This window comes from Micromonospora sp. BRA006-A, from assembly GCF_033433935.1.
Classification (GTDB): Bacteria; Actinomycetota; Actinomycetes; order Mycobacteriales; family Micromonosporaceae; genus Micromonospora; species Micromonospora aurantiaca.
In genome coordinates, this window is the sequence record NZ_JANCLW010000001.1 from 1 (window position 1) to 56,661 (window position 56,661).

Here is a 56,661-nt window from a genome sequence, read left to right on the forward strand (position 1 = left end):
GCGTTCCACGCCGATCCCGGCCGCGCGGCGCAGCGGCGAGGACATCCCGTCGGCCAGCACCCGCTCCCACCGGCCAACCGCTACGCTATGGCACGCGGCCACCGCCAGATCTGAAGTTATGTCCACAACGTACAGACGATCACGCGGTGGCCGCCTCGCGTCCACCCCGGTTCACCAGCAAGATCTCAAACGGCGGCTGCCGTACTAGCCCGTTTTCCCGGGGACGTGGTGGTCCGCATCTGGTCCGCAAGAGGCCGGGGGCAGCGGGGGAGTGGTGAGAGGTGCCGGACGGACGACCTGTAGATCGAGCCCGCACTCGGGCCCTAGAAAAGTTGCCATGAATGTCGTCGAAAATTCCGCTATGGCCGCTTCCAAAGCAATCGTCTCCGTGCCGGCGAGATACACCTCAACCGGCGCGCTTCTCTGCCAGTCCAGGTGAGCCCGTACCATGTGCCGGCCTGGCGCTACGTCGACGCTCTGGACGGCTCCACGCTTGAGACGTGTCACGATCCGCCCGTCAATCTCGATCTTGACGCGGCGCAGAAGGCCACCAGCATCCAAGGCACGACGAACGGTGATCGTCGGCATGGGGGTTCCACCCCTTCCCTGCGGCGCGGTGATACACCGAAGTACCTCAACGCCGTGAACGCAAAACCGAAGGGAGGTACAGCCATTACCAGCGGCTGTTTCGACTGCCGCCTGGGCGGTCGGCTTCCATCGATCGGCGAAAGCCTCGGCGAACCGTTCATGATCTGATCGGCGTTGCACCCGGCCGACCTTCCGGCTGCGGTGTTGGAGCACGTGGTGCCCGAGCTCATGGAGCAGTACGTCGAACCGCATGAAGTCCCGCATCGACGCGGCCTCCGGTAGCGGTTGCTCGTAGAGGACGATCTCGCCCGGCACTCGGGTCCTGTCGTAGACGACGAATCCGGGCCGGAAATCCTCCGTCTGCCGCAGCTCGATGCCGCGTAACCCGTACCACGCCCAGGACCCGAGGGCCTCCAGTACGTCGCGAACGTCTTGTCCGCTCGCCGGGTGCGCGAACCCGGGCCGTGGTGCGTGAACGTGGATCCGCACCTGGTCGAGCCGGGGCGCCCGCCGGAGTGCCTGGCGGGAGCGGGGATCTGTTCGGAGGCTTCGGCTCACAGCGGCCATGCTCGGCGGGCGGCACTACCTACGACAACGGGCTTCTCCGTGCAGCAGCGCGATGATGCCGGCGGGGTAGAGCGGACTCCGGGCGTCGAAGCTGTCCAGCGGTCGCCACATCACCTTGGTGCCCGCATCGTCGCGTATCTCGCCGACGGCGTTCCGCTCGTATAGGGACTGGCCGGCAGTCGAAGACGAAGACGATCTCGTGCCCGTCGCGGCCGAACGCGTGGAACAGGTTTTCCAGAACACCCAGGAGGCGTACGTCGAGAAGGTCGACGTCGAGTTCCTCGCGCAGTTCGCGCCGTACGGCTGCCTCGGCAGTCTCGCCGAAGTCGATGCCCCCACCCAAGGGGTCTTTCGCGTCAGGGCGTCACGTGCTGCCGGCGGGGGAACAGGCGCGCGAGGCGCGGCAGGCGTTGTGCGATCTCGGTGAGGCTGTCGCTGTTCCACGGCTGATCGTTCGGTTCCGGGTCGGCGTACACGCGGTGACCTCGGGCCTTCAGTGCTTCGTGGAGCCCGTCGCGCCGGCCGGTGACACGTTCGTACGCGTCGGCTGCCACGTAGTCGAGTGCCTCCCACTGCGGCCATTCCGCGTCTGACCAATTCTCGTGACCGCGGCCGGCGAGCACCCGAACGGCGGGCAGGTCGGCGAGGTTGTCCGGGTTCCGGGCGAAGCGCTGCCCCTGGCCGATCAGCCACGGTTGGAAGTACCAGAACGTGTCGCTGCTGCAGAGGCCGTCCAGGATCTGGTTCGCCGCACCCCACATGGCGTACGTGTCGATCGGGCGACGGGCGGCCTCCAGACCGAGTTGGAAGTCCGCGATGTGTTCGGGGGAGAGCCGGCTTAGGTGGTGGGTCAGCCAGGTCAGCCTGTGGTCCGGGTCAGTCGTCTCCTCGGCTGACCGCTCCAGGAGCGTCCAGAACTCCGCCTTGTCCACGGCGAGGACGGTAACGGAAGCGGTGCCCTACCGCTCGGTACAGAACGTGAGCCCGGTCAAGGAGTGGAACGGCCTGACCCCCACCGGCAAGTCGGTGGCGTTCACGGAGATCGCCTTCTACCGGGTTCAGGACGGCAAGTTCAAGTTCATGTCGTACCTGATGGACGCCGACTCGGTGCGGCGCCAGCTCGCCGGCTGACCCGTCATCCCGGACGCCGCGTCGCCACGCCGCCGCCGACCCTCGCTCGTCGTGGCCGGCGGCGGTTCCGCATGTCGGCGTCCCGGTCCCTGAGCACCGCAGCCGCAGCCGCAGCCGCAGCCGACGACGGCGCCGGCCCGGGCTCACCGAGCACCAGCGTGACCACCGCGGCGAGCAGCACGACCGACCCGAGAACGGCGGTCACGGTGAGCCGTTCGTCCAGCACGAGCACCGCGATGAGCGCCGCCGTCACCGGCTCGACGAGCGCGATGATCGATGCGGTGGTCGCCCGGACCGCGGCCAGACCGGCGAAGAACAGGGTGTACGCCACGGCGGTGGGCGCCACGGCGAGGAAGGCGAGCAGACCCACCGTCCAGCGGATGTCACCGGCCGTGGGCAGGATCCCATCGAGCAGGGCCAGTGGGGTCAGGCAGATCATTCCTACGGCGAATCCACCCAGGAGCGATGTCTGCCCGCTGCCGTCCCGGCCGAGCTTCCGGTTGAGCAGGGTGACTGCTGCGTATCCGCCGGCGGACAGCAGCGCGCAGGCCAGCCCCAACGCCGGTGCCGGTGCGCTGCCGGCGCTACCACCGCCCAGTAGCAGGACCAGGCCGGCGAGTGCTGTCACGACGGTGATTCCGCCGGTCCGGCCGAGTCGCTCGCCGAGGGTCAGGCGGGAACCGAGGGCGATGAGGACCGGCCCGGCGCCCAGGGTGACCATGGTGGCGACGGCCAGGCCGGCGTACCCCACTGCGGCGAAGTACGCCGTCTGGTAGACGGCCAGCCCCACGCCTGTCGTCACGACCTGCCGCCACTGGTGGCGCGGCCGGGTGCTGGCGACCCGGGGATGCGCGGACGGTCGCCGACGTGTCAGGTGTCCGGCGGCGAGCAGCAGGACACCGCCCGCGAACCGCCAGAACGAGACGGCCACCGGGCCCAACCCGCTGGTGTCGTAGAGGACGGCCGCCGCGGCGCCGCCGGTGCCCCAGGCGATCGCCGCCAGGAGGATGTAGAGGGTTCCTCGCCCCACGGTCGGGGGCAGATCTGTGTGCACGGGATTCTCCGTTGTCGTCGCCGCCCGGGCACCGCGAACGCACCCGGGCTCTGGATCGGGAGCCGGGTTCGGTGAACGGCGTCGTTACCGGGTGACCGGTGGCGGCGAGACAACGCGGAACGTCATGTCCGCACCCTAGCGGTCCGCAGCCGATCGACCGCCTGCTTTATCGCCGTCACCCGGGTCGCCAGTGGGCCCGCCGGCACGTCGACGACGTCGAATCCCGCCTCCCGGTACGTCAGTTCGTGGACCCGCTCGAAGACGAGCGACTCCTCGAAGGTGATGCGACGCGCGGCTGTCGCCTCGACGAAACCCTGATTCCGTACGAAGAAGACGGTCCGCTCCGCCGTCATGCCCTCGATCTCGTCGAGCAGGGCGGGTGGCGGCGTCAACCCCAGGTGGCGGCACAACGCGAGCGTGCAGACGGGCGAGCGGTCGTGGAACACCACGTCGCCGCCGAACATCTCGGCTCGGCGCCGACGCCTCTGCTGGAGATCCAGCACCCACTCGGCGAAGTCCGGCTCACGCCACGGCTCGGGCCGGCCGAGCGCCTGGTGCAGCGCGATCACGTCGGTCGCCGCCTCCTCCACGACGGGGTGGCCGTCGATCTCCAGGTGGCGCAGGATCGCGGTCTTACCGGAGCCGGGAGCGCCGGTGAGGATGTATCCGGGCATGGCGTCCTCCGATTGCGGGCAGCCTCTTGATAGGCAAGCCGTCACTTGCATATGGTGGGTGACGTGGGCGACCTGTACCAGGCGCTGGCTGATCCCACCCGCCGCCTGATCCTCGACGAGCTGACCGAGCGCGACGGTCAGACCCTGTTCGAGATCTGTGGCCGGCTGGCCACGAAGCACCAGGTCGGTTCGTCCCGGCAGGCGATCTCCCAGCACCTCGACGTCCTGGAGGCCGCCGGCCTGATCGTCACGCGGCGGCAGGGCCGCTACAAGTTCCACCACCTCGACACCCGGCCGCTGCGGTCCATCACCGAGCGATGGCTCAGGTCCGACGCACCCACCCAGGAGAACCCATGAGAATCAACCTCACCAGCGTGTACGTCGACGACCAGGACAAGGCCCTGCGCTTCTACACCGAGGTGCTGGGCTTCGTGAAGAAGACGGACGTGCCGACCGGCGAGTACCGCTGGCTGACCGTGGTGTCACCGGACGCCCCGGACGGCGTGGAGCTGCTGCTGGAACCCGACGCGCACCCGGCCGCCAAGGCGTTCAAGGAGGCGCTCGCGGCCGACGGGATCCCGCTGACGCAGTTCGCGGTGAACGACGTGGCCGCCGAGCACGACCGGCTGCGGGGCCTCGGCGTGCTGTTCACTCAGGAACCGGTCGACATGGGCCCGGTGACCACAGCGGTGTTCGATGACACCTGCGGCAACCTGATCCAGATCGCACAGTACCGGTAGCGGGCCGACAGTGGCCGGACCGTGGCGTAGCCCGGCGCTGGCCGCCGCGGTGGCGCGCCTGGAGGACGAGATCCGGGACGCCTGGGCGCGGCTGCGCGGTGAGCTGGACGTGGCGCCGGGCTCACCCGAGGAGATCGAGCTGGCGTGGCTCGTCGTCGACGACCCCGGGGCGTACGACTGGCGGACCGTGGACGGCGCGGTGGACCGGCTGACCTGTCCCGACTGCGGGGCAGGGCTCACCGCCGGACCGGCGACGTGCGAGACGTGCGAGTTCCGCCACCGGATGCGGTTCGGCGCCCGGGAGTGCGACCGACCGCACGTGCCGCCCGGCAACGAGCACGCGCTGCGCGTCGCCACGGCCGTGACCCGCAGCCGCCACCGCTACTCACCCCGGGCGCGGGTCGGCTACGAGCTGGTCCTGCCGGACCTGCTGGCCGGTGCCCTGCCCACGACTCCCCAGGCCCAGGCCGCCAAGGCACTCATCAACACGTTGACCGACGACGAGTGCGACCGGGTCGCGAGCCTCGCCGAGGTCGCGGAGCTGGCGAGAGGGCGTTGACTCCGCGCGGAACCGCTGGACACGATCGGTCACCCTGGCGGCATGACGGTGTGGCGGCGCCCGTACTCGCTGGACCTGACCACCGCCGGCTCCATGGTCGTGGCGGGGCTGGCGGTCTGCTTCTTCGTGCTCATCGTGTTCGGGGTCCGCAGCGGCAGTTTCCTGAAACGGGAGGCGGTGGTCCTCGGAGTATGGAACGCCGGCGTCCTCGCCGTCGCGGTCCGCCGCGCGATGCTCGGCGTCTGGGTGAGCCCAGTCGGCGTCCGCTCGCGCTCGCTGCTCCGTACGACCACAGTGCCGTGGGCGTCGGTCGTGGAGATCCGCAGCGGTACGAGTTCGATAGCGGGCCTGGACATGGGACGCGACGCGATCGTCATCGAGCGGACCGACGGCGAGACGGTGCAGACGCCGATCCAGTCCGGCGCCATCGTCCGGCCGTTCCGCCTGGAGCTGACCCGGCTGGTCACCTGGCCGGAGCACTACGACGAGATCCTCGCGACCCTGCGCGAGTGCCACCGGAACGCCCGGCCCTCGGAGCAGCACGCGTCGGCGAGCCCGGCGCCGGATCCGGTCCGCGCCGGCCGTCCGGACCCGCCGGAGCAGATCCGGCGGCCCGCTCCGAGCGCCGCGCAGCGGCGTGACATCCACGCGTTGACCAGGCAGTACGAGCGTGGAGTGCTGACCGACGCCGAGTACGCGGCCGCGTTGGCGCGGCTACGCGGGGACGAGTAGGCGTCAGCCGAGCCGGTCGAGCAGCTCGCGGCTGCGGCTCACCACCAGCGCGGTGGCCTCGGCGTCGTACGAGGGCAGCGAACTGTCGGTGAACAGGTGCCGGTCGCCGGGGTAGACGTACAGCTCGCCGCGTTCGGGACCGACGATCGAAACCAGCTCGCGGGCGGCGTCCACGTCGCCTTCGAGCCCGAAGAACGGGTCCTGCTCCATGCCGTGCACCTGCACCGCCACCCCGTCGGGCCAGGGGCCGATCGCCCACTCGCCGGTCACCGGCAGGCAGGCCTCGTAGAGCAGGGCGGCCCGGGCGCCGGCCCGGGTCTGGGCGAGCCGCTGGGCGATGGCGGCACCCCAGGAGACGCCCGCGTAGACGAGGCCGGCGGGCAGGCCGGCGACGTACGCGTCGGCGCGCTGGTCGAGGACGTCGCCGCCGATCCGCTTGATCAGCGCGGCGCCGTCGGAGATGGTGGCCGGCCGTTCGCCGTCGAAGAAGTCGGGGGCGTGGACGGTGTGCCCGCCGGACCGGAGCGAGTCGGCGAGTGCGCGCACGCCGTCGGTGAGCCCTTGAATGTGGTGGAAGAGCACGATCTCGGCCATCACTACACTCCTGAGTTGTCAGACCGGAGTTATCGAACGAACCAGAATCTTAGAACGGTCGAGAAATGTCGGTCAATGAGCGAATCCCGGACTACGACCTCGACGACCTGCTCGTGGTCACCGCTCCGGAACAGTTGCGCGCGCTCGCCGACCCGCTGCGGAGCACGCTGCTCGAACTGCTCCTGGAGCGCGCCGCCACGGTGAACGAGATGGCCCGCGCCGTCGACCGGCCGAAGAGCAGCGTGGCGTACCACGTGAACCAACTGGTGGACGCCGGTCTGCTGCGCGTGGTGCGGACCCGCCGCGTACGGGCCATCGAGGAGCGGTTCTACGGGCGGGTGGCCCGCACCTACTACGTCGGCGCGCTCAGCCGGGCCGAGGACAAGCAGGTGGTGTCCCGGATCAACGGGCTCGCCGAGGCGGCAGCCGAAGCGGCGGCCGCGCACGCCGCCGACGAACTGCGGTGCACGCTCGTGCACGCGCGCATCCCGATCGAGGACGTACGCGAGTTCTGGGCGGAGGTGCAGGCGCTGGCCCGGCGGTTCGCGCAGATCCCCCGCGCCGGCGACCAGGTGTACGGCTTCGCCGCCGGCCTCTACCCCACCGACGCGCCCACGCTCCCCGACACGGAACCCGCCACCGACAGGCGCGACTGACGGCCCCACCACGCGATGGCAGGGTCTTGCCGGGGCGACCGACCGGGCAGGCTAGCGTCGGAAGCGTGAGCACCGGATCCCCGCGCGTCCTGCCGGCCGAGCGCGGCATCGACGAGGCAGCCGCCGTCCTGCGCGCCGGCGGGCTGGTCGCCTTCCCCACTGAGACGGTCTACGGGCTCGGCGCCAACGCGCTCGACGCCCGGGCCGCCGCGCGGATCTTCGAGGCGAAGGCCCGGCCCAGCTTCGACCCGCTGATCAGCCACCTGGCCGACGCCGCCGACCTGGCCGCGCTGGTGGGCGAGGTGCCCGCGGCGGTGGCCGAGCTGGCGAAGCGCTTCTGGCCGGGCCCGCTCACCCTGATCGTGGACCGCCCGGAGATCATCCCGCCGATCGTCACCTCCGGCCTGGACACCATGGCGGTACGCGTACCGGACGAACCGTCGGCGCGGGCGCTGATCGCGGCGGCTGGCGTACCTGTCGCGGCGCCGAGCGCGAACCGGTTCGGCCAGCTCAGCCCCACTCGGGCCGAGCACGTGGTGGCCGGGCTGGGTGGCGCCGTGGACGTGGTGCTCGACGGCGGGCCCACCCGGTGCGGCATCGAGTCGACGATCGTGGACGCGCGCGGCGACCGGCCGGTGGTGCTGCGGCTGGGCGCGCTGCCGGTCGAGGCGATCGTCGAAGCGGTCGGCCCGGTCGAGGTGCGCCAGGGCAGCTCCGGTCAGCCGGTCGCGCCCGGGACGCTCGCCGCGCACTACGCCCCGCGTACCCCCTTGCGGTTGGGCACGGCGGCCGAGCCCGGCGGCGGCCGGCGGGGATTCCTGGCCTTCCGGGAGCCACCGGCGGACGGCGACTGGGCCGCGGTGGAGGTGCTGTCGCCGGACGGCGACGTGACGGCGGCGGCGGCGCGCCTGTTCGACGCGCTGCACCGGCTCGACGCAGCAGGGGTGACCGGGATCGTCGCCGAGCCGGTGCCGGAGACCGGCGTGGGCCGCGCGATAAACGACAGGCTGCGCCGGGCCGCCGCCACCTGGCGCTAGGACTGGTCGGCGTCCGGTCGCCGATGCGAGCCGGGCTGCGGCAGGCGGTCGACCAGCTTGGTCAGCGCACCGTTGGCGAACGTCGCGCCGAGCGCCGAGCCGGTGGCGATGGTCCAGCCCACCGGGCCGAGCGGGGTGCAGCCGAAGAAGTGGCTGACACCAGGCGTCTGCACCACCGCCACGAGCACGCCCACCGACGCGGCGGTGGCGGCGAGCACGCTGGGGCTGGTGCCACCCGCCAGCACGGTCTGGCCGAGCTGGGTGCCGATCAGCGAGGCGAGCGCGACGGTGCTGGCACGCCGCTGGGTGCCGGTCCACCTGGCGATCGTCCAGCCGGCGGTCGCGCCCAGCGTGGTCGCCGCCGCGCGGAGCCCGATCTCCCGGGTCATGGTGACGCCGAGCGAGGAGTCCGGCCCTTCCCGCAGCAGGTGGTCGGCGCTGTCGTCGGCAGGCGGGCGGACCGCGATGGCGAGCGCCGGTGCCAGGTCGGTGAGCAGGTTGACCAGCAGGAGTTGCCGGCCGCCCAGGGCGGACCGGCCGGTCGCGGCGGCGCTGAGCACGCTGAAGGCGATCTCGCCGAGGTTGCCGCCGACCAGGATGCTCAGCGCGTGCCGGACGGACGACCACATGGCGCGTCCCTCGACCAGCGTGGCGATGATCGTCTCCAGCCGGTCGTCGGTGACCACCAGGTCGGCGGCGGCGCGGGCGGCGGGAGTGCCCCGCTGACCGAGCGCGATGCCGACGTCTGCCAGCCGGATCGCCGGCGCGTCGTTCGCGCCGTCACCGGTCATCGCGACGGTGCGGTCCTGGCGCTGCAACGCCTGGATGATCCGTACCTTGTGCGCGGGCGTGCACCGCGCCACCACGTCGGTGGCCATCAGGCGCTCGGCGAGCGCGGCGTCGTCCAGCCGGTCCAGGTCGGTGGCGGTGACCACGCGCTGCCCGCCGTCGTCCGGGCTGATCGTGGCGGCGATCGCCTCGGCCGTGGCTGGGTGGTCGCCGGTGATCATGACGGTGTGCACGCCCGCCGCCCGGATCCGGGCCACCGCCGGCCGGGCGCTGTCCCGCACCCCGTCGGCGAGCGTCAGGAAACCCACGAAGACCAGCCCGTCCACCTGCTCGTCGCTGACCTGCTCGGTGGAGACCCGGCACTCGGCCACGGCGAGGATGCGGTGCCCGGCACCGGCCCGACCGGCCAGCATGGCCTGCACCTCCTCGCGTCCGGCCGCGTCCAACGGACGGTCACCCTCGGCGGTGCGCCGGGACGCGCAGCGCGGGAGCACCGACTCGGGGGCGCCCTTCACGCTCAGCAGCAGCCCGCCGGTGCCACGGCCGACGGTGGCGCTGTAGCCCCGGGACGGCTCGAACGGCAGCCCGGCCGTGGCGGTCCACTCCGCCGCGCCGGTCCGCTCGGTCACCCCGGCGGCGTCCGCGCCGTGGCGTACCGCCCGGTCGGTCTGCTGCGGCAACTCGTCCGGGTCGTCCGCGGCCGGGGTGGCCCGCACGGCGGCGGCCAGCGTCGACCGGAGCGGCTCGTCCAGTTCGTCAAGCACGGCGTACCGGCCGTCACCGGTACCCACCCCGGCCAGCAGCAACTTCCCCTCGGTGAGCGTGCCGGTCTTGTCGAAGCAGAGCACGTCGACCCGGCCCAGCGCCTCGATGGTCCGGGGGTTGCGGACCAGGGCGCCGTGCTCGGCCAGCCGCCGGGCCGCCGCCAGCTGCGCGGCGCTGACCAGGAACGGCAACCCCTCCGGCACCGACGCCACGGCCAGGTTCGCGGCGGTCGCCGCCGTCTCGGCAAGGGGTACGCCCCGAAGTAGCCCCGCCCCGGCGACAGCGATCGCCGAGGCGGCCGCCAGGGGTACGGCGCTGCTGGTCAGCTTGCCGAGCCGCGCCTCCACGCCACTGGCCGGCGGGGCCTGCCGGGCCATCGCGAGACTCCGTCCGGCCTCGGTCTCCGCGCCGGTCGCCACCACCACCGCGGTGCCGTGCCCGGCGGCGACTGTGGTGCCCTCGAACAGCATCGAGTGCCGTTCGGCGACGGCCGCCGCGACCACCGGTTCCGGACTCTTCGCCACCGGCAGCGACTCGCCGGTCAACGACGACTCGTCCGCCTCCAGCCCGTCGCTCGTCAGCACCCGGCAGTCGGCCGGTACGGCGTCGCCGGAGCTGACCGTGATCACGTCGCCGCGTACCAGATCCTCGGCGGGCACCACCCGCTCGGCGCCGTCGCGCAGCACCCGGGCGGTGACCGCCGAGCGGGACAGCAGCTCGGCCAGGGAGCGTTCGGTGTTGCGCTGGTGCACGGCGCCGACCAGCGCGGACCCGCCCACCACACCGCCGACCAGTGCCGCGTCGACGAGCGAGCCGAACGCGGCGGAGAGCACCGCACCGGCGGCCAGCACCGGGGTGAGCGGGTTGGACAGCTCCTCCACGAACGCGCGGAGCAGCCCGGCCGGGCCGTGCTCGTCGCCGACCTCGACGCGCCGGCGGCGGGCCGCCTCCTCCTCGGCCAGCCCGGACGGGCCGGTGGCGAGCTGGTCCAGGACGGTCTGCGCCGGCATCAGGTGCCAGGCGGTGAGCGCGGGCATCGGTGCGCCGGTCCGGTCCGGCAGCCGGTGCGCCCGGAACACGCCGTGCGCGAACGCGAGCGCCGCCGCGCCGTTCACCGCCGCCAGGGTCGGGCGGGGCAGCCGCCGGCGGTCGGCGGTGAACGCGGCGAGCGCGCCGAGCCCGCTGCCGGCCATCGAGATCCGGACGTTCTGCTCGGTCATCCGGCGGGCCACCCCGGCGGCGTCGACGAGCAGGGCCGGTACCCGCAGGTCGTCACCGACCAGCAGGTGCGCGCCCCACGGCGGCAGGTCGTCCGGGCCGTACACGCCGAGGCCGCAGTCCGAGGCGGCCAGTGCCGACCGGTCACCGGAGACCACCATCACCACCGCGCCCTCGCGTTGCAGGTCGTGCACCGCGTCGGCGAGCCGGGCACCACCGGGTACGAGCAGGTCGGCGAAGTCGTACCGGCCGTCGTCCGCGCCGCCGACCACGAGCCGCAGGCCCGCCTGCCGGGCGGCCGACGCCAGCGCGTCCACGCCCGGCGCGGGCTCCGGCTCGACCCGCAGGACGGCGGCGAGCCGGCCGTTCTCGGCGAGCCCGAGCAGCCGTCCACCGTCGGCGCGCAGCCGGGCACTGTCCGGGGTGTCACCGGGATCATCGGCGCCGAGGCGGTCCAGCGGGCCGATCCGCCAGCCCTCGGCGGCGTGTACCGCATCCGGCTCGGCCGGGTCGAACAACGCGAACGCCCGGGCGGCGACCTGCCCGGTGTCGGCGTCGGCCAGCGGCGCGAGGTCGGCCAGGACGCCCCGGTCCGAGCCGAGCACCGCCGCGTCGAGCACCACCGTGTCGATCCGGTCCAGCTCCCGCAGCACACTGCGGTCCATCGCGATCACGCCGCGCCGGGCGAGCATCCGGCCGAGTTGGGCGCCGTACCCCTCACGGCCGGAGCCGGGTGCCTTCGGCAGCGAGGACAGCGCCAGCGCGGCGGCGCGCTTCGGCCCCAGCACGGGCAGCGCCGCCGCCCCGGCGACCGCGCCGGCCGGGAGCGCCCGCTTGGCGTACCGCTCGGGCTGGCCGTCGGGCACCGGGCAGGGCCGCTCGCCGTCGGGCACCCGGGCCACAGCCCGCTCCGGGTCACCGGTCAGGTGCGGTTCGGCCCGCCGCCACGCGGCCAGTTGCGCGGCGCCCTCGCCCCACTGCACCACGCGCTGCGCGCCGTCGAGCACGATGCCGGCCCAGCCGCCGGTGAGACCCTGTACCACGGCCTCGGCCAGCGGGAACAGCAGTTCCGCGCGCGGGTCGGCGCGGATGCCCAGGCCGGCCAGCGCGTGCAGCTTCGGGTGCAGGTCGACGGCGCCGAGCAGCCCGGCCACCTCGGCGGGGATGGGGGTGAGCGGCAGGATCCGGGTAGCAGCCGAGATGCTCAACCCGAGCACGTCGGACAGCAGCGCGCCGAACGTCCGCGCCGTACGCGGTCCGTCCTCGGGCGGCTGCGGCGGCTCGATCTCCGGGTCCGGCTCGTACGGGCAGGTCTGCTCCACGCGCGCCACCGTGGCGATCAGGTCGCGCAGCTTCGGCGCCGGATCCCCGGTCGCCACCACCACCCGGCCCGACGGCGCGTTCACCCGCGCCCAGGTCACGCCCGGCATCGACTCCAGCGCCGCCTCGACCTGGCGGGCCAGCCGGTCGCCGCCGTCCTGGCAGACGCCGTGCACCTCGATGTGGTGGCGGCCGTCCTGCGACCACACGCGGCGGCTGGTCAGCCCGGTGAGGCGGGCCAGCCGGGCCGCCGCCGTACCGACGCTACCCGCCACCTCGCTGACCCGGGCCGGCACGGCGTCCGTGGGCAGGGCCGAACCGACGGTACGCGCGACACGCGCGGCGGCCTCCGGTACGACAGTCGGAGACAGCAGGAGGCCGGCGAACCGTCCCAGCGCCATCTCGCCTCCCGGTCTCGTCCCGGCGGCCCGACTTCCCGGCGCGGAGTCCGTTATGCCACCCCGACGGCAGAAGTTTCCGGGCGTCACCCCGCTGTTCCCGGCCGACGAGACGCGCGCCACAGTTGACCTCAACCGGGGGTGAGGTCCGAGGCTGAACGCCATGACCAGCACCACCGCCGTACCGGCTGACCCACCCGTCGACCTCTGGTCTCCGCGCCTGCGGGCGATGACGGTGGGCAGTGTCGCCCTGGTGTCCCTGCTCGCGTTCGAGGCGCTGGCGGTGGGCACCGCCATGCCGACCGTGGCGCGCAGCCTGGACGGGCTCGGCCTGTACGCGCTGGCGTTCGGCGGCTCGTTCGCCTCCGGCGTGGTGGCGATGGTCGCCTCCGGCATCTGGTGCGACGCGCGCGGGCCGCGCCCGGCCCTGTGGCACGGTGTCGTCTGGTTCGTCGCCGGGCTGGTGGTGGCCGGCGCCGCCACGACGATGGAGGTGCTGGTCGTCGGGCGGGCGGTGCAGGGCTTCGGCTCCGGACTGGTCTCGGTGGCGCTCTACGTGGTCGTCGGTCAGGCGTACCCGGAGCAGTTGCGGCGCCGGATCTTCGCCGCGTTCGCCGCGGCCTGGGTGGTGCCGTCGCTGGTCGGCCCGGCGCTGGCCGGACTGATCGTGGAACATCTGGGCTGGCGGTGGGTGTTCCTCGCGGTGCCGGCGGTGGCGATCCCGGCGGCGCTGCTGGTCCAGCCGGGGCTACGGGCGCTGACCGCCACCGTGGCGACCCGCCCGCCGGCGGGTGCCCTGGCCCGGATCGGCTGGGCCTGCGGGGCGGGGGCGAGCGCCGCACTGCTGCACTACGGGGGGCAGCAGCGCGGCGTGCTCGCCGCCGCCCTGATCGCCGGGGCGCTGGCCGGGCTGTTCGTCTGCGTGCCGCACCTGCTGCCGGCCGGGTTCCTGCGCGCGGCGCGGGGACTGCCGACGGTGGTCGGCCTGCGCGCGCTGGCGTCGGCGGCGTTCGTGGCCGCCGAGGTGGTGATCCCGCTGATGCTGTCCCGGGAGCGCGGCTTCTCTCCCACCGGCGCGGGCCTGGTGCTGACCGTGGGGGCGCTGTCCTGGTCGGTGGGCTCGTGGATTCAAGGGCGGATCGGCTCACCCCGTTCGGCGGCGACGCTGCCCCGGGCCGGGCTGGCCTGCATCACGATCGGTACGGCGGGCGTGGCGTCGGCGCTGGTGCCCGGACTGCCGGTGCTGCCGGCCGTGCTGAGCTGGTCGGTGGCCGGGCTGGGCATGGGCCTGCTCTATCCGTCGCTGTCGGTGCTCACCCTGGAGCAGTCCGCCCCGGCCGAGCAGGGCCGCAACAGCTCCGCGCTGCAGCTGGGCGACTCGCTCGCCGCCGCCACCGTGCTGGCGCTCACCGGCGCGGTCCTGGCCGCCGGCGCGTCCCCCGGCCCGGCCGGCTTCGCGACCACGCTGGCCGTGGCGGCCGCCTGCGGCCTGCTCGGCCTGCTGCTGGCCGGCCGAGTGGTGCCGCGCCCTGTCGGCTGAGCGGCATCGGCTCTGCCGTCCGTCACGTTCGGTGACGCCGCCGATCGAAGGCATCACCGGAGAGCGGTATGACTCCTGGTCATACTTATGACTCAGAGGTATGTCGATCGAGGGTGGATGTTGTTCGCGTGGACCTCACGCACCGTCACGGGCGAGCCGAATCCGCCTCCGCCGTCCTCCTCGTGCCGCAGGATCGGTGTGATCACGGCAACCCGCCGCGCGGTCACGATCCGCGCCCGGCCCCCGTCCTTGGGAATGCAGCCGGGCGAATCGGCTACGGCGCGAACCCACTGCGGCATCGGTGGAGTCGGCGGGAACGACGTGCACGGCGGTTGCGGTGTGAGCGGGAGGAGTGGCGATGCGGGTGCTGGTGACCGGGGCGACCGGGCGGCTCGGACGGGTGGCGGTGCCCCGGCTGCGGGACGAGGGCTTCACGCTGCGGGCGATGAGCCGCGGGCCGCGTACCGGGGACGGGGTCGAGTGGGTGACCGCCGACCTGGCCACCGGCGCCGGGCTGGCGGAGGCGGTCGCCGGGGTGGACGCGGTGCTGCACCTGGCCTCGTCGCCGCAGCGGCGCACCCACGACATCGACGTGCTCGGCACCCGCCGGCTCGCGGTGGCGGCGGGTCACGCCGGGGTGCGTCACCTGGCCTTCGTCTCGATCGTCGGCGTCGACCGGGTGCCGTTGGGCTACTACCGGCACAAGCTCGCGGCTGAGCAGGTCGTGGCCGCCGGACCGGTGCCGTGGAGCGTGTTGCGGGCGACCCAGTTCCCGGAGTTCCTGGAGGGGCTGCTCGGCGGCGCGAGCCGCCTCGGCCCGGTGATCGGGGACCGGGCGGTGCTCGCCCAGCCGGTCGACATCGGTGAGGTGGCGGACCGGCTCGCGGTCCTGCTGCTGGCCGGGCCGTCGAACCGGGTCGAGGACTTCGGCGGACCGGAGGTGCTGCGCTTCGACGACGCGGCCCGCGCCTGGCTCGCGGCCCGGCGGGTACGCCGTCCGCTGCTGCCGGTCCGGATCCCCGGCCGGCTCGGGCGGGAGCTGCGGGCGGGTGGGCTCACCACGACCGCCACACCGACCGGCGTCCGGACCTGGGCCGACCACCTCGCTGACACGTACGGGGGAACCGGCGGAAGATGAGAAACGGTCGGGTCCGCCCCGGCCTACGGTGACCGCATGCTGGTCTTCGTCGCCACAGTGGTCCTGTACGTCTTCGGTTTCGTCTTCCTCTACGGCGTGATCCGGGTCGGCGTCCGGCACGGCATCGAGGACGCCGAGGCGAACCGTCCCGAGGTGCTCCGCCGCCGGCAGCTCACCACGACCGAGAGCCGGGACTTCGCGCAGGAGAACGCGTTCCTCACCAATCCCAACTGAAGGGCGAGGGCGGGGTCCGGCCGGTCGATCCGCCGGGCGGGTGCGAGGATCGCGGCATGATGGGGACGCTGAAGACGGAGCCGGCCCGGACCCGGCTCGACCTGCTGGCCCCGCCGGTCGCCGCGGCTCTGCGGGAGTGGTCGGCCGAGGCCCCGGTGGACGTGGACGACGTACTGGTCGCCCCGATCGACGCCGACCTGGCCGACACCGCCGCGTTCTGCGAGGCGTACGAGGTGGGGCTGGAGGAGTCGGCCAACTGCGTGGTGGTCGCCGGCAAGCGCGGCGGCGAGATCCGGTACGCGGCCTGTGTCGTGCTCGCCACCACCCGCGCCGACGTGAACGGCGTGGTCCGCAAGCTGCTCGACGTGCGCAAGGCGAGCCTCGCGCCGATGGCCGAGGCGGTCGAGTCGAGCGGCATGGAGTACGGCGGCATCACGCCGATCGGCCTGCCGGCGGACTGGCCGATCCTCGTCGACTCGCGGGTGATCGCCACGCCGCACGTCATCATCGGGTCGGGCGTACGGCACAGCAAGATCGCCCTGCCCGGGCCGGCGCTCGGCGCGCTGCCCGGGGCGAGGGTGGTGGAGAACCTGGCCCGGCCGGCCTAGGTCCTCATCCGCATCGATCTTGTTCCACGTGAAACATCAGGCTGCCGCTTCGCGCTGCGCCACCTCGCGCAGCGCGGCGAGCAGCGTCTCCGGCTCCTGGGCGCCGGTGACCGCGTACTTTCCGGCAAGCACGAACGTCGGCACGCTGGAGACGCCGAGCTGGTGCGCGGTGCTCAGGTCCGCGGCGACCTCCCGGCGGCCCAGGTTCGACTCGAGGTACTGCCGCGCCTCGGTCTCGTCCAGCCCGGCCTCGCCGGCCAGCGTGACGAGCGCGTCGATCGAGCCGACGTCGACGCCGTCGTGGAAGTGCGCCCGGTAGAGCCGCTCGACCATCTCGGCGGAACGCCCGTGCTCGGTGGCGAAGCGCACCAGGCGGTGCGCGTCGAACGTGTTCGCGGCCACCGCCCGGTCGAACCGCAGGTCCAGGCCCGCGCCCGCGGCGACGCCGGTGACGTGCGCGGCCATGCCCTCGGCCTTGTCCCGCCCGCCGAACTTGTCGCCGAGCGCCTCCAGCAGCGGCTTCGGCTCGGTGACCGGCGTCGGGTCCAGCTGGAACGGCCGGAACCGGACGTTCACCTCGCCGTCGTACGACTCCAGAGCCTGTTCCAGCCGGCGCTTGCCGATCCAGCACCAGGGGCAGACCACGTCGGCGTAGATCTCGATGTCCATGACCAGCGACAACCCGCAGGTCAGGAGATCTGTTCCCGGACCTGGCGCTTGAGCCGGGCCAGGATGGCGGTGCCGCCGCGTACGCGCAGCGGGCTGATCGCCTGCGCCAGGCCCATCCGCTGGTAGAGGTCGTCCGGTACGGCCAGCACCTCCTCGGCGCTCGCCCCGGCCAGCCCTTCGGCGAGGATGCCGGCGAACGCCCTGGTGGTGGGCGCCTCCGGCGGGCAGTCGAAGACGGTGCTCACGGTCTTGTCCGCGTTCACCTCGGCGCGCAGGAAGAACGCGGTCTGGCACTCGGGGACCTGCTCCAGCTCCTCCCGGTTCACTCCCTCGGGCAGAGGCGGGATCACGTCGGCGAACTCCAGCAGCATCTCCAGGACGACGTCGCGGGGCGCGGCGGCGAACTCGTCGACGATCTCGGCCAGCTTGGTCGGCATCTCGGGCATGGGTCGAGGCTATCCGCCGCCGAGCGTCGCCACCCGGCGGTGCCGGGCGCGGCCCCGCGTCACCCGAGCGGGGCCGCCCTCACACGTTCGGTGCGGCCTCGCTGATGTCGCTGAGGGCCGACTGGGGGTCGAGCTGCATGGCGAGGTCACCGAGGGAGACGATGCCGACGAGCTTGCGCTCGTTGTCGCACACGAGCACCCGGCGGATGTTGCGTTCGCGCATCAGCGCCGCCGCCTCGTTCGCCGTGCAGTTCTGCTCGATCATCACCACCTCGCGGGTGATGATCGAGCCGATCGTGGTGGTGCCGGGGTCGGCGCGTTCGGCCACCGCCCGGACCACGATGTCGCGGTCGGTCAGCATGCCGGCGAGCGTGGCGCCGTCGGTCACCACCACGTCGCCGATGTCCGACTCCTTCATCACCCGGGCCGCCTCGTCCAACGGGGTCTCCGCCGGGAGGTAGACCACCTGTCTGGTCATGACGTCACTGACGCGGAACATGAGAGCCTCCGAACGCTTCGGTCGATCCGTCTGCGGTACCCGGTGGCGCGATCGCTACACCCCGTCGCGGCGCGTCGCGCCCACCTCGTCGCGCAGGCGCTCCACGATGGCCTCCACCGGCAGTTCGGTGCGCTCGCCGGTGGCCCGGTCGCGCAGTTCCACGTACCCGTCGGCCAGGCGGCGGCCGACCACGACGGCGCGCGGGATGCCGATCAGCTCGGCGTCGGTGAACTTCACCCCGGCGGACACGTGCGTGCGGTCGTCGACAAGCACCCGCAGGCCGGCGGCGGCGAGGCGCCCGCCGAGGTCGAGCGCCGCGTCGAGCTGCGGCCCCTTCCCGGCGGCGATCAGGTGTACGTCGCACGGCGCGACAGCGGCCGGCCAGACCAGCCCTCGGTCGTCGTGGTGCTGCTCGGCCACTGCGGCGACCGCCCGGGACACGCCGATGCCGTAGCAGCCCATCGTGGGCCGGACCGGCTTGCCCTCGGGGCCGAGCACGTCGACCGCGAACGCGTCGGTGTACCGCCGCCCGAGCTGGAAGATGTGCCCGACCTCGATGCCCCGCCGGATGGTCAGCTCGCCGTCGGCGCAGGCCGGGCAGGGATCCCCGGGCCGCACCTCGGCGGCCTCGATCGTGCCGTCCGGTACGAAGTCGCGCCCGCACACCACGTCGGTGGCGTGCCGGCCCGGCTCGTTCGCGCCGGTCAGCCACGTGGTGCCGGGCACCACACGGGGGTCGACCAGGTAGCGGATGCCGTGCTTGGCGAGGATCTGCGGCCCGATGTAGCCGCGGACCAGCTCGGGGTGGGCGTCCCAGTCCTCGAAGACCGCCACCGTGGCCGGGGCGAGTACGGCCTCTACCCGCTTGAGGTCCACCTCGCGGTCGCCGGGCAGGCCGATCACCAGCGGCTCGGCCTGTTCGGCGCCGGGCCGGCGGACGGTGAGGACGACGTTCTTCAACGTGTCGGCGGCGGTCCAGCCGGTGCGCCCGCCGAGCTTCCGCGCCTCGGCCAGCTCGACCAGGGCGGCGATGGTCGGCGTCTCGGGGGTGTCGTGCACCTCGGCGGGCGGATGCGCGTCGGGGTCACCGGCGGCCGGGGCGCGGGTCACCACCGCCTCGGTGTTCGCCGCGTAGTCGCAGGCGGTGCAGCCGACGAACGTGTCCTCGCCGACCGGCGTGGCGGCCAGGAACTCCTCCGACGCGGACCCACCCATCGCGCCGGACATCGCGTGGACGGTGGTGAAGTCCAGGCCGAGCCGGGTGAAGACGCGCTCGTAGGCGGCCCGGTGCCGGTCGTACGCCGCCTGGAGCCCGGCCTCGTCCAGGTCGAACGAGTAGGCGTCCTTCATCAGGAACTCGCGCCCGCGCAGCAGGCCGGCCCGGGGCCGGGCCTCGTCGCGGAACTTCGTCTGGATCTGGAACAGCGTCACCGGGAAGTCCCGGTACGAGGTGAACAGGTCCTTCACCAGCAGCGCGGCCAGCTCCTCGTGGGTCGGCGCGAGCAGGTGGTCGGCGCCCTTGCGGTCGGCGAGCGTGAAGATGTCGTCCCCGTACTCGGTCCACCGCCCGCTGGTCCGGTACGGCTCGGCCGGGAGCAGCGCCGGGAAGTGCACCTCCTGGTCGCCGATCGCGGTCATCTCGTCCCGCACGATCGCGGTGATCCGGTCCAGCACGAGCTTGCCCAGCGGCAGCCAGGTGTAGCCGCCCGGCGCAGCCCGGCGGACGTATCCGGCGCGCAGCAGCAGCCGGTGGCTCGGCACCTCCGCGTCGGCCGGATCCTCGCGCAGGGTCCGGAGCAGCAGGGTCGACATGCGCAGCAGCATTGCCGCAGCTTATGGCGCGAGCGGACGGCCGGGCGACCCCTTTCGGTGTCGGTGAGGACCGATCGTCACCAGCTCGGCGAGGTGGCGGTATCGACACCAGCCGGATGCCGCCACCTCGCCGAGACGGCGCGGACGGGACAGGAAATGTCCTGGGGATCGGATAGGAATGCGGCATGGCTGAGCGACCGCTGATGAAGCTGACCACAACGGTGCTGGACGCACCGTCCGCAGAGGACCTGGCCGCGTTCTACGAGCGGCTGCTCGGCTGGACGCGGCACGAGGAGGAACCCGAGTGGGTCGTCCTCGCCCCGCCGGAGGGCGGCCACTGGCTGGCGTTCCAGGACGAGTCGGCCTACGTGCGGCCCGTGTGGCCGGCCGGTCCCGGTGACCAGCAGATGTCGGTCCACCTGGACATCAAGGTCGACGACCTGGAGGCGGCCGTGGCGTACGCGGTGTCGGTCGGCGCGACGCTGCCCGGCTTCCAGCCGCAGGACGACGTCCGGGTGCTCCTCGACCCGGACGGGCATCCGTTCTGCTTCTACCTCTGATGACGGCCGATGCCACCGCGTCGGCGCGCGCGACCAGCCAGTACGCGACGACGACGGGCAACCTGACCGCCCGCATGGCACTGCACTCCTACGGTACGAACCCGCAGGGCTGGTTCGGCTGGCTGGGCGAGCGGCTTCCGCTGTCCGGCGACGTGCTGGAGGTGGGCGCCGGCACCGGCGAGCTGTGGCACCGGATCGGCCACCGGTCCCGGCTCACCCTCACCGACTTCTCGCCCGCCATGTGCGCGCGGCTGCGCGAGGTGCCCGGCGCGCGGGTACTGCGCTGCGACGCCACTTACCTGCCGTTCCGTGCCGGCGCCGCCGACGTGGTGATCGCCAACAGCATGCTCTACCACCTGGACGACCCGGACGCCGCGCTACGCGAGTTCGCCCGGGTGCTGCGCCCCGGCGGCCGGCTCGCCGTCGCCGTGAACGGCCGCGACCACATGGCCGAGCTGAACACGCTCGGCCCGGTGATCGGGTGTCCCGACCTGGCCGTCCGGTTCCACGACCGCAACGACGTGACCGCCGAGGCGACACCCGCACGGGTCGCCGCCCACTTCGACGAGGTGACTGTCGAGCGCTATCCGGACGAGTTGGTGGTGCCCGCCGCGGAGCCGATCCTGGCGTACGTCGCCAGCATGATCGGGCCGCTCACCGCCGCACAGGAGGCGGCGGCCCGCGCCGCGATCGAGGCCCGCATCGACGCCGAGGGCGCCTTCCGGGTACGCAAGCACACGGTGCTGATCAGCGCGACGCGCGGCTCCCGCTGACCTGGACGAGAAGGCCCGCCAGGCCTGTCCGGGCTCTACCACGAGGCCACCCACGACCTGTTCCGCCTCAACCCGCAGGACGGGCCGACCCGCGCGAGCTGTTCGAGCGGTTCGTCGGCTGGGGCCCGTACCGGCGCGGCATCACCGATACGATGCCCGCGACATGACTGCGCCCGGGGACTTCGACCTGACGATGGACGAGTTGCGCGAGGTGGCGCGGTACGCGGTCCGCCACGCGGAGGACGTCCTCCCGGTCTACGAGCGGGCGGTCCCGGATGACCCGCGTCCCCGCGCGGCTGTCGACGCGGCGTGGACGTTCGCGCGCGGGGCCGCCCGGACGAGACTGCAGCGGGTCACGTCCCTCGACGCGCACCGGGCCGCCCGGTCCGCGCCCACCGAGGCCGCCCGCCTGGCCGCCCGGGCCGCCGGTGACGCCGCGGCGGCCGCGTACCTGCACCCGATCGCGAAGGCCACCCAGGTCGGCCACATCCTGCGGGCAGCCGCCAACGCCGCGCGCGTCGCCGAACTGGAGGCCGGCGGCGACGAGACCGTGGGCACGGCGGTGCTGGACGGGTACCGGCGGCTCGCCACTCCCGTACTGGTCGACGTGCTGCGCCGCTATCCGCCGCTGACCGGCGGTGGCAGCCGGGTCGCCCGGCTGATGAGCACACTGGACCACGACCTGCGCCAGGGCACCGCCGGGCCGGAGGCCGCGTCGTGATCCTGCCGAAGGTCCGCGATCCCCGGTTCACCACGATCCGCCGGGGCGGGACGCTCACCGACGAGCACCACCACCTGCTGGCGCTCTGGGCCGCCACCTGCGCGGAGCACGTCCTCGGTCTGTTCGAGGCGGTCCGGCCGGACGACAGCCGCCCACGTGAGGCGATCGGGCACGCCCGCGCCTGGGTGCGGGGCGAGGTCAGGATGATGGAGGCGCGTGCGGCGGGCGGGCACGCCATGGGCGCGGCCCGGGACCTGCGCGGCGCTGCCCGCAACGCCGCGTACGCCGCCGGTCAGGCCGCCGTCGTGGCCCACGTCGCCGCCCACGAACTCGGCGCCGCCGCGTACGCGATCAAGGCGGTACGCGCGGCGGCGCCCGCCGGTCTCGCCGAGGCGGCCGGGCGGGACGAGTGCCGGTGGCAGCGCGACCAGCTCCCGGCCGAGATCCGCGAGCTGGTCCTTGACGACCAGCGGCTGCGCAACGACATCTGCTGGTCGGTCTTCGACTGCTGACGCCGGCCGGGTCCTGTCGGGAAAGTGCCACAGGTGGCGGCAACCATGGTGCGGGCGGGTGGCGTCTCGGAGGCGTCACGCCGATGCACCACCTGACCCCAAGGACCGGCTCGTGTGGATCTTCTCCTGACTGAGTTCGACCTGTTCGTCCGAACTCGTACGCCCGCGCTACTGCGCTCCGCCTACCCGCTGACCGGCGACCAGCACCTGGCCGAGGATCTCGTCCAGTCCGCGCTGGCCCGTACACACCGTGCCTGGAACCGGTTGCACGAGACCGGCAACGCGGAGGCGTACACCCGGAAGGTCATGTACCACCTGCAGGTCTCCTGGTGGCGGCGCCGCCGGGTGGCCGAGTCGATGCCTCGACTCCTGTCCCCAAAAGTTGTCGTACCCAGCGACTACGCTCAATCGCGCTCGGCAACGAGAGAGCGGCGGCGATGGACTGGCTGGACCTCAACGGAGGACGGGGCGTTCCGCAGGTGGCGTCGCTATTCAGATGCGCGGAGATGTAGATGGCAGATAGCTCCACCCGTTCGAACGACCCGTTGGCAATCCAGCCGCCGGCGCCTTGTGCCGCGCTGCCTGGAGCCCGGGTGCTTCGGTGATTCCTGCCCATCTACAACCGGGAGGTTCCCCGATCACGTCGAGCGTGTCCACGCCCAGTTTTCCGCCTAATTCGCCCGGAGTGGATTTTGAAACACACGGACTACTTCAAAAACTTTCTTGACAAAACTGTCAACCTGTCCAAGTTCAAGCTTGAGTTGCTGACCGAGCGGGTAGACAGCATCTACGGCGTCCTGAAGGACGACGAGGATCTCGGTCCGCTGATCAAGAAGAAGATCCCGCAGGGCTCTTGGCCCCAGAGGACCATCATCAACCCGCAGAACGGGAAGCCGTTCGACGCTGACTTCATGGTGCAGATGGTCGAGGACCCCGACTGGGCCGACGACCTGAGGAAGTACGGCGATGCGATTTACAAGGTGATCCACAACATGTCGCCCTACAAGGACATGCCGCATGGCCGGAAGTGCCGGTGCGTCTACGTCACCTACGCGAACAACGCGATGCACGTCGACATCGTTCCGTTCGTGGTCCGCGCTGACGGGACTCAGTGGATCATTAACCGAGACACCAACGTGTGGGAGCGCACCGACACCGACGGTTTCACTAGCTGGATGAAAGAGAAGGACGCGATCGCGGGAAACCATCTTCGTGAGGTCATCCGCATCATGAAGTTCTTGCGCGATCACAAGAACTCGTTCACCGGGACAAAGTCGATCCTGCTCACGACAGTGCTGGGTATGCAGGTCGAAGCCTGGCGCAAAGTCCTGGAGCCCGGATATTACGCGGACCTACCGACCGCGCTGCTGCACATCGTCTCCGACCTCGACAAGTGGCTTCAGGCTAACCCGACCAAGCCAGTGATCATGGACCCGTCCGGTTCGGGCACCTCGTTCGACCACCGGTGGTCGCAGGAGACCTACGCGTATTTCCGGGACCGCATCCACACTCACGCCGCCGAGATCAAGGCCGCCTACGATGAGACCGACTTCGACGAGAGCGTGAAGAAGTGGCAGGGCTTGTTCGGTGACGGCTTCACGGCCCCGAGTTCCTCTACGTCGAGCGGGAAGTACAGCACCGTAGGAACGGGTGCCGGCACGGCCGGCGCCGCAACCGTCAACCTCTCCGGAAGAGCGGGGTGAGTAAGCGGGGCCTCAGCGACTGGCAACGCCAGGTACTGGCCGAGCTAAATGCCATCGCGGAAGCGTTCCCGAGAGACGTCGAAGTGATGGGACGCCATCGCATTGACCAATCCGGGGCATTACGGTTGCGCCTGCGGCTTTGGACCGCCGACCTTCCTCGCGTTGCTCGCGGCATGCCGTTGGGCGAGCATGAGGAGTTCATCGTCACCGTCGGGGCGTCCAGTCTGACACCGCCACGTGTAGAGGTCGATCACCTTCGGTTTCTTCATCATGCGCACGTACTCCAGGGACATCGCCTGTGCCTCTACCTCGACCCGTCGAGGGAGTGGGACCCGATCAACGGCTTTGGCGGTTTCCTCGACCGCCTTGTCGACTGGCTCGCCGACGCGGCGGGCGGTCGTTTCGACGCCCAAACCGCGCTGTACCACGCCGTCGGCGGCGTGCTTCACGCGGCCGACGGCGCTCCCACCGTCGTCGTGCGAGACACGATTCAAACCGGCAAGCGCGCGCGCCACGCATGGCTGGTGGCTCGCACGCCGCACCGATTCGACCTGCACCTCAACCGTCCCGCAGAGCCCGACCAAGGCGACCACATCCCCGTAGTCATACTCGACGCCGATCTCCCCTTCGGCGCAGGGATTGATCTCGGCGCGCTTCTGCAGACGGTCGACGACCCCTACCATGGCCGTCCTGTCCCCGACGGAGCGTTCCTGCAGCGGCGCAGCACCTCCCGCACTTCAGCGGCGATGTTGACCGTGCTCGGGGCAAGCGCCATCCGAAAGGCCACCGGCACACCGCAACGAATACTCATCGCTGTCCCTCACCCGACTGGCGGCCCTCCGCACCTGCTCGCCGCAAGCATCCCGGGCATCGGAGCCGATCACATCCGAACACTCGTCAAGGCGGGCAGGAAGAAGAGTTCCATGATCGACATCGATCCGGTAAAGATTGACCCGGCGACGCCGCTGGAGTGGTTGCCGGTCTCTGACGAGCGTGAGGAGGTCACGACACGTCGCGACTCGGCGCGGCCGGTCGCCGCTTACGCGGGTAGGACAGCTCACGTCTGGGGCTGCGGTGGCCTCGGCTCATGGATCGCGGAGTATCTCGTCCGCGCTGGAGCAAAGAAGGTCATCCTGTGCGACCCGGGCACCATCTCAGGCGGCCTCTTGGTCCGACAGAACTTCGTGGAGGCCGATGTCGGCAACACGAAGGTCGAAGCGCTTGCTCAGCGTCTGCGCGCCATCAGTGACACGGTCGAGGTAGTTGCGACACGGGCCCTGGTCCCCGGCGAAGAGGATCTCGCCGAGGCTGACCTGATCATCGATGCCACCGTCAGCATTGCGATCAGCCGACTTCTCGACAGTTTCGCTGCCGCTTCTGACCAGCGGCCGGTGATGGCCCAGGTAGCTGTCGACGCTCGGACAGGAACGCTAGGCATCATGACTGTTTCGATGCCGCCACTGAGGGCTGGCCCACTGACCATTGACCGGAAAGCTGGAGCGCAAATCCTCCAGGATGGAGCGCACGAGGCATTCCACTGCCTGTGGAAGACTTCGGCATCTGGCGACGAGATCATCCCAACGCGAGGATGCTCGACACCTACGTTCCACGGGTCTGCCGCCGACCTGGCCGGGGTGGCCGGGAGTCTGACCAGCATTCTCGGCGCTCATCTGAACGCCGGAACGGCCGTCTCCGGCACGCACCTGATCTCGCTCCCGCACGGCGAAGCCGGGCCATTGCGCGCCTTCGTGCCGGCCCAGGCGCCAGCCCTCGGAAGGACGCCGGCCGACGACGCTGATTGAGGACCCACCGGTCCTCCTTTCACCCGTTGATCACGAGCACACCTTCATACGAATCGCGGCCGCGTTCATAGACTGTCACTGGCGGGTGGGCGTCCCGCATGACCGCGCGGCCGGCCTCAATGGCAACCGAGACCGGCGCCGACGCGACGAGGTGCCACCGTCGTGCGGCCGGGTACCGCGACTCGGCAGTGGCGAGAGCTGCTCGCCATTGCTCGGCGAAGTTGGCCAGCGATTGCTCGTGCGAAATCAATGTAGGGTCCGGAGGAATGTCGACCGGTCGGATCTCAACACGCGGCGCTCCTGCGATCTCGTCAGGCAAAAACGCCAGATTCACGTCACTCGTGATCGCACACACGAGCACGACGTCCTCGACGTCGCCCTGTGAGTTGGTAGCAGACACCTCAAACTCCACCGGCTCACCCTGATTCGTCCAAGACCAACCGACGAACTGATCTCGGTGCTTCTGGAAAATCCGGGTCGGCGTCTTGTCGTCCAGTTGCCAACCCAGGTAAACAAGCAGCGGGATCGGCGCGATCGCAAAGACAGATATGTGCTCGACATCGCCGCTGTCGACGGCCTGGCGCACGAGATTCAACGTATCGTCGATAGCCTGCTGGCCCGCATCCCAGAATCCGCGGCCTCCTGCTGCACCGTGGATGCGGCACGTGAAGTCGCCGCTCCGCTGGGTTTCAACAAGGCCGAGGTAATTTACCGCCAAGAGCGTCTCCCCGACCTCACGCTGGGAAGCGAGCGCGAGCGAGCCTCGGATTTGACTGCCGACGCGGAGCGCTGCGGTCCGGGTCAACCCGCCGTTCTCGGTGACCATCTCAATACGCCGTTCGAACGACTCCTTGATCTCGCGAAGTTTCTCGGGAGGAAAGAAGTCGATGTGTTCGGGATGATCGATGACCTTGTGACAGTCGTGGCACAGGAGGAGTAGATTCTCCTCGGACTCGGTATCCACGACTCCGTCGTCATCCTTGCGGCGCGGCGAGCCGGAGCCTTCGGTGGCACCGATGTTGTGCGCGAGTTCGGCAAGAAGGACCGAGTGAAAGTACGTTCTGGAGTCACCGAGAAGACGTCGGTTACAGATCGTGCACCGACCTGCCGTACGTGCCCACAGGGCATTGCGGACGGTGTCCTTGATGGCGCCGCGCTTGATGGTCGTGTCGCGCCGATCGGCAGTAGTCACGGTGAGCCTTGCTGTAGTCGACGAGGGTGGTGTCCTAGCGTGGTCTCGATTGAGGCTCGCCGCCTACACCTGTGATGACGGCGGGTGCACGAGTCTCCGACTCAACCCCTTCCGCCTACTGAGATATGCGTCACTCGATGTGACCAGTCCTGAAAGTTTATTCAGCGGCGAGTGGGCGGATCCGAAAGGACTGGGAGCGACCTGAGCGGACTGAATAGCACTCCACCGGACTGGAGTCAAGACCTGGTGGCCGTTCCGCCCGGAATTGGGGCTTGACTCGACGGGTGTTTCCGGGGCGTACTGGTCGTACGTCCCGCATCGCCAGCTGGCGCGGGCAGCCACAGAAGGGGGCGGGCAGGCACTCCTGAGGTTCCCCCGGTAGCTCGGCGGCTTTCGATCATGCTCTGATGGAGCTAAAGGGAGTCATCCGTGGCAGCACCGGAGAAGTACCCCGATGAGCTGCGTGAACGTGCGGTGCGTTTGTATCGGGAGTCGGACCCGAAGCCCGTGATCCGCCAATTGGCCCGCCAGCTTGGGGTGCATCACGAGGCGTTGCGGAACTGGATCCGTCAGGACGAGGCCGACCGAGGTCAGCGTGACGACCGGCCGACCAGCGGGGAGTTGGAGGAGTTGCGCCGGCTGCGGCGGGAGAACGCCGAGTTGAAGCGGGCGAATGAGATCCTCAAGGCCGCCTCGTCAACGCCGTGCTCGACACCCGGACCGGCGCGGAGGTGCCGCTGCCGCTGGGCGGACGTCAACTGCGGCAGGTCTTCTTCCAGCCGGACGGGTCGATGGTGGTCCGAGTCCGCAGCGGTGACCGCTACACGGTGGTACTGGTGAACGCGACCGGCAGGAAGATCACGGAGCGGGCGGAGCCCTCGGCTCTGCGGGACATGCAGATCGTCAGCGCAGCACGGTGATCGCCGCGTCCGCCGTGACCTGCTTCCACGGCACCAGCACCACAGTGCCGTCGCGTTCCAGCACCTTCGCGTCGCTGCCCTCGGTGCCGGCTGACAGCGGTGCCTCGGCCACCACTGTGACCTCGCCGGTGGCCGGGTCGATCCGGACCAGCCGCGGTGCGAGGTCACGCCGGTCGCCCACCTCCCACGCCAGCACGCCCTGCTCGTCGAGGCGGACGAGTTCCACCTCGCTGTCGGTGTGCCCGGACGACACCCAGCGCCGCTTCCCGGTGGCCAGGTCGATCGCCACCACCTGGTTGGCCTGGCGCATCTTGCCGCCCACCGGAGAGGCCTCGGTCGGCAGGTAGAGCGTGTCCGCGTCGGCCAGGTACGGCCGGATCCCCGGCCCGCTGACCGTGTTGGAACGGTTGACCGGCAGGTCGCTGAACCGCGTACCGTCGACGGGGTTGCCGAACGTGGCGCGCGCCCTGCCGGTGGCGTCGCGCGCGACGAACGTCCCGGTGTTCAGACCGGGCAGGCCGACCAGCGGGTCGACGCTCAGCACCCCGTCGCTCTGCTGCGCGGCAGGCAGTTGCTGCTGCCAGCGCGCCTTGCCGGTGGCCGGGTCCAGGCCGAGCAGCGCGCCCCGGTCGCCGTCGCAGAGCGCGGTGACGACGGCCTGGTCCCCGGCGGCCTGCGCGTCGGTCAGGCGGCAGTCGCGGCCGGGCAGCAGCCGGTCGGCGTCGGTCTGCCACAGCCGTTTGCCGTCGGCCAGCGCGTAGCCGAGCACGTTCTCGCCACTGCGGACGACCACCTGGCCGGCGGCCACCGACAGGTCCGGGGCGACGATCTCGGACCGGCCCGTCCGGCGTTCGACGGGGAACGTCGCCCGCCACGTCTGCGTGCCGGCGGCAGCGTCGAACCCGACGAGCGTGTCGCACGAGTCGGCGGAACCGAGCGCCACCACGCCCCGCCCCTCGGCCAGCGTCTGCGCGGCCGCGCACAGCGAGGTCGCCTGCGGCGCGGGCACGCCCCACGCCTGCGCACCGTCGTCGAGCCGGTAGGCGATGACGCCGTCCGGCTGGGCCCGTACCACCGCGTCGCCGATCAGCCAGGCGCCGAACATGTCCTGCCCGTCGTACGTCTTCAGCCCGTTGCGCTGGAGTTCCGGGAAGTCGAGCACCCACGCGGTACGCAGCTTCTTCCCGTCGTCACCGCCGCCGACCAGCCGGGACACGCCGTAGGCGGTGCCGGCCGCGACCGCGAGCACCGCCACCAGGCCACCGGCGACCAGCAACGCCACGCGTCCGCGCCGCTTCGGCGCAGCCGGCGGCGCACCGACTGGATCCGGCCGGCCCGCCGGTGGGTACGCGGGCGGCGGCTGCTGGTGCTGATGCTGGTACGTCATCGGTCGTCTCCGTTCCCGTCAGCGCGCCTGCGCGCGGACGTAGTCGGCCCAGCCGGCCTGGAACTCGTCGAGCGACACGCCCAGCACGTCCCGGGCGGCGCGGTCGGTCGGGGTGCCCGCGTAGACGGCCTCGACGAAGCGGAACAGCTTCGGCTCACCGTGCTTCTCGGCGAGGTGGTTCATCGCGGTGTGCCCGAGCCAGTAGTGGAAGCTCAGCCGGCCGGGGTCGTCCCAGTCGCCGTTGCCGGGCAGTGTGCCGTTCCACCCGTCGCGGACCAGCTTCCGGGCCTGCGCGGTGCGTTCGCTGGCACCGAGCGGGCGGCCGTGGAAGGCCATGTACTCGGCGAAGCCCTCGACCACCCACTCGTCGAGCTTGCTGAACTCGTCCACGGCGGCCAGGTCGGTGCGGGGCGTCATCATCGAGTGCGCGATCTCGTGCCGCAACACCATGCGGGCGTCGTTGTCCCCGCCGGAGCGGGCGAAGTAACTGTCGCTGGTGTCCACCACGATGCGGGTGCCGCCGATCGTGGCCGTGCCGTCCGTTCGCTCGGCCGCGACCATGCCCAGCGAGAAGCCCGCCTCGGTGGCCTTCTCGGTGCCGATCCGGTAGAGCGAGGTCATCTCGTCCTTGCCGACGGCGAGCGTGACGACGAACTTGTCCGACACCGGGCCGGGCGGCGCGTTGGCCCGCCACACGGCCAGGTTGCCCGTCACCGACCTGTCGACGGCCGGGGCGTACCGCCTCGCCAGGTCGGCCCGCGCCGCGTCGGTGATGATCAGGGCGTACGGGGTCCGCTCGACGTGGATGTCCCGCCACTTGTCCCACGGCCCGGGGTAGTAGACGGTCTTCGAGCCGCCGCTGCCGGCGGCCGGCGCGCCGGTCACAGCGGTGACCCGGATCGGCGCGTCCCGGCCGGCGCGGACGATCGTCCAGCGGTACCACTCGGCGACCGGGGCCCGGTCGAAGCCGTCCAACTGGTGCACGAAGGAGACGTCGAGCTGGAACGTGACGCCCTGCCCGAAGGCGTCGGCGGCGCGGCCCTGCCGCTCGACCGTCTCGTAGCGGGCCACCGACAGCGGCAGCTTCGCCAGGTTGCGGAACAGCTGGGTCTGCCCGGTGATCAGCTCCTTGCGGGCCGGGTCGAACGCGGCCAGGTAGCCGTCCAGGTCCTTGGCCGCGAGCGCCTTGCTGTGCCGGTCGAGCAGTGCGGTCAGCTCGGCGTTCGTGACGGTGACGCCGTTCGCGCCGGCTGCCGCCTTCGGTGCCGGGCCGTCCTCGTCGTCGCCGCGCAGGCCCAGCCCGACGCCGACCGCCGTGCCGGTGCCGACCGCCAGCGCGAGCGCCCCCGCCGCGAGCCCGATCCAGAGCCCTCGGCGGGACTTCGGCTTCGGTGGCGGTCCCGGCGGGTACGCCGGCCATGCTCCCGGCTGCCCGGGCACGGGCGGCGGCCCGGAGGGGCCTGCGGCCGGAGCCGGTCCGTTGCCTGGAGGTGGCCAGCCCGCCGCCGGTGGGTGCCCCTGCGTCATGTGGTTCCTCGCTCGTGCCGTGTGCGGGACCGGCCGGACGGTTCGCCCGGCCGGATGACGGCAGACATCATCCCCGGTCCGGGCGACGGATTCTGCCCCGCCGGTCGTGTCCGGCGGATTTGTCCCCTCGGGTGGCTGTCGTGAACAGGACGTCGAGACATCCGCCACGTCCGGGGTTCAGGGCCAGCGGGACCGGTCCGCGCGGTGACAGACTGTGCGACGCACTTCTGCCGGGACGTCTGAGGGAGGCGCCGTGCGCTGGCGCAGCTACGTGGCGGTGGGCGACAGCTTCACCGAGGGCATGGACGACGCGTATCCGGACGGCAGCTACCGGGGCTGGGCCGATCTGGTCGCCACCCGTCTCGCCGTCGAGGCCGGGCCGGACTTCGGCTACGCCAACCTGGCGATCCGGGGCCGGCTGTTCCCCAACGTGGTGGCCGAGCAGGTGCCGTCCGCGCTGGCCATGAAGCCCGACCTGATCAGCTTCGCGGCCGGTGGCAACGACGTGCTGCGCCGCAGCTTCGACCCGGACACGTTCGTCCCCCGCTTCGACTCGGTCGTGCAACGGCTGCGGTCCGGCGGCAGCGACGTGGTGCTGTTCCGGTTCGCCGACGTGATGGCCCGGCTGCCCGGCCAGCGCCTGGTGGCACCCCGGGTCGCGCTGCTCAACCGGGCGGTCGGCGAGGTGGCCGAGCGGCACGGCGCGATCCTGGTCGACCTGTACGCCGACGATACCTACCTCAATCCGCTGCTCTGGAGCACCGACCGGCTGCACCTGTCGGCCGCCGGGCACCGCCGGGTCGCCGCCCAGGTGCTCACCGCGCTCGGCGTCGGCTGCGACGAGGAGTGGCTGATGGTCCCGCCGCACCCGGCGCCCAGCCCGTGGCTCGCCGCGCGCGCCGCCGACCTGCGCTGGGCCGGCCGGCACCTGGCACCGTGGATCAAGCGCCGGCTGACCGGGCGGTCCTCCGGCGACTTCATCACCGCCAAGCGGCCGGTGCTCGGGCCGGTCGACGCCGACTGAGCGTGCGTACCGTCCACGCCGCCGACCTGCTGCGGTTGACACCAGACGACCCACCCCGCGCCGGGCTCGCCGTCGTGGTCGCCGGTGACCGGGTCGAGGCGATCGTGCCCACGGCCGAGCTGTCCGGCGCGTACCCCGGGGTGCGGGTGCGGCGGTGGGCCGGCACGCTCGGGCCGGCGCTCGTGCACGACGGACCGCTGCCGCCGGCACCCACGCCCCGCGAGCGGGTGCACGCGCTGTTCCGGCTCGGCGTGGCCGCCGTGCTCGACGAGCACGTCACCGACCCGGCGCTGCGCTCCGCCGCGGCCCGCAACGAGGTGACGGTGCTGCCCGCCGCCCGGCCGCCCGCGCTCGTGACCGGCGGGCGCGCCGACCTCGCCGTGTTCGACGCGGACGGCTCGTGCCTGGCGACTGTGGTCGCCGGCCGCCTGGTGCACCGCCGCGCCTGACCGGCACCGTGCTCCGCGGATCCGGCGTACCTTGGGGATCATGCCTGTGCCGAGCGATCCGCATCCCCGCCTCCAGTCGTACGCCGACCCGCAGCGCCTGGTCACCACCGAGTGGCTGGCCGAGCACCTGGGCGACGAAGGGCTCGTGGTGGTCGAGTCCGACGAGGACGTGCTCCTCTACGACACCGGCCACATCCCCGGCGCCGTCAAGGTCGACTGGCACACCGAACTCAACGACCAGGTCACCCGCGACTACCTGGACGCCGCGAGCTTCGCCGAGCTGTGCGCCGCGAAGGGCATCGGGCGGGACGACACAGTCGTCTTCTACGGCGACAACTTCAACTGGTGGGCCGCGTACGCCCTCTGGGTCTTCTCCCTCTTCGGTCACCAGGACGTGCGGCTGCTCGACGGCGGCCGGCAGAAGTGGATCGCCGAGGGACGCGAGCTGACCCGGGACAAGGTGGGCCGGCCCCGCGCCTCGTACCCGGTGCCGGAGCGCAACGACGCGCCGATCCGGGCGTACCGGGAGCAGGTCATGGCGCACGTGGCGGCCGGTCGGCCGCTGGTGGACGTGCGGTCGCCCGGTGAGTACACCGGCGAGATGCTGCACATGCCGGACTACCCGCAGGAGGGCGCGCTGCGCGGCGGGCACATCCCGGGCGCGGTGAGCAAGCCGTGGAAGTCCGCCGCGAACGACGACGGCACGTTCAGGTCCGCCGACGAGCTGCGCGCCGTCTACGCCGACCAGCTCGGGTTGAGTCCGTCCGACGACGTGGTGGCGTACTGCCGGATCGGCGAGCGGTCCAGCCACACCTGGTTCGTGCTGCACCACCTGCTCGGGTTCCCGCAGGTGCGCAACTACGACGGCTCGTGGACCGAGTGGGGCAACCTGGTCCGGGCCCCCGTCGTGAAGGGCGACCAGCCCGGCGGCCTGACCCGCTGAGCGTCCCGGCCGGTCCCGCCGTCACCACGGCGGGACCGGCTGCGTTCCAGGCTGGTCAGCGGGCGGCTATCGACAGCCGGCCGGGGACGTCGCTCGCCACCCAGTCGACGGTGCCGGTCTCCGGCCGCCACCGGGCCAGCCCGGCGTCGTAGCGGAACAGCAGGTCGCCGTCGGCGGTCCAGCCGTACACCTCGCAGCACCCCTTGGCCCGGTCCTCGCGCCCGAGGTCGAGCAGGCGGGTCACCGCCCCGGTACGGGCGTCCAGCACCGCCACACCCTCCGCGCCGCTCATCGTGCCGGCGGCACCCGCGGTGGTGGTCCACCCGGCCTGGCCGATCCGGTCGCCGCGCTGCCAGCCCCGCCCGTAGACCTCGTTCAGCTGGTAACCAGGGGGAAGCTCCCCGGTGGTCACCGGCCGTCGCTCCGGCGCGCCACCGGAGGCGGGGAACCGGCGTACGGCCAGGCCGCCGTCCCCGGACCAGCCGCCCACAGTGAACAGGTCACCGGACCGGGCCGGTTCGGGCACGACGAGCGTCCACGGGTCGACCGGGAGCTTCCGCGCCGACCCTGTGCGCCGGTCCAGCTCGTACGTGGTGTCGTTGTCCCCGACCAGCAGCCGGTCCCCGGCCCAGACCACGTGTTCCAGGTAGCCGGTGAGCGGATAGCGGCGGACCGCGCCGTCGGTCAGGCCGACCACGACGACCTCACCGGTCTGCGCGAACGCGGCGGTCCGGCCGTCCGGCGACAGGCTGCCCGGCTTGAGCGGAGTGGCCTCGTTGCCCTCGGCGTCGCGGGTGGGCGCGAGCGTCACCACGTCGAGTTCGCGGACCATACCGTCGTCACCCAGAACCCGGACCGGGCCGGCGTCGCCGGTCTCCGGGTCGACCGGCTGGTACAGCGCCAGCGCCCGGCTCACCGGCCGGTCGGAGAGGCGGTAGGCCACCCGGTCGCCGAGCCGGCCCAGCGGGTCGCCCGCCTCGCCGAGCCGGTCCGGGGGCCGCTGCACCACAGGCGCGCTCGGCACCGCCGTCACCGTCGGGCTCGGCGGTGCCGCCGGTGGCGGGCCGGAGCGGTGCAGGAGCGCTGTCGTACCGCCGCCGAGCAGGACCACGGCGACGGCTGCGGCGCCGGCGGCCCGGCGGGCGCGGCGGACCCGTCCGGCCCGCTCCCATCCGGCCCCGGCGGGCCGGGTCGGCCGGATCTCCTCGGCGGCCCGGGTCAGCAGCCGGGTCAGCTCGGGTTCGCTCACGGGTTCGCCTCCATCCCGGTCACCAGGCCGTCTCCGGACGTGCCGGGGGCGGGTACGACGTCGCGCAGCTTGCGCAGCGCGTCGTGGCACTGGCTCTTGACGGTGCCGACGGTGACGCCGAGCGCCTCGGCGGTGGCGACCTCGGTCAGGTCCTCGAAGTAACGCAGCACCACCACGGCCCGCTGGCGGGGCGGCAGCCGGTCCAGCGCCGCGCGCACGGTGAGCCGCAGCGCGGCGTCGGTGTCACTGCCCGGCCGGTCGGGTGGGTACGCGCTGAGCCACTCGCGTCGCCGCCGTCGCCACCAGGAGACGGCGTCGCGGTAGAGGATGGCGCGCACGTAGGCGGCCGGGTCGCCGTCGCGCACCGACGACCAGCGCAGCGCCAGCTTGAGCAGCGCGTCCTGGAGCAGATCCTCGGCCTGGTGGCGGTTTCCGCAGATCAGGTACGCGGCGCGCAGCAGCCGGTGCTGGTGCGACTCGACGAAGGCGAGGTAGTCCGCCCGTCCGTCGTCCGCGTCACGCCCCATCCGGCTCCTCCTCCGTCACCGGCCAGACGCGCGGGACGGGGGTAAAGGTTGGGTCAGGTAGCGCTGAATCGTCGGGCCGACCCAGTCGGCCAGTTCCTCGGGGTCGAGGTCTGCCACGGGTGGCAGCCGGACGACGTAGCGGGTGAGCGCGAGCCCGAGGATCTGGCTGGCCACCAGGCCGGCCCGGCGGTCGGCGGTCGCCGGGTCGGCACCGGTTCGGGCCACCGCGACGGCGAGCTGGCCGGCGAAGATCCCGCGCATCCGTTCGGCCGCGCCGGGGTTGGTGGCGGCGGCCCGGAGCAGGGCGACGAGTGTCCCGTCCGCCTCCCAGCGGCGTACGAAGTGCCGGGTCAGTGTCTCGCCGAGCCGGTCCGGCGGCACCTCGGTCAGGTCGGGCAGGCGCAGGTCGAACTCGGCCGCCGCGGCGAACAGCCCCTCCTTGCTGCCGTAGTAGCGCATCACCATCGACGGGTCGATGCGGGCGTCGGCGGCGATGGCCCGGATGGTGGCCCGGTCGTAGCCGTCGGCGGCGAAGCGTTCCCGGGCGGCGCGCAGGATGGCCGCCCGGGTGGCGTCGGAGCGGCGGGTGCGGGTGGCGGGTTCGGTCACGTCCACGACTGTAGGCCAACACGTGTTGACATCGGCTCTACAGTGAAGCCAACACATGTTGGCAAACAGTTGTTGACCGAACCCGGAGGTGGAAGCGATGCTGCCCGTACGCACCGACGTCCTCGTGGTGGGAGCCGGGCCGACCGGCCTGGCCGTGGCGGTCACGCTCGCCCGGCACGGGGTGACCGCGACAGTCGTCGACCGGCTCGCCGAGCCGCCCGTCACCTCACGCGCCGCGGTCGTGCACGCCGGCACCCTGGAGGTGCTGGACCGGATCGGGGTCGCCGCGCCGCTGGCCGCGCGAGGGCTGCACTCGGCCCGGTTCAGTGTCCGCGACCGGGACCGGGTGCTGGTCACCGTCCCCTTCGACAGGTTGCCGTCGCGTTATCCGTACGCGCTGCTGATCTCCCAGGCCGACACCGAGGCGGTGCTCACCGACCGGCTCACCGCGCTCGGCGGGCGCGTGCTGCGGCCGTACGAGATGACCGGCCTGGACCTCGACGGCGACGGCGCGCTCGCGCGCTTCGACGGCGGCCGCACGGTCCGGGCGCGCTGGGTCGTCGGCGCGGACGGGATGCACAGCCGGGTCCGCGAACTCGCCGGCATCGGTTTCGGCGGCCCGGCCGACCCCGGTGAGTCGTTCCTGCTCGCCGACGTCCACGTGGACAGCGCGCTCCCGCGCGACCAGGTGAGCCTCTTCCTCTCCCGCCGGGGCCCGCTGGTCTGGGCGCCACTGCCCGACGGCACGGTCCGGCTGGTCGCCACCGTGGACGACGCACCGCGCGACCCGCAGGCGCACCACTTCCAGGCGCTGCTCGACGAGCGCGGCCCGGCGCGCCGGCCGGACCGGGTGACAGGCATGGCGTGGGCGTCCCGGTTCCGGATCCACCACCGGATCGCGAGCACCTACCGTTCCGGGCCGGTGCTGCTCGCCGGGGACGCCGCGCACGTGCACAGCCCGGCCGGTGGGCAGGGCATGAACCTCGGCCTGCGGGACGCGGTCGCGCTCGGCGACGCGCTCGCCGCCGGTCCGCAGGCCCTCGACGGGTACGCCGCCGACCGCCGCCCCCGCGCCGAGGAGGTGCTCGGCTTCGCCGCCGGCCTGACCCGCCTGGCCGCCGCCCCACCGCCCCTCCGCCCGCTGCGCAACCTGCTGCTCCGCCTGGTCTCCACCGTCCCCCCGGCCCGCCACCGCATCGCCACCCGCCTCGCGGGCTTCGAACCCCCACCCCACTGATCTTGCAGTTGTGGCCCTGGACGGGTCCACTTTGTGCGTGTTCGGCCGGGCGGACGGTGCACGATCGGCGGGGAGGCGAGCGGGAACGGGCGGGGTGAAACGGGACGGACACTGTCGGCGCTGACCGGTACGGTGAGCGCCGAAAATCCGAACCGGGAGCGCGATTGGACCGCACCTTCCAGGTGGACCTCCGTGGCGTGGTCGACCTGCTCAGTCATCACCTCTACGGCAGCCCGCGGGTCTACGTGCGCGAGCTGCTGCAAAACGCCGTCGACGCGATCACCGCGCGGCGGTCCGCCGACCCGAAGGCCCCCGCGCGGGTCCGCATCGAGCCGCCGGAACTGACCGGCGACGGGACGCTCCGCGTACACGACACCGGCATCGGCCTGACCGAGGCGCAGGTGCACGAGCTGCTCGCCACCATCGGCCGCAGCTCCAAGCGCGACGAGCTGGGCTTCTCCCGGCACGAGTTCCTCGGCCAGTTCGGCATCGGCCTGCTCTCCTGCTTCCTGGTCGCGGACGAGATCCGGGTGGTCACCCGGCACGCCGACGAGCCCACCGTGCTCTGGACGGGCTGGTCCGACGGGCGGTACGCGGTACGGCTCGCCGAGCCGGACCAGGCCCGCGACGAGCCCGGCACCACAGTCACGCTGGTGCCCCGGCGCGACGCCGACCAGTGGCTCGGCGTACCCACAGTCACCGAACTGGCCCGCCTCTACGGCAGCCTGCTGCCGGTCGACGTCCGGGTCGGTGACACGCCGACCACGTCCGGCCCGCCGCCGTGGCCGACCACGCCCGGGGCGCCTGTCGACCGGGCCGCCCTCCAGCGGTACGCGCAGGAACTGCTCGGCTTCGCCCCGTTCGACGTGGTGCCGCTGTCGGTGCCCGAGGCCGGCCTGACCGGCGTGGCGTTCATCCTGCCCGCCGCGGTGAACCCGGCGGCCCGGGCCGGGCACCGGGTCTACCTCAAGCGGATGCTGCTCAGCGAGCACGCCGACGGGCTGCTGCCCGAGTGGGCCTTCTTCGCCCACTGCGTGGTCGACGCCAGCGAACTGCGGCCCACCGCCAGCCGTGAGGCGCTCTACGAGGATGCCCTTCTCACCTCCGTCCGGGACGCGCTCGGCGACCAGATCCGCGGCTGGCTGGTCCGCCTCGCCAAGCACGACCCGCGCCGGCTCGGCGAGTTCCTCCAGGTGCACCACCTCGGCGTCAAGGCGCTCGCGATGCACGACGACGAGATGCTGCGGCTGGTCGACCAGTGGTGGCCGATGGACACCAACGTCGGCACGATGACGCTCGCCGAGTTCCGGCAGCGGCACGGCGTGCTCCGGTACGCCGCCAGCCTGGACGAGTTCCGCCAGCTCGCCGCCGTGGCCGCCGCGCAGGAACTGGCAGTCGTCAACGGCGGCTACACGTACGACACCGAGCTGATCGAGCGGCTGCCCGCAGTGGACCGGTCGGTGCTGATCGAGCGGCTGGAGCCGAGCGACCTGACCACCCGGTTCGAGATCCTCGACCCGGCGGCCGAACTGGCCCTGCGGCCGTTCCTCACCGCCGCGCAGCGGGCTCTGGAACGGCTCGGCTGCGAGGTCGTGATCCGCGCGTACGACCCGGTCTCGCTGCCGGCGCTCTACCTGGTGTCCCGGTCGGCCGCGTTCCACGACCAGCTCGCCGCCAGCCGGGACAAGGCCGACGAGCTGTGGGGCGGCGTGCTCGACGCGCTCGCCGCCTCCGCCCCGCCGGACCGCCCGCAACTCGTGCTCAACCACCGCAACCCGCTGGTCCGCCGGGTCACCACGCTCGCCGACCCGGAGCTGGTCGGGCTGGCCGTCGAGGCGCTCTACGGGCAGGCCCTGCTGCTCGGGCACCACCCGATCCGGGCGGCCGACGCCGCACTGCTGAACAGTTCCTTCCTCGGCCTGCTCGGCCGGGCCGTACCGGGAGAGATCCGTGACTGACGACGACCTCTGGCGGATGCACCACGAGATCGAATCCATGCCGTACGGGCCGGGGCAGATCGCCGCGCTGGAACAACTGCTGCGCCGCGCCGACGCGGGCGACGACCGGCACCTCGCCTTCGCCGCCCGGGTCACCGGCACCACCGCGTACGTCTACGGCGGCGAACCGGCGAAGTCCTTCGTCACGTTCTCCTGGTGCCTGGCCGAGTACGACAAGGATCCGCAGCCCTACCACCAGCGCTACACGCACCAGTTGCTGTGGTTCTTCAAGTACATGGTCAACGCGATGGTGAAGTTCCCGGAGCTGCCGCTGGACCGGACGTACGCGGTGCTCGACGACATGGAACGGCGCTACCGCGACTCCGGGCACTCGCTCCAGGCCGTCTACAAGCACCGCTACCTGGTGGCCGCGCACCTGGGCGACGACGAGGCGGCGGAGCAGTGGTACCGCAAGTGGATGACCACCCCGCGCGACACGCTCTCCGACTGCGCCGGCTGCGACCCGACCACCCAGGTCGCGCACCTGGTGCGGCACGGCCGTCACGAGGAGGCGGTGGCGCTGGCCGAGCCGGTGCTCGCCGGGCGCCTCACCTGTAGCGAGCAGCCGCAGGGGATCCTCACCGCGCTGCTCACGCCCTACCGCGAGACCGGCCGCACCGACGCGGCGCGGGACGCGCACCGGGAGGCGTACCGGCGGGTGCGCGGGCACCTCGCCGACCTGTGGGACATCGCCGACCACGTCGAGTTCTGCACCGTGACCGGCAACGAGGCGCGGGCGCTGGAACTGGTCGAGCGGCATCTCGACTGGCTGGACCGGGCACCCACCCCGGCCGCCGCGATGCACTTCGCGGCCGCCGCCTCGGCGGCGCTGCGCCAGGTGCCGGCCGAGCTGACTGTGCACCGCCGCGCCTCCGGCGAGCGACCGGCCGCCGACGTGCCGGTGGGCGCGCTCGCCGACGAGCTGGCCGGTACGGCGACGGCGCTGGCCGAGCGCTTCGACGCGCGCAACGGCACCACGCACCAGTCCGGGTTGATCGCCCGCAAGCTGTCGGCCGGGCCGGTCGGTGAGCACCTGCCGCTCTCCGCGAGCCTGCGCCGCCCGGCGGTGCCCGCGCCGCGTACCGGCTCGGACGCGCCGGTGGCCTCTCCGCAGCCGGTGACGGTGCCCGCCGACGCCGGTGCGGACGAGCTGCTCGCGCTGGCCGAGGAGTGCTGGCGCACCAACCGCCGGGACGGCCTGGTCGCCGTGTTGCGCGCGTACGACGAGCGGTTCGGCGACGCGGACGTGCCGGCGACCACCCGGGCCTGGCGGCTGGAGCTGCGGGCCGGTGAGCTGTCCCAGGACGACGACGGCGTACCGGCGGCGATCGCTGTCAACCGGGAGGCGCTGGCCGCCTGGCGAGAGGTGCCGGATCCGCTGCGCGCCCAGGTCGTGGCCGGGCGGCTCGGTGTGCTGCTCAGCATGGTCGAGGAGAGCGCGGACGAGGGGATGGCCCTGGCACGGGAGTCGGCCGGGTACCTGACCGAGCACGGTGAGCCGCGTGACCGGGCCGCCGGCTGGGACCGGCTCGCCCTGGCCCACGTGCACCGCGAGCAGTGGGCGGAGGCGCTCGACGCGCTCGACCGGGCCGAGGCGGAGGCGGATGCCGATCCGTGGCTGGCCGGACGGGTCGCGCTGCACCGCACGCACGTGCTGGAGCAGTTGGAGCGGGCCGAGGAGTTCCGGGACGCGGCGGCGCGGTCCCGCCGGCTGGCGAGTGAGCTGGGCGACGCCGAGATGCTCACCGGCGCCAGCCTGGCGTACGCCCGCTCCACCGACGACCCGGCCGAGGCGGTGGCCGCCTGCGACGAGGCGCTGTCCGTCGCACCGGCCGGCGCGTACCTGCCGCTGCGGGTGACCCGGGGCCGGGCGCTGATGGCCGCCGACCGGGCCGGCGAGGCGGTGGAGGATCTGGCCGAGGCGGTCACCCTCTGCGTCGAGCAGGGGCTGGACGGCGACGCGCTGCTGCGCTGGGAGCTGGCCGAGGCGTACCGGGTGGCCGGGCGGCTGGCCGAGGCCGCCGAGGTGGCCGAGGAGGCGGTGCTCGGGCTCGACCGGGCCGGCGCGCAGGCCGAGGCGGACCGCTGCCGGCACATGCTGGCGGGCATCTACGCCGGTCTCGGCGAGACGGATCTGGCGCTCACGGTGCTCGACACGCTGGCCGAGAACCTGGACGGGCCGGACAATCTCCCGCACCGGGCGCAGGTGCTGGAGGAGTCCGGTGGCCTGCTCTACGACGCCGACCGGGACGCCCTCGCCGCGCAGCGGTTCGCGGCGGCGGCGACCGCCTGGCGGCTGGCCGGTTTCCAGGTGGACGAGCTGCGGGCCCGGCGGCGGGAACTGCTCGCCCTGCACTGGTCCGGCGACCTGCCGGCCGCGGTCGCCGCGATCGAGCGGGTGGACGAGGCGGCGGCCGTGCTCCCGGCCGAGGCCGACGAGGCGCCGGTGGTGACGTACGAGCGGGCGATGGCCGCCGACGCGGTGGCCCGGGTGCTGATCGGCGAGGACCGGCTGACCGCCGCGCTGGACCGGGTGGACGGCGTGCCGGAGCGCCTGCGGTCGATCGAGGCGTTCGGCGAGGCGGCGCAGGTCGAGGTGCTGACCGGCGAACTGCTGCTGCGCGACGGACGGCCGGAGCAGGCCGAAGGGCTGCTGCGCCCGGTCCTCGCCGGGCTGCCCACCGGTTCCCGCCCGGCCACGCAGGCCGCCTGGCTGCTGGCCCGCGCGCTCGACGAGCAGGGCCGGGAGGCCGAGGCGGCGAAGGTGCGCGCCGACCACGGCATCGAGGAGGACTGACACGACGGGCTGGGGCAACCGTTGGGTAACCGCGGCTGCCCCAGCTCGAACGCGAGGTCTAGGCTGGTCCGGTGGCGGTGGAACAGCAGGCACGGGGGGCGGCGGGTGCGGCCCGGCGCCGGTCCCGGCGGGACGAGATCCTGGAGATCGCGGTCGGCCTCTTCGCGGCGCGCGGCTACCACGGTGTGTCGATGGACGACATCGGCGCGGCGGCCGGTGTCACCGGTCCGGCGCTCTACCACCACTTCGCCGGCAAGGAGGCGATGCTCGCCGCCGCATTGATCCCGGTGAGCGAGGGTTTGCTCGCGGGCGGGCGGGACCGCGCCGCCGGCCATCCGGGTGACCCGCGTGCCGCGCTGGAGTCACTGATCGACTTCCACGTCGACTTCGCGCTCGCCAACCCGGCGGTGATCGCGTTGCACCTGCACGAACTGGACCGCCTCCCGGACGAGCCGCGCCGCCGGATCCGCCGGCTCCAGCGGATGTACGTCGAGGAATGGGTCACCGTGCTGACCGCGCTGCATCCCGGCCTGCCCGACGGCGCGGCCCGGGTGCTCGCCCACGCGGCGTTCGGCCTGATGAACTCGACGCCGTTCCTCGGCGGCGAGGTGGACCGCCGGCGCCGGGCCGAACTGCTGCGCGGCGCGACCCTCGCGGCCCTGCTCGCGCCCACCGACCCGACCTGACACGCCGCGCGTACCTTAACGCGTGTTAAGAAGAGACCCCGGCTTTGCGTCGAGAAGGGGTCACGTCCGTGCAGAAGATGATCGAATCGTTGTTGGTCGCGAATCGGGGGGAGATCGCGCGGCGGATCATCCGCACCGGTAGGCGGCTCGGGATCCGGACGATCGCGGTGCACTCGGAGGCCGACGGCGCGCTGCCGTTCGTGACCGAGGCCGACGAGGCGGTCTGCGTCGGTCCGGCGAACCCGGCCCAGAGCTACCGGAACGTCGAGGCGATCCTCGACGCCGCCCGGAGCACCGGCGCGGAGGCGATCCACCCCGGCTACGGCTTCCTGTCCGAGAACGCGGACTTCGCCCGTACCGTCGAAGGGGCCGGCCTGGTCTGGGTCGGGCCCGGCGCCGACGCGATCAGCGCGATGGGCGACAAGATCAACGCCCGGAACCTGATGGCGGCCGCGGGGGTGCCGGTCGCGCCCGGGACCACCGAGCCGGCGAGCGACCTGGACGCGGCGGTCGCCGCCGCCGCGGAGATCGGCTACCCGGTGATGGTCAAGGCCGCCGCCGGTGGCGGTGGCATGGGCATGGGCGTCGCCGCCGACGAGGCGGCGCTGCGCACCGAGTACGACAAGGTCCGCGCGTTCGCCGAGCGGATGTTCGGCGACGGGTCGGTGCTGATCGAGCGGTACTTCCCCCGGGTGCGCCACGTCGAGGTGCAGATCCTCGGCCTGGCCGACGGCCGGGTGGTGGCGCTCGGCGAGCGGGAGTGCTCGGTGCAGCGGCGCAACCAGAAGCTCGTCGAGGAGTCGCCGTCCCCGGCGGTGTCGCCCGAGCTGCGCGAGCGGTTCCTGGCCGCGGCGGTACGGGCCGGCGAGGCGGTCAACTACCGCAACGCCGGGACCGTCGAGTGCTTGCTCGATCCTTCGACGCAGGAGTTCTTCTTCCTGGAGATGAACACGCGGCTGCAGGTCGAGCACCCGGTCACCGAGTACGTCTACGGCGTCGACCTGGTCGAGGAGCAGTTGCGGGTGGCGTCCGGCCTGGCGCCGACGTTCGATCCGGACGCGCTCACCCCGCGCGGTCACGCCATCGAGCTGCGGATCAACGCCGAGGACCCGAAGCGCTTCATGCCCGGCCCGGGCGCGATCACCACCTGGAACGAGCCGTCCGGCACCGGCATCCGGGTCGACTCCGGCTACGTCGCCGGCAACACCGTCACGCCGTTCTACGACAGCCTGATGGCCAAGCTGATCCTCACCGGGGCGACCCGCGAGGAGGCGGTCGAGCGGGCGCGGGCGGCGGTGGCCCAGTTCGAGATCGTCGGCCCGAAGTGCAACCTGCCGTTCTTCGCCGAGCTGCTGGAGAACCCGGAGTTCCTCTCCGGCGACTACGACACCGGCATCGTCTCCCGGATGCGCTGACCTTCGACCCAGTGAGGTGAATCTGATGGCGGAACTTCCAGACTCGGTGAGCATCCGTGAGGTCGGTCCCCGCGACGGCCTCCAGAACGAGGAGCCCATCCCCACCGACGCGAAGGTGCGGCTGCTCGACGCGTTGTCCCGCACGGGGGTACGGCGCATCGAGGCCGTCTCCTTCGTCCACCCGAAGGCGATCCCGCAGATGGCCGACGCCGACGAGGTGTGGCAGCGGGCGGAGAAGGTCGACGGGGTGCGTTACTCCGCCCTGGTGCCGAACACCCGTGGCGCGCAGCGGGCGCTGGCTGCGGGCTTCACCGAGATCGAGGTGGTGGTCTCGGCCAGCGACACGCACAACCGCCGTAACGTCAACCGCTCCACGGACGAGTCGCTGGACGACATCGCCGAGCTGATCGACCTGCTGCACGGCGCGGACGCGACCGCCGAGGTGATCGTGGCGACCAGCTTCGGCTGCCCCTACGAGGGCGACGTGGACCCCCGCCGGGTCGCCGCGATCGTCGACCGCGTCGCCCGCGACGGCGCGGACCGCGTCGCCTTCGGCGACACCACAGGCATGGGTACGCCCCGGCGCGTCCGCGAACTGGTCACGGCGGTCCGGGACCGTAACGCCCACCTGCCGGTGCTGCTGCACTTCCACAACACCCGGGGTACCGCGCTGGCGAACATGCTCACCGCTATGGAACTGGGGATCACCGAGTTCGACGCCAGCGTCGGTGGCCTCGGCGGCTGCCCGTACGCGCCCGGTGCCAGCGGCAACCTGGCCACCGAGGAGGCGGTGCACATGCTGCACGACATGGGCATCGACACCGGCATCGACCTGGACGCCCTGATCGAGGCCGCCGAACTGGCCGAGACCCTGGTGGGCAAGAAGCTCCCGTCCGGAGTCCTCCGAGCCGGCCCCCGTACCCGCCTGACCCCCCGCCCCGCCTGACCGGCCCTCTCCCGCCCCCCCCGTCTCACCGAGATGAGCGGGGGTGGGTGGGGTGCGGGGGCGTGGTGGGGTGCCGGGGATGGCGCGGGTGGGGTAGCCTAACGATCGTTCAGGTCGGTGGGCGCCCTGTGCGGGGGCCGTGGCAACGGGAGTCGGCGTGACGCTCGACGGTGAGGCTCTGGAGCAGCTACGCAAGCGCGCCCGCGCCGGCGGTGCGGACAAGTACCACGCGGCGAACGCCGCGAAGGGGAAGCTGTTCGCCCGCGAGCGCGTGGCCTACCTGGTCGACGAGGGCTCCTTCGTCGAGGACGGGCTCTACGCCAACGCGATGGCCGACGGGCTGCCCGCCGACGGCGTGGTCACCGGCACCGCCACCATCGACGGCCGGCAGGTCTGCCTGATGGCGAACGACTCCACGGTCAAGGCCGGCAGCTGGGGCGCGCGTACCGTCGAGAAGATCACCCGGATCATCGAGCGGGCGTACGCCACCGGCGTCCCGATGGTCTACCTGGTCGACTCGGCCGGCGCCCGGATCACCGACCAGGTCGACCTGTTCCCCGGTCGGCGCGGCGCCGGCAAGATCTTCTGGAACCAGGTCCGCGCCTCCGGCTCGATCCCGCAGGTCTGCGCGCTGTTCGGGCCGAGCGCGGCCGGCGGGGCGTACATCCCGGCGTTCTGCGACGTGGTCGCCATGGTGGACGGCAACGCCAGCATGTACCTCGGCTCCGACCGGATGGTCGAGATGGTCACTGGCGAGAAGACCACGCTGGAGGCGATGGGCGGTGCCAAGGTGCACTGCGCCGAGTCCGGCGTGGGGCACTTCCTCTGCAAGACCGAGAACGACGCGCTCGACGTGGTGCGGACGTACCTGTCGTACCTGCCGTCGAACTGGAAGCAGGATCCGCCCGCCGCCGAGGCCGTGGGCGCGCCGGAGAAGGCCGACCTGGCCGCGCTGGTCCCGGCCAGCGAGCGGCAGGCGTTCGACATGCGCCGGTACGTCAAGGGCCTGCTCGACTCCGGCAGCTTCTTCGAGATCCAGGCGCTGTGGGCCAAGGAGCTGACCATCGGGTTCGGCCGGCTGAACGGCGAGGTCGTCGGCGTGGTCGGCAACAACTCGATGTTCAAGGGCGGCGTGCTCTTCGTCGACTCGGCCGACAAGGCGACCCGGTTCGTGCAGCTCTGCGACGCGTTCAACGTGCCGCTGCTGTTCCTCAGCGACGTACCCGGGTTCATGGTCGGCAGCGCGGTGGAGAAGCAGGGCATCATCCGGCACGGCGCGAAGATGATCACGGCGATCTCCGAGGCGACTGTACCGAAGATCTGTGTGGTGGTCCGGAAGGCGTACGGCGCGGGCCTCTACGCGATGGCCGGCCCCGGCTTCGAGCCGGACGCCACGATCGCGCTGCCCACCGCGAAGATCGCGGTGATGGGCGCCGAGGCCGCAGTCAACGCGGTCTACGCCAACAAGATCGCCGCGATCTCCGACGAGGCCGAGCGGGCCGCGTTCGTGGCCGCGAAGCGCGAGGAGTACGAGCGCGACATCGACGTGGTGCGCCTCGCCAGCGAGCTGGTGGTGGACGCGATCGTCGAGCCGCACGAGCTGCGCGCCGAGCTGGTCCGCCGGTTCGCCGCCGCGCGCGGCAAGGAGCGGCACTTCTCCCGGCGCCGGCACGGCGTCACCCCCGTCTGACCCGGTAAGGAAGGGCCCCTTATTAACGCCTGGTGCATGTAAAGGGGCCCCTCCTAACGCTTCAGCCGCTCCCGGCGTCACGAGCGCCCGGCGGCCCGCCCTTTCCAGGAGGATCGACATGGACTTCCGGCTCGACGAGGAGCAGCAGGCGCTGCGGGAGAGCGTCCGGGAATTCGCCCGCGAGGTGGTCGCACCCACCATCGCCGAGCACTACGAGCAGCACACCTTCCCGTACGAGATCGTCCGTCAGATGGGCAAGATGGGCCTGTTCGGGCTGCCCTTCGCGGAGGAGCACGGCGGCATGGGCGGCGACTACTTCGCGCTCTGCCTGGCGCTGGAGGAGCTGGCCCGGGTGGACTCCAGCGTGGCCATCACGCTGGAGGCGGCGGTGTCGCTCGGCGCGATGCCGATCTACCGCTTCGGCACCGAGGAGCAGAAGGCGCAGTGGCTGCCGAAGCTGCTCAGCGGTGAGGCGCTGGCCGGGTTCGGGCTCACCGAGCCGGGCACCGGCTCGGACGCGGGCGGCACCCGGACGCGCGCGGTCCTGGACGGCGACGAGTGGGTCATCAACGGCTCGAAGGCGTTCATCACCAACTCCGGTACCGACATCACCGCGCTGGTCACCGTCACCGCCGTCACCGGTACGCGGCCGGACGGCGGCAAGGAGCTGTCCACGATCATCGTGCCGTCGGGTACGCCCGGCTTCACCGTCGCGCCCGGCTACTCGAAGGTCGGCTGGAACGCCTCGGACACCCACGAGCTGACGTTCGACGACTGCCGGGTGTCGGCGGCCAACCTGCTCGGTGAGCGCGGCCGGGGCTTCGCCCAGTTCCTGCGCATCCTGGACGAGGGCCGGATCGCCATCGCGGCGCTCGCCGTCGGCCTGGCCCAGGGCTGCGTCGACGAGTCGATCAAGTACGCCAAGGAGCGCCAGGCGTTCGGTCAGCCGATCGGCAACTACCAGGCCATCCAGTTCAAGATCGCGGACATGGAGATGAAGGCGCACACGGCCCGGCTGGCCTACTACGACGCGGCCGCCCGGATGCTCGCCGGTGAGCCGTTCAAGCGTCAGGCGGCGATCGCCAAACTGCACGCCAGTACGGTGGCGGTGGACAACGCCCGCGAGGCGACGCAGATCCACGGCGGGTACGGCTTCATGAACGAGTACCCGGTGGCCCGCTTCTGGCGGGACTCCAAGATCCTGGAGATCGGCGAGGGCACCAGCGAGGTGCAGCGCATGATCATCGCCCGCGACCTCGGCATGTGAGGACGGCACCCACACCGTGCCCTGTCGGATATCGGCAGTGGACGGTCGGGTGGTTGACGATGGGCTGTGGAGCGTCGGAGTCCATCCGTAATCTTCGTGCCCATGACTCCGGATCATGACCGTGCGCGGGGCCCAGACGGTCGTACCGGTCTGTCCGATCTGCTGCGCGGGCACCGGCTCGCCGTCGGCCTGACCCAGGCCGAGCTGGCGGGCCGGGCCGGCGTGGGCGTACGGACGGTCCGCGATCTGGAACGGGGACGCGCCGTACGACCCCAGCGCACCACTGTCGACCTGCTTGCCGACGCGCTCGGCCTGAGCGGGGACGAGCGGCGGGAGTTCGTCGACACCGCCCGCCCCGCGGCGTCCCGCCTTCCCGGCACCGACGATCCGCCGGTGGCGCTGCCCCAGCCCGTACCGCTGCTCGGCCGCGAGCGGGACGTGGCGGAGGTGTCCGGCCTGCTCGACGCGTACCCGGTGGTCAGCCTGGTGGGACTCGCGGGCGTGGGCAAGACGGCGCTCGCCGTCACCGTCGCGCACGCGGTGGCGGCCCGGCACCCGGCGGGCGTGGCCGGGGTGCTCGTGGGCGAGGGCTCGGACAGCCCCGACGTGCTCGCCGCGTCGGCGTCGATGTTCGGCGTGAACCGGCTGGCCGATCTGTCCTGCCGGATCGGCGACCGCCGGGCGCTGCTGCTCGTCGACGCCGTCGACCGGGCGCCGGACGCGGTGGCCGAGGCGCTGCGCGTCCTGACCGCCGCCGTGCCGACGCTGCGGGTACTGGTCACCGGCCGCCGACCGGTCGGCCTGCCCGGTGAGCTGGTCCGGCCGGTGGCGCCGCTCGACGTACCGCCTGCCGGCGCCGTACCCGCCGACCGGGCCGACCTGGACCGCTGGCCGGCGGCGGCGCTGTTCGCCGCGCGGCTCGCCCAGGTCCGCCCGGAACCGCCGACCCCGGTCGAGCTGCCGGCGCTCGCCGCGCTCGTGCGCCGGCTCGGCGGACTGCCGCTCGCCATCGAGTTGATGGCGGCACGGGGACGCATCCTCGACGTCACCGAACTGCTCGACCGCTACGGCGACCGCGTCCTGGACCTGTCCGGCGGACGCCCCGGCTGGGAACCCGCCGGCCCGTCCGCCGGCCCGTCCGCCGGCCCGTCCGCCGGCACGGTGACGTTGCGCGACGCGGTGGCGACCAGCTATCGCCTGCTCGCGCCCGCCGACCGGACGGCGTTGCGGCGGCTGTCCGCGTTCCGTAACCGCTGGTCGGTCGAGCTGGCCGAGGATCTGCTCGCCGACGGCGGCCGGCGGTGGGACGCGGCGCCGATGCTGGACCGGCTGCGCGAACTGGGCCTGCTGAGTGTCCGGGGCAGCGGCCCGTTCCGGTTCCGCCTGCTCGACGCGGTCCGTGACTTCGCCGCGGAGCAGGCCGACGCCGACGGCGAGACCGCCCGGATCCGGATGCGGCACGCCGTGGTGGTCGCCGGGCTGGTCCACCGCACCGCGCCGGGGCTGGTGGGTGCGCAGATGTCCGGCGCGGTGCGCCTGCTCGACGAGGCGACGAGCGACATCACCGCCGCGCTCGCGTACTCCGCCGAGCACGCGCCCGAGACGGCGCTCCTGCTCGCCGCCTCCCTGCCCCGCTGGTGGCGGCTGCGCGGGCGGGACGTATCCGGCCGGCACCGGCTGCGGGAACTGCTTGCCGATCCGCGTACCGCCGGTGCCCGGCCCACGCTGCGAGCCTGGGCCATGCTCGGCGCGGCCCGGCTCGCCGCCGAGCACGGCGCGGGCGCGGAGGAAATTCCGGGCGTGCGTGCCGCCCTGGTCATCTTCACCGAGGCGGGCGACGTGACGGGCGAACTGTCCGCCCGGTCCGTGCTCTGCGCGCTCCTTCCGGGGCTCGGCGCGCACGACGAGGCCCGCGAGCAGGCCGAGGCCGCGCTCGCGGCGGCCACCCGGCACCACCGGGTACGCGAGATGGCCGTCGCCCAGGCGCACTTGACCTGGCACGACGTACGCGAAGCTCGGCTGGCCGGTGCCCGGCGGCGGCTGGCCACTGTCGACCGCCTGGCGGCGCAGTGCGGTGACCAGCGTCTGCGTGTGCTGGCGCGAGCCGATCAGGCCGAGCTGACCCGCCTGGAGGGCCGGTACGCCGAGGCGGCCGAGCAGGGGCGCCGGGTGGCGGCCGCGCTCGCGGAGCTGGGCGATCCGGGACGGCGGCGCCGGACGATCGGCGCTGTCGGGCTGGCGCTCGCCCACGCAGGGCGCACGGACGAGGCGCTGGCCACGGTGGCCGAGCTGTGGCCGTCGGGCGCGGTGCCGGGCCGGCGCCGGCCACCGGCGGTGGAGATGCTCGACCTGCCCGGCTCGGGTGGGGACGTGCGCACCGAGGACGCGTTGCGCGGGTTGATCGAGGGGCATGTGGCGCTGCACCGGGGCGACCGGGAGGTGGCGGCGGAGTGGTTCGCCGCGGCCGCCGACGCGGCGGAGGGTGTCGCCGGCCGGCGCGATCTGGTGGAGGCGCTGGTGGGGCTGGCGGTCAGTACCGCCGACCCGGCCGTGCTGGACCGGCTGGACGCGGCGCGGCAGGTGACTGGTGTCAGCCTGCTGCCGCAGGAGGAGGAGTTGCTGTTCTCCCTGTCGGCCCGACGGCGGCGATGAGCGCTGCCGGCGTCACGGTGGCCGCCGGGTCGCGGTGACCCGCGTGCGCTCCGGCCGGGCGCGGGGAGGCGGAGGGCGCGGGGGTGGCGCGAGCGAAGTAGCCCCCTGGTGCTGCCCCTCGCTCCACGCTCGCGCCAGCACCCCCCGGTGCCCCCCGCTGCCGGAAGACTACCGAGGTCGGACGACCGATTCGTTAGTATGTGGACCGATTTGCCTGGCCGTTGGGGCGGTTCTGCCGGTCATTCTGCCGGTGACCGGCGGGTAGTCGGCGGCGCAGTGCGACCGGTCAGGCGGCGTGCTCGGCCGGTTCGGTGCTGCCGGCGGTGGCACCCGGATGAACCGCGTCGCGCACCCGGCGCAGCCCGTCCAGCAGCCCGTCGAGCTGTGCCGGGTCGAGCTGGCTGGTGAACCACTGCTCGATGATCTTCAGGTGACCGGGCAGGACGTCGTCCAGGCGGCTGAGCCCGGCGGTGGTGACCACCGCGAAGGAACTGCGCCGGTCGGACGGGCAGGCGCGCCGGCAGATCAGCCCGTCCCGTTCCATCCGGTCCACCACGCGGGTCACGCCGCTGGTGGAGAGCGAGGTCTGCGCGGCCAGGTCGGTCATCCGCAGCTGGTTGTTGGGTGAGCGGGCGAGTCGGGTCAGCACCTCGAACTCGACCGGGGAGAGGCCGTGCTCCTCGAACTGGGCGGCGAACCGGGCGGCGAGCCCGGCGTGCGCCTCGACGAGCAGGCCGACGGCAGTGATCCGGGGGTCGTCGAACACGTTCTGGTCCACGCCACCATCCTAGCAACACTTGACACGGGGAATATTGCCATGACTATAGTTGCTCAGTCAGTCGTTGGGCTCCTAAACATTCTTCTCCGGAGGAGAGCATCATGACCAGCAGCACCGAGCCGACTACCCGCGACTGGGAGGGTCTCACCATCCCCGCTCCCGGCACCTACGTGCTGGACGCCGCGCACAAGCGTGTCGGCTTCGTCGCGCGGCACATGATGGTCAGCAAGGTACGCGGTGAGTTCGCCGACGCCACCGCCACCATCACCGTCGCCGACGACCCGATGCAGTCCTCGGTCACCGCCAGCATCCAGGCGGCCAGCATCAACACCGCCCAGGCGGACCGCGACGCGCACCTGCGCAGCCCCGAGTTCCTCGACGCGGAGCAGTTCCCGACGCTGGAGTTCCGCAGCACCGAGGTGAAGTCCCGCGACGGCAACGAGTTCGTGCTCGTCGGCGAGCTGACCATCAAGGGCGTGACCCGTCGGGTCGAGCTCGAGGTGGAGTTCGAGGGCGTCGGCCGCAGCCCGTTCGGCCAGGACATCTTCGGCTTCTCCGCCTCCACCGAGATCGACCGGGAGGACTTCGGTCTGACCTGGAACGTGGCGCTGGAGACCGGCGGCGTCCTGGTCGGCCGCAAGGTCAAGATCGAGATCGAGGGTGAGGCCATCCGCCAGGGCTGAGCCCGGCACCGGCCCGCGGGGCCCGCACCGTCCGCCGACGGTGCGGGCCCTTCTCGCGTACGCCACCGGCGGTGCGAATCGTCACGCGAAGTTCTCCGCACTGACGCGCTGGTGACGGCCGCGACGGGGTACAGGTGCAGACCTGTCGCCCGTCCAGCCGGGTGACGGGGCGGGCGCACTTACGCCCACCACGCGAATGGTTCACAATGCGTTGCGGAACGGTACGGTTCCGTCGCACCAGCGCCGGGAGGACACATGGGCAGAGACGTCGAGCAGGGCGCCTTCTCCCGCGAGGATCGGGTCCGCTACCGGCAGAAGGTCCGACGGTGCCTGGACGTGTTCGCGCTGATGCTCGACGACTTCGGCTTCGACGCCGACCGCCCGATGACCGGGCTGGAGATCGAGCTGAACCTGATCGACGCCGCCGCCGAACCGGCCATGCGCAACGACCAGATCCTCGCCGACATCGCCGACCCGCTGTTCCAGACCGAGCTGGGGCAGTTCAACCTCGAACTGAACGCCTCGCCCCGGCTCATCGAGGGCAGCGGCTTCGCCGACTACGAGCAGGACCTGCGCAGCAGCCTCAGCCGCGCCGACGAGCGGGCCGCCAAGTCCGACGCGACGATCATGATGGTCGGCATCCTGCCCACGCTCACCGAACGCCACCTGGTCGCCGACAACCTCTCCACGAACGAGCGGTACCGCGTCCTCAACGACCAGATCGTCGGCGCCCGCGGCGAGGACATCGAGCTGGACATCAACGGCGTCGAGCGGCTGCGTACGCACACCGACTCGATCGCGCCGGAGGCCGCCTGCACCAGCCTCCAGTTCCACCTCCAGGTCGCGCCGGACAGCTTCGCCGACTACTGGAACGCCTCCCAGGCCATCGCCGGCGTGCAGGTCGCCGTCGGCGCCAACTCGCCGTTCCTCTACGGCCGGCAACTGTGGGCGGAGACCCGGATCGCGCTGTTCCAGCAGGCCACCGACACCCGCCCGGACGAGTTGAAGGCCCAGGGCGTCCGCCCACGCGTGTGGTTCGGCGAGCGCTGGATCACCTCGATCTTCGACCTGTTCGAGGAGAACGTCCGCTACTTCCCCCCGCTGCTGCCCATCTGCGAGGAGGAGGACCCGGTCGAGGTGCTGCACGCGGGTGGTGTGCCCAAACTCGGTGAGCTGCGGCTGCACAACGGCACCGTCTACCGCTGGAACCGGCCGGTCTACGACATCATGAACGACCGCCCGCACCTGCGGGTGGAGAACCGCGTGCTGCCCGCCGGCCCGACGGTGGTGGACATGCTCGCCAACGCGGCGTTCTACTTCGGGCTGGCCCGCGGCCTCGCCGAGTCCGACCGCCCGATCTGGAGCCAGCTGACGTTCAGCTCGGCGGAGGAGAACTTCCACGCCGCCGCCCGGCGCGGCATCGAGGCGGTCCTGCACTGGCCCCGGCTCGGCGACGTGCCGGTGACCACGCTCGTGCTCGACACGCTGCTGCCGGTGGCCGCGCAGGGGCTGGACCGGTTCGGCGTCGCCCCGGCCGAACGGGACCGCCTGCTCGGTGTGATCGAGGGCCGCTGCCGTACCGGCCGCAACGGCGCGGTCTGGCAGACCGAGACGGTGTGGACGGCCGAGCGGAACCGGGGTCTGGACCGGGAGGCCGCGCTGCACCACATGGTCCAGCGGTACGCCGAACTCCAGCGCGGCAACGAGCCCGTCCACACGTGGCCGGTCGACTAGTCCCCCTGCCGCCCTGGCCCTCGCCCCTCCGTCCCGGCTCGCCTGCGGCCCGGCGGGTCGCGAACGTGCGGGAGCTGGCCCGCGCCTCGCCGATCTTGGAGTTGTGGCGCCTCGAATCTTCCGAATGGGCGTTTTGTGAGGTGCCACAACTCCAAGATCGACGCAGTTGGCCGGGTAGCGCAGCGGCCAAGGTGACGTGTGGGCTGGGCGGGCGGGGCTCAGCGACCCCGGCGGCGGGTGGCCTCGGTGGGCGGCGGGGGGTCGGTCTGGCCCGGCGAGGCGGTCGGGGACGAGGAGCCGTCCGTCGCGCTTCGCGGGTTCGGCTCGTCGGCGGGTGAACCCTTGTCGTGCGAGACGGCCTGGGTGGGTGACTCGGGTTGCCGCTGCGGCGGTACGGCCCTACCCCGGCGGCCGGTGGTGGACCGGGTGGCACGTCCCCGATCCGTCTCCGTCCGGCCGGACGCCACGCCCGGCTCGTCGTCCACTGCCGCATCCCGGAGCGAACCGGCCGATGTGTCCGGCAAGCCCGAATCCGACACGCTCGCCGTCGACGTGCCCGCCCGCTTCGATGGCGGCGTGCCCGAACGGCCCGACGTCGAGCTGCCGGGCAAAGGCCCGTCCGGCCCGTCCGGCTCTGCGGTGGTGGGCGGGGCATCCCCGCTGATCTCGTCCGGCTCGCCGGTGCGCTGCCGGGGCAGTGTCACCCGCTCGGCGTTCCGGCGCTCGGCACGCTGGGCCAGCGCGGCCATCACCATCGAGCCGCCGACGCCGGCGATGACCGCGTACGGGGCGATCAGGTGGGCCGACAACTGCTCCGCGGCGATCCCGGCCAGGCGCGGCACGGCGAGCAGGTACGCCAGCGCGACGAGCAGCGGTCCGGCCGCCCCGGAGGCCGCCGCGCCGACCCGGATCTCCGGTGCGCGGGCGGCTCGACGGGCCGCCACCAGGCCGATCACCAGTGCGGAGAGCACCGACAGCAGCGCGCCGGGCCAGTAGAAGTAGTCGCGGATCCAGAACGCGCCACGGTCCGCGCTGATCTGCCAGATGCCGAGCTGGGCGGTGGTCAGGCCACGGCCGGCGATCACCCCGTCGACCACCGACACCACGGCGAGCAGCCAGAGCCAACCGGTGGTGGCGATCAGGTTGGTGGCGGCGGCACGGGTGTGCAACGCCCAGACGGCGAGCAGGACGCCGAGCACCAGCCCTGCGCCCGCGTACGCGGCGGCGACGGCCTGCGGCGAGGAGACGTCCGGCACCCGGGCCGCCCGCGCGGGTACCGCCACCAGCAGGACGGTGACGAGCGCGCCGACACCCGCGGCGAGCGCCAGGCCGAGCCGGGGCAGCATGCCCGGCGACTCGTCGGTGCCACCACGCAGGCGCTGGGCGCAGACCGCACCGACGATGACCGATGTCGCCGCGATCCAGGTCGCCCAGGCGAGGCTCGCCACCCAGGCCGCCTCGGCCCGTACCGCGCCGTCCGGCACCCAGTTGATGATGCCCAGCCCGTACCCGAAACCGAGCTGCGCGGCACCCGCGCCGGCGGCGACGCCGAGCGCGGCGGCTGTCGATCCTCCCCAGCCCCGTCTGACCATGCCGGGGAGCGTAACGTCCCGTGGTCGGCGCGGCGAGTCGTAACGACGGGTCGTGACCGTCTGTGAGCAACGGATACGGTCGTCGATGATCGGGGCGGGGGAGCATGACGGACGAGCGGCAACCGGCGGGCGACGGCACCGGGCCGGGGCGGGGCAGGCTGCTCCTCGGTGGTGGTGTGGCAGTGGTCCTGCTGGCCGTGATCGGCGCCAGCGTCGGGTGGATCCTCGCCGGTGAGCCGGAGCGCTCGGCCGCGCCCGGCGACTCCGCTCCGCCCGCCGCCGCGTCCACATCGGCCTCCGCGACCACGGCGCCGCCGGCCACCGCCGCCCCACCATCCGGTACGCGCACCAGCGCCCCGGCCGGGCTCACCGTGCCCGAGGTGGTGGGCGTCGACTTCGAGCAGGCCCGCCGGGATCTGCGCGAGCGCCGCCTGGGTTGGCGACTGGTCTTCGGTACGGGCAGCGGACGCACCGTGGAGCGGGCCTCACCGGCTCCGGGCACTCCGGTGAAGCGCGGCACCACTGTCACCGTGTGGGTCTCCGGGCCGGCGCCGGCCGTGAGCGTGCCGGACGTGGGCACGTTGTCCTGCTCCGACGCGGCAGACGATCTGGTGGAGGCGGGCCTCTATCCCCGGTACGCCACCGGCCGCCAGGGTCCGGTCACGGCACAGGTGCCGGTGGCCGGCAGTACCGCCCGGTGGAACGACCAGGTGACCCTCACCTGCGGCGACCAGGCTTCCACGCCGCCGACGGTCTCCCCGTCGCCGACTCTCTGACCGGCGCGGCGCGCTGATCCCGGCCGGTGTCGCCGTGGCCCGCTACGGTGGACGATCGAGGGCCGTGCGCCCCGTCCCGGTGGGGAAAGGACGTGCCATGAGCGACGACCGTCAGGAACCACCCGCCGGTGACGCGGACGCCACGCGGGCGCTGCCCCGGGATCCGGCCGGGGACGACGCGGACGCCACGCGGGCGATGCCGCGGAACGCGGGCGACGCCACCCGTCCGTTGCCCGGCGGCGCGGCAGCACAGGGCGGGCCGGCAGGACAGGCAGGCCCGGGAGGGCAGGGCGGGCCGCGCCGTCCGCTCGACGCGACCGCCCCGCAGGAACCGGTGGGTGCCTGGTCCGGCCGCGCCGGCGTACCTCCACCGCGTCCGGCGGGTTACCCCGAGCCCGGCGGCGAGTGGTACGGCGACGAGCAGTCCGGGCGCCGCTGGTGGATGCCGATCCTGCTGGGCGTCCTGGCGCTGCTCCTGCTCGGGCTGATCGGGGTGGGGGTGTGGCTGGCGTTGCGTGCCGCCGACCGGAACTCCGAGCCGGGCCCGCCGGTGCCGAGCATCTCGGCGCAGACGAGCGCCGCCCCGACCTCGGCCGCCCCGACCAGTGCCGCGCCGAGCAGTTCACCGCCGAGTACGCCGCCGGCCACGACCGCCCCGGTCGAGGTGCCGATGCCACCGCTGGTGGGGTTGCCGGAGGCCGCCGCCCGGGCGGCGCTCGACCGGCTCGACCTGGACTACCGGGTG

At 72.6% G+C, this 56,661-nt stretch carries 53 protein-coding genes and 2 pseudogenes (1 of these 55 only partly in view); 37 read left to right on the forward strand and 18 right to left on the reverse strand.

Going from position 1 to position 56,661, the window contains the following annotated elements; genetic code table 11:
- Positions 1-435: 435 nt before the first annotated feature.
- A complete protein-coding gene (locus NMK34_RS00005) occupies positions 436-756 on the forward strand; it encodes a hypothetical protein (RefSeq protein WP_318331702.1) in 321 nt (106 codons plus the stop codon).
- A 418-nt stretch (positions 757-1,174) separates the two neighbouring features.
- On the opposite strand, the gene NMK34_RS00010 is transcribed toward NMK34_RS00005, so the two are convergent.
- On the reverse strand, positions 1,175-1,498 hold the full coding sequence (locus tag NMK34_RS00010; RefSeq protein WP_318331703.1) for an NUDIX domain-containing protein: 324 nt from the start codon (positions 1,496-1,498) through the stop codon (positions 1,175-1,177).
- 13 nt (positions 1,499-1,511) lie between these two features.
- Positions 1,512-2,087 carry a DUF4240 domain-containing protein gene (locus NMK34_RS00015; protein WP_318331704.1) on the reverse strand — a complete coding sequence of 192 codons (576 nt, stop codon included), beginning with the start codon at positions 2,085-2,087 and terminating at the stop codon, positions 1,512-1,514.
- A 46-nt stretch (positions 2,088-2,133) separates the two neighbouring features.
- On the opposite strand from NMK34_RS00015, the gene NMK34_RS00020 reads away from it, so the two are divergent.
- On the forward strand, positions 2,134-2,286 hold the full coding sequence (locus tag NMK34_RS00020; protein WP_318331705.1) for a hypothetical protein: 153 nt from the start codon (positions 2,134-2,136) through the stop codon (positions 2,284-2,286).
- A 4-nt stretch (positions 2,287-2,290) separates the two neighbouring features.
- Here the strand turns inward: NMK34_RS00020 and NMK34_RS00025 are convergent, their stop codons facing one another.
- Positions 2,291-3,340: a DMT family transporter gene (locus NMK34_RS00025; RefSeq protein WP_318331706.1), complete on the reverse strand. Its 1,050-nt coding sequence runs from the start codon at positions 3,338-3,340 to the stop codon at positions 2,291-2,293.
- 122 nt (positions 3,341-3,462) lie between these two features.
- The gene (locus NMK34_RS00030; RefSeq protein WP_318331707.1) at positions 3,463-4,014 is read right to left on the reverse strand and encodes an ATP-binding protein; all 552 of its coding nucleotides are present in this window, start codon (positions 4,012-4,014) and stop codon (positions 3,463-3,465) included.
- A gap of 51 nt (positions 4,015-4,065) precedes the next feature.
- Here NMK34_RS00030 and NMK34_RS00035 point away from each other — a divergent pair, with 51 nt between their 5' ends.
- From NMK34_RS00035 to NMK34_RS00050, 4 genes are read left to right on the forward strand one after another with little or no spacing between them, the layout of a single operon-like run.
- Positions 4,066-4,371 carry an ArsR/SmtB family transcription factor gene (locus NMK34_RS00035; RefSeq protein WP_013283242.1) on the forward strand — a complete coding sequence of 102 codons (306 nt, stop codon included), beginning with the start codon at positions 4,066-4,068 and terminating at the stop codon, positions 4,369-4,371.
- The gene (locus NMK34_RS00040) at positions 4,368-4,754 is read left to right on the forward strand and encodes a VOC family protein (protein ID WP_318331708.1); all 387 of its coding nucleotides are present in this window, start codon (positions 4,368-4,370) and stop codon (positions 4,752-4,754) included. Before NMK34_RS00035 ends, NMK34_RS00040 begins: the two co-directional genes overlap by 4 nt.
- Before the next feature lie 10 nt (positions 4,755-4,764).
- On the forward strand, positions 4,765-5,313 hold the full coding sequence (locus NMK34_RS00045; protein WP_318331709.1) for a hypothetical protein: 549 nt from the start codon (positions 4,765-4,767) through the stop codon (positions 5,311-5,313).
- 42 nt (positions 5,314-5,355) lie between these two features.
- Positions 5,356-6,045 carry a PH domain-containing protein gene (locus NMK34_RS00050; protein WP_318331710.1) on the forward strand — a complete coding sequence of 230 codons (690 nt, stop codon included), beginning with the start codon at positions 5,356-5,358 and terminating at the stop codon, positions 6,043-6,045.
- 3 nt (positions 6,046-6,048) lie between these two features.
- Here NMK34_RS00050 and NMK34_RS00055 read toward each other — a convergent pair whose 3' ends face one another.
- Positions 6,049-6,639: a dienelactone hydrolase family protein gene (locus NMK34_RS00055; RefSeq protein ID WP_318331711.1), complete on the reverse strand. Its 591-nt coding sequence runs from the start codon at positions 6,637-6,639 to the stop codon at positions 6,049-6,051.
- A gap of 65 nt (positions 6,640-6,704) precedes the next feature.
- Here NMK34_RS00055 and NMK34_RS00060 point away from each other — a divergent pair, with 65 nt between their 5' ends.
- Together NMK34_RS00060 and NMK34_RS00065 are read left to right on the forward strand one after the other, a co-directional pair.
- Positions 6,705-7,295 carry a helix-turn-helix domain-containing protein gene (locus tag NMK34_RS00060; RefSeq protein WP_318331712.1) on the forward strand — a complete coding sequence of 197 codons (591 nt, stop codon included), beginning with the start codon at positions 6,705-6,707 and terminating at the stop codon, positions 7,293-7,295.
- Positions 7,296-7,384: 89 nt separating this feature from the next.
- A complete protein-coding gene (locus NMK34_RS00065; RefSeq protein WP_318336232.1) occupies positions 7,385-8,332 on the forward strand; it encodes an L-threonylcarbamoyladenylate synthase in 948 nt (315 codons plus the stop codon).
- Here the strand turns inward: NMK34_RS00065 and NMK34_RS00070 are convergent.
- Positions 8,329-12,825, reverse strand: coding sequence for an HAD-IC family P-type ATPase (locus tag NMK34_RS00070; protein ID WP_318331713.1), 4,497 nt, complete (start codon positions 12,823-12,825; stop codon positions 8,329-8,331). The genes NMK34_RS00065 and NMK34_RS00070 overlap by 4 nt on opposite strands.
- A 160-nt stretch (positions 12,826-12,985) precedes the next feature.
- Here NMK34_RS00070 and NMK34_RS00075 point away from each other — a divergent pair, with 160 nt between their 5' ends.
- The 4 genes from NMK34_RS00075 to NMK34_RS00090 all read left to right on the forward strand — a co-directional run bounded on the left by NMK34_RS00075 (position 12,986) and on the right by NMK34_RS00090 (position 16,342).
- A complete protein-coding gene (locus tag NMK34_RS00075) occupies positions 12,986-14,362 on the forward strand; it encodes an MFS transporter (RefSeq protein WP_318331714.1) in 1,377 nt (458 codons plus the stop codon).
- Between the two features lie 358 nt (positions 14,363-14,720).
- Complete coding sequence (locus tag NMK34_RS00080; RefSeq protein WP_318331715.1) at positions 14,721-15,500, forward strand: SDR family oxidoreductase; 780 nt, start codon at positions 14,721-14,723, stop codon at positions 15,498-15,500.
- Positions 15,501-15,536: 36 nt separating this feature from the next.
- Positions 15,537-15,734, forward strand: a complete 198-nt coding sequence (locus tag NMK34_RS00085) for a hypothetical protein (protein ID WP_013283252.1) — start codon at positions 15,537-15,539, stop codon at positions 15,732-15,734.
- Between the two features lie 59 nt (positions 15,735-15,793).
- Positions 15,794-16,342, forward strand: coding sequence for a YbaK/EbsC family protein (locus NMK34_RS00090; protein ID WP_318336233.1), 549 nt, complete (start codon positions 15,794-15,796; stop codon positions 16,340-16,342).
- A gap of 36 nt (positions 16,343-16,378) precedes the next feature.
- Here NMK34_RS00090 and NMK34_RS00095 read toward each other — a convergent pair whose 3' ends face one another.
- The 4 genes from NMK34_RS00095 to NMK34_RS00110 form a co-directional block, all read right to left on the reverse strand.
- Positions 16,379-17,011: a DsbA family protein gene (locus NMK34_RS00095; RefSeq protein ID WP_013283254.1), complete on the reverse strand. Its 633-nt coding sequence runs from the start codon at positions 17,009-17,011 to the stop codon at positions 16,379-16,381.
- Positions 17,012-17,031: 20 nt separating this feature from the next.
- Positions 17,032-17,457 (reverse strand): SufE family protein, encoded by a 426-nt coding sequence (locus NMK34_RS00100; protein ID WP_013283255.1) that lies wholly within the window; start codon positions 17,455-17,457, stop codon positions 17,032-17,034.
- A 79-nt stretch (positions 17,458-17,536) separates the two neighbouring features.
- Positions 17,537-17,956, reverse strand: coding sequence for a CBS domain-containing protein (locus NMK34_RS00105; RefSeq protein WP_318331716.1), 420 nt, complete (start codon positions 17,954-17,956; stop codon positions 17,537-17,539).
- A gap of 54 nt (positions 17,957-18,010) precedes the next feature.
- On the reverse strand, positions 18,011-19,780 hold the full coding sequence (locus tag NMK34_RS00110; protein WP_318331717.1) for a proline--tRNA ligase: 1,770 nt from the start codon (positions 19,778-19,780) through the stop codon (positions 18,011-18,013).
- A gap of 173 nt (positions 19,781-19,953) precedes the next feature.
- On the opposite strand from NMK34_RS00110, the gene NMK34_RS00115 reads away from it, so the two are divergent.
- The 7 genes and pseudogenes from NMK34_RS00115 (at position 19,954) to NMK34_RS00145 (ending at position 25,839) form a co-directional block, all read left to right on the forward strand.
- A complete protein-coding gene (locus NMK34_RS00115) occupies positions 19,954-20,328 on the forward strand; it encodes a VOC family protein (protein WP_318331718.1) in 375 nt (124 codons plus the stop codon).
- Positions 20,328-21,101 carry a class I SAM-dependent methyltransferase gene (locus tag NMK34_RS00120; protein ID WP_318331719.1) on the forward strand — a complete coding sequence of 258 codons (774 nt, stop codon included), beginning with the start codon at positions 20,328-20,330 and terminating at the stop codon, positions 21,099-21,101. The genes NMK34_RS00115 and NMK34_RS00120 overlap by 1 nt, the downstream gene beginning before the upstream one ends.
- A gap of 163 nt (positions 21,102-21,264) precedes the next feature.
- Positions 21,265-21,822 carry a putative immunity protein gene (locus NMK34_RS00125; protein WP_318331720.1) on the forward strand — a complete coding sequence of 186 codons (558 nt, stop codon included), beginning with the start codon at positions 21,265-21,267 and terminating at the stop codon, positions 21,820-21,822.
- Positions 21,819-22,334 (forward strand): putative immunity protein, encoded by a 516-nt coding sequence (locus tag NMK34_RS00130; RefSeq protein ID WP_318331721.1) that lies wholly within the window; start codon positions 21,819-21,821, stop codon positions 22,332-22,334. Before NMK34_RS00125 ends, NMK34_RS00130 begins: the two co-directional genes overlap by 4 nt.
- A 114-nt stretch (positions 22,335-22,448) precedes the next feature.
- Positions 22,449-22,697: pseudogene (locus NMK34_RS00135) on the forward strand (sigma factor); the annotation flags it as partial.
- A 329-nt stretch (positions 22,698-23,026) separates the two neighbouring features.
- On the forward strand, positions 23,027-24,037 hold the full coding sequence (locus NMK34_RS00140) for an SMODS domain-containing nucleotidyltransferase (protein ID WP_135242626.1): 1,011 nt from the start codon (positions 23,027-23,029) through the stop codon (positions 24,035-24,037).
- Positions 24,034-25,839 carry a ThiF family adenylyltransferase gene (locus tag NMK34_RS00145; RefSeq protein ID WP_318331722.1) on the forward strand — a complete coding sequence of 602 codons (1,806 nt, stop codon included), beginning with the start codon at positions 24,034-24,036 and terminating at the stop codon, positions 25,837-25,839. The genes NMK34_RS00140 and NMK34_RS00145 overlap by 4 nt, the downstream gene beginning before the upstream one ends.
- Positions 25,840-25,858: 19 nt before the next feature.
- Here NMK34_RS00145 and NMK34_RS00150 read toward each other — a convergent pair whose 3' ends face one another.
- A complete protein-coding gene (locus NMK34_RS00150; RefSeq protein WP_318331723.1) occupies positions 25,859-27,031 on the reverse strand; it encodes an SAVED domain-containing protein in 1,173 nt (390 codons plus the stop codon).
- A 429-nt stretch (positions 27,032-27,460) separates the two neighbouring features.
- Between NMK34_RS00150 and NMK34_RS30880 the strand changes: the two are divergent.
- Both NMK34_RS30880 and NMK34_RS00155 read left to right on the forward strand, forming a co-directional pair.
- Positions 27,461-27,640: pseudogene (locus NMK34_RS30880) on the forward strand (transposase); the annotation flags it as partial.
- 95 nt (positions 27,641-27,735) lie between these two features.
- Positions 27,736-27,951: a hypothetical protein gene (locus NMK34_RS00155; protein ID WP_318331724.1), complete on the forward strand. Its 216-nt coding sequence runs from the start codon at positions 27,736-27,738 to the stop codon at positions 27,949-27,951.
- Here NMK34_RS00155 and NMK34_RS00160 read toward each other — a convergent pair.
- Both NMK34_RS00160 and NMK34_RS00165 read right to left on the reverse strand, forming a co-directional pair.
- Positions 27,935-29,338: a PQQ-like beta-propeller repeat protein gene (locus NMK34_RS00160; RefSeq protein ID WP_318331725.1), complete on the reverse strand. Its 1,404-nt coding sequence runs from the start codon at positions 29,336-29,338 to the stop codon at positions 27,935-27,937. The genes NMK34_RS00155 and NMK34_RS00160 overlap by 17 nt on opposite strands.
- An 18-nt stretch (positions 29,339-29,356) precedes the next feature.
- Complete coding sequence (locus tag NMK34_RS00165; RefSeq protein WP_318331726.1) at positions 29,357-30,778, reverse strand: hypothetical protein; 1,422 nt, start codon at positions 30,776-30,778, stop codon at positions 29,357-29,359.
- Positions 30,779-31,118: 340 nt separating this feature from the next.
- Here NMK34_RS00165 and NMK34_RS00170 point away from each other — a divergent pair, with 340 nt between their 5' ends.
- Genes NMK34_RS00170 through NMK34_RS00180 form a run of 3 tightly spaced genes read left to right on the forward strand, consistent with a single transcriptional unit; the run spans position 31,119 to position 33,281 of the window.
- Positions 31,119-31,889, forward strand: coding sequence for an SGNH/GDSL hydrolase family protein (locus NMK34_RS00170; protein WP_318331727.1), 771 nt, complete (start codon positions 31,119-31,121; stop codon positions 31,887-31,889).
- A gap of 2 nt (positions 31,890-31,891) precedes the next feature.
- Positions 31,892-32,338: a hypothetical protein gene (locus tag NMK34_RS00175; protein WP_318331728.1), complete on the forward strand. Its 447-nt coding sequence runs from the start codon at positions 31,892-31,894 to the stop codon at positions 32,336-32,338.
- 40 nt (positions 32,339-32,378) lie between these two features.
- Complete coding sequence (locus NMK34_RS00180; protein ID WP_318331729.1) at positions 32,379-33,281, forward strand: sulfurtransferase; 903 nt, start codon at positions 32,379-32,381, stop codon at positions 33,279-33,281.
- Positions 33,282-33,336: 55 nt separating this feature from the next.
- Here the strand turns inward: NMK34_RS00180 and NMK34_RS00185 are convergent, their stop codons facing one another.
- The 3 genes from NMK34_RS00185 to NMK34_RS00195 are packed head-to-tail and all read right to left on the reverse strand — an operon-like array spanning position 33,337 to position 35,672.
- Positions 33,337-34,530 carry a hypothetical protein gene (locus tag NMK34_RS00185; protein ID WP_318331730.1) on the reverse strand — a complete coding sequence of 398 codons (1,194 nt, stop codon included), beginning with the start codon at positions 34,528-34,530 and terminating at the stop codon, positions 33,337-33,339.
- Complete coding sequence (locus NMK34_RS00190; RefSeq protein ID WP_318331731.1) at positions 34,527-35,057, reverse strand: SigE family RNA polymerase sigma factor; 531 nt, start codon at positions 35,055-35,057, stop codon at positions 34,527-34,529. The genes NMK34_RS00185 and NMK34_RS00190 overlap by 4 nt, the downstream gene beginning before the upstream one ends.
- Before the next feature lie 15 nt (positions 35,058-35,072).
- Positions 35,073-35,672 (reverse strand): TetR family transcriptional regulator, encoded by a 600-nt coding sequence (locus NMK34_RS00195; RefSeq protein ID WP_318331732.1) that lies wholly within the window; start codon positions 35,670-35,672, stop codon positions 35,073-35,075.
- Between the two features lie 91 nt (positions 35,673-35,763).
- Here NMK34_RS00195 and NMK34_RS00200 point away from each other — a divergent pair, with 91 nt between their 5' ends.
- The 9 genes from NMK34_RS00200 to NMK34_RS00240 all read left to right on the forward strand — a co-directional run bounded on the left by NMK34_RS00200 (position 35,764) and on the right by NMK34_RS00240 (position 50,353).
- Complete coding sequence (locus tag NMK34_RS00200; protein WP_318331733.1) at positions 35,764-36,903, forward strand: FAD-dependent monooxygenase; 1,140 nt, start codon at positions 35,764-35,766, stop codon at positions 36,901-36,903.
- A gap of 164 nt (positions 36,904-37,067) precedes the next feature.
- Positions 37,068-38,861 (forward strand): HSP90 family protein, encoded by a 1,794-nt coding sequence (locus tag NMK34_RS00205; RefSeq protein ID WP_318331734.1) that lies wholly within the window; start codon positions 37,068-37,070, stop codon positions 38,859-38,861.
- On the forward strand, positions 38,854-41,697 hold the full coding sequence (locus NMK34_RS00210) for a hypothetical protein (protein WP_318331735.1): 2,844 nt from the start codon (positions 38,854-38,856) through the stop codon (positions 41,695-41,697). Before NMK34_RS00205 ends, NMK34_RS00210 begins: the two co-directional genes overlap by 8 nt.
- Positions 41,698-41,768: 71 nt before the next feature.
- The gene (locus NMK34_RS00215) at positions 41,769-42,383 is read left to right on the forward strand and encodes a TetR/AcrR family transcriptional regulator (RefSeq protein ID WP_135242640.1); all 615 of its coding nucleotides are present in this window, start codon (positions 41,769-41,771) and stop codon (positions 42,381-42,383) included.
- Between the two features lie 77 nt (positions 42,384-42,460).
- Entirely contained in the window at positions 42,461-43,798 is a 1,338-nt protein-coding gene (locus NMK34_RS00220) for an acetyl/propionyl/methylcrotonyl-CoA carboxylase subunit alpha (protein WP_318336234.1), read from the forward strand.
- 25 nt (positions 43,799-43,823) lie between these two features.
- Positions 43,824-44,744 (forward strand): hydroxymethylglutaryl-CoA lyase, encoded by a 921-nt coding sequence (locus NMK34_RS00225; protein ID WP_318331736.1) that lies wholly within the window; start codon positions 43,824-43,826, stop codon positions 44,742-44,744.
- A 157-nt stretch (positions 44,745-44,901) separates the two neighbouring features.
- Complete coding sequence (locus tag NMK34_RS00230; protein ID WP_318331737.1) at positions 44,902-46,434, forward strand: acyl-CoA carboxylase subunit beta; 1,533 nt, start codon at positions 44,902-44,904, stop codon at positions 46,432-46,434.
- A gap of 118 nt (positions 46,435-46,552) precedes the next feature.
- Positions 46,553-47,701 (forward strand): acyl-CoA dehydrogenase family protein, encoded by a 1,149-nt coding sequence (locus NMK34_RS00235; RefSeq protein ID WP_318331738.1) that lies wholly within the window; start codon positions 46,553-46,555, stop codon positions 47,699-47,701.
- Between the two features lie 102 nt (positions 47,702-47,803).
- The gene (locus NMK34_RS00240) at positions 47,804-50,353 is read left to right on the forward strand and encodes an ATP-binding protein (protein WP_318331739.1); all 2,550 of its coding nucleotides are present in this window, start codon (positions 47,804-47,806) and stop codon (positions 50,351-50,353) included.
- A 286-nt stretch (positions 50,354-50,639) separates the two neighbouring features.
- On the opposite strand, the gene NMK34_RS00245 is transcribed toward NMK34_RS00240, so the two are convergent.
- On the reverse strand, positions 50,640-51,131 hold the full coding sequence (locus tag NMK34_RS00245; protein WP_318331740.1) for a MarR family transcriptional regulator: 492 nt from the start codon (positions 51,129-51,131) through the stop codon (positions 50,640-50,642).
- A 101-nt stretch (positions 51,132-51,232) separates the two neighbouring features.
- On the opposite strand from NMK34_RS00245, the gene NMK34_RS00250 reads away from it, so the two are divergent.
- Together NMK34_RS00250 and NMK34_RS00255 are read left to right on the forward strand one after the other, a co-directional pair.
- Entirely contained in the window at positions 51,233-51,814 is a 582-nt protein-coding gene (locus tag NMK34_RS00250) for a YceI family protein (protein ID WP_318331741.1), read from the forward strand.
- 255 nt (positions 51,815-52,069) lie between these two features.
- The gene (locus NMK34_RS00255) at positions 52,070-53,548 is read left to right on the forward strand and encodes a glutamate--cysteine ligase (RefSeq protein ID WP_318331742.1); all 1,479 of its coding nucleotides are present in this window, start codon (positions 52,070-52,072) and stop codon (positions 53,546-53,548) included.
- 218 nt (positions 53,549-53,766) lie between these two features.
- On the opposite strand, the gene NMK34_RS00260 is transcribed toward NMK34_RS00255, so the two are convergent.
- The gene (locus NMK34_RS00260) at positions 53,767-55,140 is read right to left on the reverse strand and encodes a hypothetical protein (RefSeq protein WP_318331743.1); all 1,374 of its coding nucleotides are present in this window, start codon (positions 55,138-55,140) and stop codon (positions 53,767-53,769) included.
- Positions 55,141-55,244: 104 nt separating this feature from the next.
- Here NMK34_RS00260 and NMK34_RS00265 point away from each other — a divergent pair, with 104 nt between their 5' ends.
- Together NMK34_RS00265 and NMK34_RS00270 are read left to right on the forward strand one after the other, a co-directional pair.
- Positions 55,245-55,916 (forward strand): PASTA domain-containing protein, encoded by a 672-nt coding sequence (locus NMK34_RS00265; RefSeq protein WP_318331744.1) that lies wholly within the window; start codon positions 55,245-55,247, stop codon positions 55,914-55,916.
- A 97-nt stretch (positions 55,917-56,013) separates the two neighbouring features.
- Positions 56,014-56,661 carry the 5' portion of a PASTA domain-containing protein gene (locus tag NMK34_RS00270; protein WP_318331745.1) on the forward strand. The gene runs 171 nt beyond the window's last position, so 648 of the gene's 819 nt are visible here — the first part of the coding sequence; the start codon lies at positions 56,014-56,016; its stop codon lies off the right edge, out of view.

Bases quoted from the DNA above. Each gene is read 5' to 3' on its own strand.
- NMK34_RS00030 (WP_318331707.1), bottom strand. From the start codon at position 4,014: ATGCCCGGATACATCCTCACCGGCGCTCCCGGCTCCGGTAAGACCGCG.
- NMK34_RS00035 (WP_013283242.1), top strand. From the start codon at position 4,066: ATGGTGGGTGACGTGGGCGACCTGTACCAGGCGCTGGCTGATCCCACC.
- NMK34_RS00040 (WP_318331708.1), top strand. From the start codon at position 4,368: ATGAGAATCAACCTCACCAGCGTGTACGTCGACGACCAGGACAAGGCC.
- NMK34_RS00050 (WP_318331710.1), top strand. From the start codon at position 5,356: ATGACGGTGTGGCGGCGCCCGTACTCGCTGGACCTGACCACCGCCGGC.
- NMK34_RS00055 (WP_318331711.1), bottom strand. From the start codon at position 6,639: ATGGCCGAGATCGTGCTCTTCCACCACATTCAAGGGCTCACCGACGGC.
- NMK34_RS00060 (WP_318331712.1), top strand. From the start codon at position 6,705: ATGTCGGTCAATGAGCGAATCCCGGACTACGACCTCGACGACCTGCTC.
- NMK34_RS00070 (WP_318331713.1), bottom strand. From the start codon at position 12,825: ATGGCGCTGGGACGGTTCGCCGGCCTCCTGCTGTCTCCGACTGTCGTA.
- NMK34_RS00075 (WP_318331714.1), top strand. From the start codon at position 12,986: ATGACCAGCACCACCGCCGTACCGGCTGACCCACCCGTCGACCTCTGG.
- NMK34_RS00080 (WP_318331715.1), top strand. From the start codon at position 14,721: ATGCGGGTGCTGGTGACCGGGGCGACCGGGCGGCTCGGACGGGTGGCG.
- NMK34_RS00085 (WP_013283252.1), top strand. From the start codon at position 15,537: ATGCTGGTCTTCGTCGCCACAGTGGTCCTGTACGTCTTCGGTTTCGTC.
- NMK34_RS00090 (WP_318336233.1), top strand. From the start codon at position 15,794: ATGGGGACGCTGAAGACGGAGCCGGCCCGGACCCGGCTCGACCTGCTG.
- NMK34_RS00095 (WP_013283254.1), bottom strand. From the start codon at position 17,011: ATGGACATCGAGATCTACGCCGACGTGGTCTGCCCCTGGTGCTGGATC.
- NMK34_RS00100 (WP_013283255.1), bottom strand. From the start codon at position 17,457: ATGCCCGAGATGCCGACCAAGCTGGCCGAGATCGTCGACGAGTTCGCC.
- NMK34_RS00105 (WP_318331716.1), bottom strand. From the start codon at position 17,956: ATGTTCCGCGTCAGTGACGTCATGACCAGACAGGTGGTCTACCTCCCG.
- NMK34_RS00110 (WP_318331717.1), bottom strand. From the start codon at position 19,780: ATGCTGCTGCGCATGTCGACCCTGCTGCTCCGGACCCTGCGCGAGGAT.
- NMK34_RS00115 (WP_318331718.1), top strand. From the start codon at position 19,954: ATGGCTGAGCGACCGCTGATGAAGCTGACCACAACGGTGCTGGACGCA.
- NMK34_RS00120 (WP_318331719.1), top strand. From the start codon at position 20,328: ATGACGGCCGATGCCACCGCGTCGGCGCGCGCGACCAGCCAGTACGCG.
- NMK34_RS00125 (WP_318331720.1), top strand. From the start codon at position 21,265: ATGACTGCGCCCGGGGACTTCGACCTGACGATGGACGAGTTGCGCGAG.
- NMK34_RS00160 (WP_318331725.1), bottom strand. From the start codon at position 29,338: ATGACGTACCAGCATCAGCACCAGCAGCCGCCGCCCGCGTACCCACCG.
- NMK34_RS00180 (WP_318331729.1), top strand. From the start codon at position 32,379: ATGCCTGTGCCGAGCGATCCGCATCCCCGCCTCCAGTCGTACGCCGAC.
- NMK34_RS00190 (WP_318331731.1), bottom strand. From the start codon at position 35,057: ATGGGGCGTGACGCGGACGACGGACGGGCGGACTACCTCGCCTTCGTC.
- NMK34_RS00200 (WP_318331733.1), top strand. From the start codon at position 35,764: ATGCTGCCCGTACGCACCGACGTCCTCGTGGTGGGAGCCGGGCCGACC.
- NMK34_RS00220 (WP_318336234.1), top strand. From the start codon at position 42,461: ATGATCGAATCGTTGTTGGTCGCGAATCGGGGGGAGATCGCGCGGCGG.
- NMK34_RS00225 (WP_318331736.1), top strand. From the start codon at position 43,824: ATGGCGGAACTTCCAGACTCGGTGAGCATCCGTGAGGTCGGTCCCCGC.
- NMK34_RS00235 (WP_318331738.1), top strand. From the start codon at position 46,553: ATGGACTTCCGGCTCGACGAGGAGCAGCAGGCGCTGCGGGAGAGCGTC.
- NMK34_RS00240 (WP_318331739.1), top strand. From the start codon at position 47,804: ATGACTCCGGATCATGACCGTGCGCGGGGCCCAGACGGTCGTACCGGT.
- NMK34_RS00250 (WP_318331741.1), top strand. From the start codon at position 51,233: ATGACCAGCAGCACCGAGCCGACTACCCGCGACTGGGAGGGTCTCACC.
- NMK34_RS00255 (WP_318331742.1), top strand. From the start codon at position 52,070: ATGGGCAGAGACGTCGAGCAGGGCGCCTTCTCCCGCGAGGATCGGGTC.
- NMK34_RS00260 (WP_318331743.1), bottom strand. From the start codon at position 55,140: ATGGTCAGACGGGGCTGGGGAGGATCGACAGCCGCCGCGCTCGGCGTC.
- NMK34_RS00265 (WP_318331744.1), top strand. From the start codon at position 55,245: ATGACGGACGAGCGGCAACCGGCGGGCGACGGCACCGGGCCGGGGCGG.